The sequence below is a fragment of the Dyadobacter sp. Leaf189 genome, from assembly GCF_001424405.1.
Taxonomy (GTDB): Bacteria; Bacteroidota; Bacteroidia; order Cytophagales; family Spirosomataceae; genus Dyadobacter.
This window is the reverse complement of sequence record NZ_LMPS01000004.1, coordinates 1,036,805-1,093,883: the sequence shown is the minus strand read 5'-3', so window position 1 is coordinate 1,093,883 and position 57,079 is coordinate 1,036,805. Positions and strand designations below refer to the sequence as shown.

Sequence of the window (57,079 nt, the reverse complement as noted above, 5' to 3'; positions counted from 1 at the left end):
AGAGCCAGCTTTTAAATCCCGCCAGTACTTCGGGTTTGCTCAGTTCAATGGAAGCTTCATTCGCCACGCGCAGGCCAAGTCCAAAAGGTTGGTCGGGTGATAGCTGCTGCTTGATAAATGGCAGATTGTCCCGCAGCGACTGAAAATGGTCCGCCCATTTTTCTCCCGGGTGGATATTGGAGCAGTAAGTTAAATGTCCGTACGGCGTGATCATTATGCGTGGATTATTTTTGAGCTTTCCAGATAATCAACCGATTGTGCGATGATATCTGCGTCCAGCTCGTGTACCTCAACACCTTTGCCAATTCTTTCAAGTAACATAATGGTCAGTCTGCCGCCCAAATGTTCCCTGAACTCATGCAATCCATTCCGCAGGTTGATCTTGTCATTTTCAGCCAGTTTGGAATGATATAATTCAAAACCCAGCTTGTTCAAAACGTCCAGAATGCGGGTCAGGTCTGCTTCGGCGAGCATACCGATTTTTGTAGCATATACACAATCCAATGCAATACCAATTGCCACCGCTTCTCCGTGGCGAACCTGGAAATTAGTAAGATACTCTAATTTATGTGCAGCCCAGTGACCGAAATCGAGTGGCCGGGAAGAACCGAATTCAAACGGGTCGCCACCTGCAATGTGATCGGTGTGCATTTCGGCGCAGCGATGGATCAGGTAAGCCATTACTTGCTCGTCGCGGGCCGCCAGTGCTTCTGCGTTTGCTTCAATCCATTCAAAAAAAGCGGCATCCTTGATCAATGCAACTTTAATTGCCTCTGCGATTCCGGCGCGCCAGTCTCTGTCATCTAGTGTCCGCAAAAAAGTAAGATCATTGAAAACAGCCACAGGTGGCGCAAACGTGCCCAGGAAGTTTTTCTTTCCACGGAAGTTAATACTGTTTTTAACACCAACCCCTGAGTCGTTTTGTGCCAAAACAGTAGTTGGAATGCGGATCAGCTTGATACCCCGGTGTGAAACTGCCGCAGCATAACCTACCAGATCGAGTACCGCGCCGCCGCCTATCCCAATTACAAAAGAATGGCGGTCGATACCGTGTACGTCAACGGCTTCTACCAGACTTTCAAATAATGCAGGATCATTCTTGCAAGCTTCGCCCCCAGGTATGATCATGATGTTAGCAGCAAGCTGGATCTGAGGTACTGCTGTTGTAAAGTACATTTTGATCTCCTCGGAAAGTGTCGGATGAAATGCGGCGAAACCTTCGTCCACGATCACCAGTGCTTTTCTCTGAAAGCCTTCTTCCAAAAATCCATTGAAAAAATCTTTCAGTAAAGGATTATTTGCACTGAACAACTGCTGTGTGAAGTACACCGCATAATTATATTCTATTTGGAAACGCTGTTGTATGGTTTGCATTGAAAAAGACATTGAATGCAATATGGGTTTATTTTAATACTAAGTTACGGCGAAAACCCGGGCGAGCAGCATAGACAGCGGCAGTAATGCGAGTACAGCCAGGCCAAGCGGCAGCAAACCAAAAGCTACGCAGTAGGAGGCATTCATCACAATAAGCGAAATGACCCCCGCCTTCACCGCCTTGCCGATCAGCGGACCAACGGGATTTTGTATCGCATTCCATAACGGCCGGCCAATCAGCCAGGCATGCAACAAAACGAATGGAATTGTGAACAATATATTTCCTTCCCGACCGGCAATCGTCAGCTGAGCGGCAAGTACAATCGCGTAAAGCAGTGCAGCGATATACAAAGTCCGCTTTTTCCCGCCGTGTACTTCGTCCTGACTGATCATCGTAATCGCAAAAATGTAAGCGATTGGTAGCAATGCGATCCAGCCATATTTTTGAAATGACTCGGGTATCACGCTCATTCCGAGTATCAGATTGGCGCCGCGGCACATACCCATCGTAAGTGGGCCCATGAATGCGTGGTGTTTGGCAAAACGATTATACAAAATCGTCAGCAATGCGATAATAACTGCGATAAGACCGCTTAATCCGCTGAAAAGTGCTGCGGATAGCATTCCAAATACCAGCAGGGAGATGCCCATGAAAGTAGCCGAAACAAGCGGTACTTTGCCACTTGGGATTGGTCTTTCCGGGCGCTCGATACTGTCGAGCTTGGCATCGAAAACATCATTCATCACCACGCCGCCTCCGTAAAGTCCCAACGTGGAAGCAACCAGCCATGCAGGTGAGAAATCAGAAAAGGTAAACTGGGCGATCGCAAGGCCAGCGAGAATGTCGGCAATGGCGGTGACCAGGTTAGCCGGGCGCGTTAGTTGTAAATAGGGTTTAATGCTGCTCACGTTACCGGATCACTAGGGATTCTTTGACAGGGGCGGGCTGCTGGCCGCCGCGCAGAATGCTGTTTCCGTGAAACTTTGCAGTCTGGTCGACCTCGTAGCCGTTTTCAAAATCACTTACATCAATCTGTCCGCTTTTACCAAAAGCATCGATCGCATTCTGGTAAGTTACCTGCCGGATCGCCTCGTCTGAAATCCCTTTCATTTTCATCAATGCAGCTGTTTTCGGAATAGCGAGCGGATCGGAAATCCCCCAGTCGGCTGCGGAGTTGATCATAATGCGTTCGGGACCATATTGTTCCACTACTTTTACCATCCGTTCATTTCCCATTTTGGTAAAAGGATAAATCGTGAATGCAGCCCAGAAGCCCTGGTCAAGCACGCTTTTCACGGTTTCTTCATTGTTATGGTCTACAATCACCCACGAAGGATCAATGCCGTGCTCGATCGCGATCGCCATGGAGCGTTCGGTACCTTTCTTTTTGTCGCGGTGCGGCGTGTGGATCTGCACCGGCAGCTTGGCTTCTTTGGCCAGTTCGAGTTGCAGTCTGTAATACTTTTCCTCAGCCGGTGTCTGATCATCAAAACCAATTTCACCGACACCTACGACACCTTCTTTGTATATATAAAGCGGTAAAATTTCCATTACCTGCTCGGCAAGCGGCTCATTGTTTGCTTCGCGGGAGTTTAATCCCATCGTACAATAATGCTTGATACCGAACTGAGAGGAGCGGAATCTTTCCCAGCCTACCAGACTGCTGTAATAATCTTTGAAGCTCGAAAGCCCGGTACGCGGCTGGCCAACCCAGAAAGCAGGTTCGATCAATGCAACGATCCCCGCCTGGTGCATGGCCTGGTAATCGTCGGTAGTGCGGGAAACCATGTGGATATGCGGATCAAAAAAGCGCATTCCTTTGATCAGGTCACGGTAATCGTTCCAGGCAATATCGCGGTGCGCGGCTGCTGTCTCATCGCTTTCTTCAAAGTGCGAAGGGTTAGTCGCGGCTTCATTGGGGTTTAAGCACATAATTATGAATGTTCAAGTTGGGTCCAGGTCAGTTCACCTGATCTGACAGATTTTTCGAGATCTGTATATTTGGCCAAAAGGTATTTCGCATTCGGCAGGGAAGATTCGGAGCAGGCTAATGCTGCCGCCTTCCGGTCATCGCCGTTCTGGGATTCAAAAAGGTGCTGCATATCAGCGAGCAAAGCCTGGTTCATAAACTTGCCCACGAGCCGCCAAACTTGCGGACCTACACTCCGGCCGGCTGCCCATCGCTCATGCGCAAAATCGGACAGTGTCATCGCTAGCTTTTCATTGGCCCTGTTTGCCAGTCCCTCGATCAAATGAATAGGCTTGTCGTTGAAGATGGTTTTCAGCACCAGCTGGTTCCAGGCGAGTTCGTTGAAATACTTTTCAGGATAGGGGTTATGCAGCGCAATCGCATCAAACACAAAACCCATGTTGGAGCGAACCGCATCGGTAGCCCTGAAGAGCCACTGATCGGGGTAGGAGAGCAGCGGCAATGCAGCATACAATGCAACCAGCTCGTTCATTTCGGCTGTGTCAAAAAGCGTTTCGATGTTTTTGACGTACTCACTTTTGTCCGAAGGATCCAGCTGGGTCAGCAGCCACACGCGGCTCAAACGCACGAGCGACCAGTTATTCACTGAAAAGCCAGGTATCTCCGTATCGAGCGACCATTGTTCGTCTTCGGATACCTCCACGATTTTCTTGGCAAGAAAGCGCGGGGCTGCTACGAAAGCGGTCATTAATTCAAGAGGTGCAGCAGATCCTTTTTGCTGTAACCATTCGGATTCCGTAGCAGAAGTGTTCCGGCTGATTATCTCCCAAAGCTTTTGCTTAACTATGTCAGACATTTTTTTAAAAGGAAAACGGACTTAAATGCCAGCAGGCAAATCAGTAAGGTTTCGGGTTGTTTTAGTATAAATGTTTATTTCACTTTATAAAGTTTCCCTAACAACTATTATAACGGTTTGATGTGGCTGGAAAACTCATTTTACGCGTTTGAGGCTTCAATTTTAATTAAAAACTAATGTGAGACGAATGATATCCGTCATTTTCAAAAGTCAAATTCCTTGATCTCCGGATCATTCAGGAGCTGCCTGGTGAGCTCATTGTGATGCTTCTCGGAACCCTGTAAAGTCCAACTACCGGTTATTTTATCTCCAACCCGGCTTTGCTCTCCGCGTAAGATGGTCATATCAAGTTCTTTGAACATATCCTCGTACACTTTGAGCGATTGCTGCTGATAAATGCAGACAAGTCTGTAATTACGGATCTGGCTTCTTTTGCGGATAAACTTTTGAACGGGGGCAAGGATGACCAGCGACATACCTGAAATAACAAAGCAAGCGAAAGTTGCCTCATAATAACCCGCTCCAATCCCCATCCCAACAGCCGCTGTGACCCACACGATAGCCGCGGTAGTAATACCTACTACGCGGTTGTTTTCCCTGAAAATGATCCCCGCACCGATAAAGCCGATTCCGGTAACGATATTGGCGGCTATGCGGCCGGCGTCGGAACTTACCTTAATGGATAGCAGTGTAAAAAGGGTAGAGCCCACCGCGATCAGGATCATGGTTCGCAGGCCGGCGGACTTGCTCCGGTACTCGCGCTCTGCGCCGATGATCGCGCCGAGGAAAAAGGATAGCAGCAGTTTATAAATGTCTTCAGGAAAGAATTCCATGCAATGCGTTTTTATATCGCCCCAAACAAAAAGCCGGAAAGATCAGAATCTCTCCGGCCGGCAAATTAAATGACTTTTTATCACGCGCTGCCAGTTTTTCTTTCAACCCAATGTATCAGTTTTTCTGCCTCCTCCAATCCTAACCTTGCGAGCGCGGCGCTCTTGGCTCCGTCATAAGCCATATCCAGATGTAAAACCTGGTAGGCGGTCATAAATGAATTAAGCATCTTTTTGTCAGCCTGCGAAAGATGCTGTTTATACCAGTCAACATCTTTTCTTCCGCGTGTTTTCTTTCCAAAAATTTCATCGAGCACCAGCAAAATACCTGTGTAGGCTGTGTGCCCGGCCATTTTTACATACTTCTGGTCTTGGAAATAACCATCTTCTTTACGCGCCTTTTCACTCAAAATCTGCTTTGCATTCGCCAGATAGCGTCTGGCTTCTTCAATGGAATCGGAGGTGTTTTCTTTCATGAGTGTATGTTTGGTTTTTGTTCAAAGATAGCAAAATAGCAAAGTTAGCTATTCATTAATTCCTCAATCTCCTCAGCTTCCAAAGGAATATCTGCCATGAGATCAATGTTGCCGGTTTCGGTGATCAGAATGTCGTTTTCGAGGCGGATACCCAGGCCTTCTTCACGAATGTAAATGCCTGGCTCACAAGTTAACACCATTCCAGGTTCGAAGCGGCGGTACTTATTGCCGACGTCGTGGATATCGAGTCCGAGGAAATGTGATGTTCCATGCGGAAAGTACTTTTTGTAAGCCGGCCAGTCCGGGTCCTGTTTTTCAATGGCTTCCTTCGAGAGCAGCCCAAGACCGATCAGCTCGCTTTCCATTACCTTTCCCACTTCGCGGTGGTATTCGTCCCAGATATTCCCACTGACAAGCATTCCCTTTGCAGCTTTGAACACGAGCAGTACAGCATCGTACACATCACGCTGCCTTTTGGTAAACCGCCCGTTAACGGGAATACTCCTGCTCAGATCTGCCCCGTAATTGGCGTATTCGGCAGCTACATCGAGTAATATAATGTCACCGTCCTTGCAAGGCTGGTCATTTTGAATGTAATGTAAAACACACGCATTTGCGCCAGATGCAATAATGGGCTGGTAAGAAAATCCTTTGGAGCGGTTTCGGATAAACTCGTGTACAAGCTCAGCCTCAATCTCAAACTCGTGCACGCCGGGTTTCACAAATTTAAGTACACGCTCAAAACCCGACCTGGTAATTGCGCAAGCTTTTTGAAGTAATTCCACTTCAATCGGATGTTTCGTCGCGCGCAACTGGTGCATGAGCGGGGCGATTCGCAGGAGGGTATGCAGCGGGTATCTCTCCCTGAAATCACGCACAAAACGCCCGTCCCGGCTTTGCACCTGCGAATCATTCCGGGTATGTTCGTTGGTATTCAGGTAAACATTTTCAGCTTCAAAAACGATGTTTCCAAATACAGTTTCAAACTGGTGCGTCCAGAAGATCGACTGGATACCGGTTACCTCCTTTGCTTGTGCTTTCGTCAGCTTTTCACCTTCCCAAACCGCAATCAGCTCATTGGTTTCACGCAAAAACAGCACTTCCCGGAACTTCGGGTCGGGGTGATCCGGAAAAATAAGGAGCATCGTTTCTTCCTGGTCCGCGCCGGTCAGATAAAATAGGTCTGCGTTCTGTTTGAAGCCCATTGTGCCGTCTGCATTGGTCGGCATAATGTCATTTGAATTCAAAATAGCGAGTGATTTTGGCTTCATTAACTGGGTAAGGCGGCGGCGGTTTTCTATAAACAGGGCTTTATCAATACGGTCGTAGCGCATGGTCGGTTATTTTTTGTAACTCTAATTTAATTTGTAAAATTACGTTTAACTTGTTCTATCATTGCGGATAACTGCGGCATAACATTTCGGGTAAAAGAAGTGTAGCTGTAATCCGTTTTTCAGATACCAAATAAAGAATACCTAACTGATTTTCGTTCATGAAAAGATTGCTTCTGATTGCATTTGTCCTGATCCCTGTTGCCTTATCAGCATCTCCCAAGTACTGGATTTATTTGAAAAACAAAGACTTAGGAACCTCACCGGCGGTATCTCGGCAAACATTGGAAACTCGCCAAATGCTCGGTCTGGCACTATCGGACGAAACAGACTTGCCTGTCCGGGCAGATTACGAACAAGCTTTGAAGGCGCAGTCAGTGCATATCATCAACCGCTCAAAATGGTTGAATGCAGTTTCAGCAGTGCTGAGCAGCGAGCAGGCTATGAAGGTGCGGGAACTGGATTTTGTGAAGGAAGTGGTGCCTATTGACCCCGGCTTTTATGTTGCCAAAACCCAGCCCATTGAAAAAGCACAGATGGCTCCGGTGATGTCGCAGGTTCAGGCCAGTGCATTTCTGAAAGAAGGTATTACTGCCAAAGATGTTACCATTGGCGTAATTGATGCAGGCTTTTACGGAGCAGATTCATCCCTGTCACTTACCCAGATTTTTTCCAACAAAAGAATTTTAGCGATACGCGATTACGTAAAACCGGGCCGCCCGGGCGAATTGCTTTTCAGCTCTGCTGAGAGTTTTTCTGATATGCACGGTACCGAAGTAATGGCGGCGATTGCCGGTGTCGATTTCCAGGATGAAATCCAGTACGGAATGGCAACCAATGCGAAATTTTATCTAGCGCGTACCGACTACTCCATGCGTGAATACCGCGGCGAGGAAGACAACTGGATCGCTGCAATGGAATGGATGGACAGCCTCGGTGTTCGTCTGATCAATACTTCACTGGGTTATGCCAAAGGTTTTTCAGATCCGAAAGAAAACTATATCCCTTCTCAAATGGATGGGAAAACGAGCGCGATTTCGCGTGCTGCGCAGATCGCTTCCGATAAAAAAGGAATAATGCTGATCGTTTCGGCGGGCAATGAAGGGGATGATAAGAGCTGGGGGATCGTATCCGCGCCCGCGGATGCAAAAGGAGTACTTTCGGTAGGTGCAACCAACGGAAAGCTCTGGAACAGGATCGGGTACAGCAGTGTAGGTCCCGAGTTTCTATCTTATGTAAAACCCAATGTTTCCTGCTTTTCACTGTACGGTACCTCGCTTTCTGCGCCTGTAATAACCGGGTTTGCTGCCTGCCTTTTACAGGCAAATCCCAGGTTAACAAACAAAGAGCTGATTGCTTTAATAGAAAAATCGTCGCATTTATATCCTTACGGAAACAATTTCGTGGGATACGGCGTGCCTCAGGCTTCCCGTGCGCTGGCACTTGCAAAAGCGCCTTACCTGCCTGACAATGCTAAACTGGTCAAAGCCAAAGGCCGCAGCTGCGATGTGGAAGTTACCAGTGCTGACTCGCTGGTGGCTATTTACAGGAAGAAAACAAACAAGGATGTGCTGTCACAGCAGGTTGCCAAGGTGCAAAATGGAAAAGTGTCCCTCAAACGTCAGAATGGGGAACACTTTACAACGATCGACCTTAAAGACAATGTGATTGAAGTAGAATGGGACTAAGGTGACTTGCGGAGGCGCGCTTCTTCGAGGTCCAGCTCTCTTTCTTTTGTTTTGATCAATTCATCTGCGCAGGCTCTTTCCTTGCGCAGCTTTATTATTTCCCCACGCTTTACTTCAATAATTTCCAGGAGCATTTTGCGGTATTTGCGGACAGTAGTTCTGTTGGAATCATCATTCGTGTGCAGGAATTTGCTGTCCGCCATTTCTATAATTTTTTCGTAACGGTCTTTCAAAAGGCGGAAAGGCTCGAACTCTGCAATTTCTCCGTCGTAATTGGATTTCATATAGTCCAGGCTGACAGTAGCGAGCCGCGAATTCATCATCGCATTCTGCTCTTCCATATTCTCGCCGTCGTCTTCGATTTTCAGCCAGCGGATAATCAATGGAAGACTAAGCCCCTGCAACACAAGGGTAAAAAGTATCACCACAAACGTAATAAACAGGAAAAGGTCACGGTGCGGGAAAGCTGCGCCGCTGATCGTCAACGGAATAGCAAGTGCAGAGGCCAGGGATACCACGCCGCGCATTCCGCTCCATGCTACAATAAACACCGGTTGCCATTTCGGCCTTGGCTCTCCTTCACGGATAGACCTGAAAAGGACGCGCGGTAGGTAAGTTGCAGGAAATACCCAGATAATGCGGATTATGATGGTTAGCAGGCTGATAATCACAGCATAGGAAATTACTTCTGTGACAGTATAGCTGCCGAGGCCGAGCATTACTTCGGGCAATTGCAAGCCGATCAGAATAAAAACAATACCGTTGAGCAGAAATATGACCGTTTCCCACACGTAGTTGGTCTGCATGCGGGACTGGTAGGTGAAAAGTTCGTGGGAACGGAAACTGAGGAAAAGTCCGCCGCTTACTACGGACAAAACGCCTGAATAATGATAATGCTCTGCGGCAATGTACATCAGGTAAGGAGATATGAATGTAAGTGCGGTGTCAATGCTGGGGGTGGTTGGAAAAAACCGGTGAACCACGTACAAAACGTGCGCAATAGCCAGACCGATCAGTATCCCCATTACTGCTACCATCAGAAAATCGACGCCTGCTTTCCAGAATACAAACTGCCCCGAAGCGACTGTAGCAAGAGCAACCCGGAAAACGATCAGGGAGGATGCATCGTTTACAAGGCTCTCACCTTCCAGGATTGTCACAACTCTTTTCGGTACTTTCAAACCCTGCAAAACAGAAGTAGCAGCCACAGCGTCGGGAGGGGAGATAATGCCACCGAGTACAAATCCCATTGCCAGCGTAAAGCCGGGAATCAATGCGTGTGAAACATAGGCTACCGCAGTGGCTGTGAAGAAAACAAGTCCGAATGCGAGCAGTGAAATCGGCCTTTTGGCAGACCAGAAATCTTTCCACGAAGTGTTCCATGCAGCACTGTAAAGCAGAGGGGGAAGGAATATAAGAAACACCCAGTCCGGCGCCAGTTCGAGCATGGGCATACCCGGGATGAAGCTGATCAGTAAACCGGCAATAACCAGGAATATAGGGTAAGAAACACCAATTTTTTCGCTTACCATCGTAAGCATTGCAACCACAAAAAGCAGGGAAATTATAAGGAGTAGATTGTCTTGGATCATATTAAGAAATAGAGGTTCGGGGATATAAAAGTATGCAATTCATTCGTTTATCATTATGAAACTTTTGCGTGTGGTCGAACACGCAATTTGAATTTTTGGTTTTACATTAGCAGAAAAATTGCAGTTTTGATTATCTTTATTGCCTCACTTTATGTTGAATCTGTGGCAGTATACTTAAAAAATTAAATTTTCGGTAAATCTATCACCTAATCCCTATTAACAATGAGTACTTCTCGAAGAGATGTCCTGAAAATGGCGGGAATGGCGTTTGCTGGCGGCGCGCTTCCGGCTGTTACCATTCTCAACCCCAACCGTGCTTTTGGCGGTGTCAACAGCGAAACTTTAAAGATTGGTTTGATCGGTTGCGGTGGTCGCGGATCGGGCGCAGCTAATCAGGCTTTGAAAGCTGATCCGAATGTTGTTCTTCACGCAGTTGGAGATATCTTCAAAGATAAAATGGATGCCTCACTTGCTAACCTGACCAAGATTCACGGTCCGAAAGTGAAAGTAGAGGAAGGTAATAAGTTTATCGGGTTTGACGCATATAAGAAAGTGCTCGAATCGGGCGTGGACGTAGTGCTTCTTGCAACTCCTCCTCACTTCCGTCCTGAGCATTTGACTGCTGCTATCAATGCAGGTAAGCACGTATTTTGCGAAAAACCAGTGGCAGTAGATGCGCCGGGTGTGCGGAAAGTACTTGACGCAGCAAAATTGGCAAAACAGAAAAACCTTTCTTTGATGTCTGGTTTCTGCTGGCGCTACCACGAGCCTAAACGCGCAAGCTTTTCCAGGATCCTGGACGGCGCGGTAGGTGATATCACAGCGATTTACAACACTTATGACACGGGTACACTCTGGTCGTTCCCCCGCGTAGCAGGCTGGTCCGATGCGGAATATGTGCTTCGTAACTGGACTTACTACACCTGGCTTGCAGGTGACCACATCGTGGAGCAGGCTGTTCATAGTATCGATATGATGTCGTGGGCAATGGGCGGTAAGCTGCCGGTTTCGGCAGTAGGTACAGGCGGTCGCCAGGTACGTACTGATTCGCTGTTCGGAAATATCTTCGACCATTTCTCGGTTGTTTATGACTACGACAATGGCGTAAAAGGTTTCCACCATTCGAGACAGCAGGCTAACTGCGAAAACAGCTACCTCGTACAAACATTGGGTACCAAAGGAAGTGCAATGGTAAACTGCGCACGGAACGTACACGAAATTACAGGCGCTAAACCCTGGAAATACGAAGGTGTTCAGAACGATATGTACCAGACTGAGCACAACGAGCTTTTTGCTTCAATCCGTAGCGGCAAGCTGATCAACGACGGAGAATTTATGGCGCACAGCACCCTGATCGCGATCATGGGTAGAATGGCGGCATATACCGGAAAACGCATTACCTGGGAAGATGCAATGAACTCTTCCGAAAAGCTGGGCCCCGACGCTTACAGCTTTGACATGAAACCACCGGTTGTTGAGGTGGCTAAACCAGGTATCACTGCATTCTCCTGATATTTCATGCAGCGTAGAGAATTTCTCAAAAGTGCGGCCGTAGCTACCTCAGCTATGGCCGTTACTTCATCTGTGGTGTCCGGTGCGGCATTGCAGAATGCACCTTTGGCCAAACCCATGATCAAGAAGAGTTTGAAATGGGGAATGGTGAAAGAGGATTTGTCAATAATGGACAAATTTAAACTGCTTAAAGATCTGGGTTACGACGGTGTGGAACTTGATTCACCCGACGATAAGCTGACCATGAAGGAAATTCTGGCAGCCCGTGACAAAACGGGACTGGAACTTCCCGGAACGGTCAACTCCATGCACTGGAAACTTCCGCTATCAGATCCTGATCCTAAAAAGCGTGAGGAATGCGTCAAGTCCATTGAAAAGGCATTGATCGATACCAAAGCAATGGGCGGAACTACTGTATTGGTGGTGCCCGGCGTAGTAAATGCAACAACGACTTATGCCGAAGCTTACGAACGTTCGCAAAAGGAAATCAGGAAACTGCTTCCGGTTGCTGAGAAGACGGGCGTGAAGATCGCATTTGAAAACGTCTGGAACCAGTTTTTGCTGAGTCCATTGGAAGCGGCCCGTTTTGTAGACGAGTTCAAGCACCCGATGGTTGGCTGGTATTTTGATGTGGGCAATGTGCTTCGTTACAGCTGGCCTGTTTCGTGGATCGAAGCGCTTGATAAACGTATATTGAAGCTCGACCTGAAAGAATTCAGTTTCAAAAAACAGAATGAACTGGGTTTGTGGAAAGGCTTTGATGTGGAATTCATGGAAGGCGATTGCAACTGGGCCGAAGTGAATAAAGCATTGACAAAAATCGGCTACTCAGGCTGGGCTTCTGCCGAAGTTTCAGGCGGAGACAGAAAGCGCCTGCTCACGATCCGTGAGAAAATGGACGAAGTTTTCAACGCTTGATTTACGAGTGTTACAAATAGTAGGAAAAGCCCGGTGTATGCCGGGCTTTTCCTACTTCTTCACCTTGTACCGCGTTCGCGCGTAGTGCCTGATCGTTGAAATTTTCAGCTGGCCCTGGTCGATCTTCACCAGTTTGTATTCTTTGAACTCTCCCGTTTTGTCCAAAAAACCTATAATGCAGGATTGGTCTTCCTTGCCTTTCCGGATCTCGACTTTTGGCATAATCCCGAAATTGGGCACCTTCAATGTGTCTTCCGCATCGAGTGCCTTGTACGTCATCTTGATCAGGAAGTTGAACGTCGCTTTTGTTTCGTAAACTTCTACCGCGAACTTAAAGTCATTCAGGGGATCTTTCACTTTCTCGCTGTAAGTAGCAACCGGCAACTTTTGCACTTCGGTGCGTTCCAGGGCAATTGTATCATTCACAACTTTTTCGCCGCCATCGCCTGTGCTGCCTGAATCAGTTTGTCCATTGCATGCGTACAGTAGTACCAGGACAATCAGGTAACAATACTTCATGGAAAATTGAGGTTTGGTTTGAGATGAGTTCCTGCTTTGCAATATACTTTTGTTATTTGCATTAAATGCAATATTTTACTTACTGCATTGTAAACAAACCATTACCAAACCTGCCTCTTTCCCGCGCTTAAACCATGGCATTGAACTATATTTTTGTCGGCTTCTTCGTCATAGCCTTTGCAGTCGCTTTCCTGAAATTCATACTCACCGGCGATGTGCAGACTTTCAAAGAGGTGACGGAAGGAATGCTGAAAATGGCCGAGGTAGCAGTAATGGACATTGCACTGCCGCTTACCGGGGTGATGACATTCTTTTTGGGGATTTTGAATGTGGGTGAAAAAGCCGGAATTATTAACCGGCTCGCACGGATTATCGGTCCGTTCTTCAATAAGCTTTTTCCCGAAGTGCCGGAAAATCATCCGGCGCACGGACAGATGATCATGAATTTCTCGGCCAACTTTCTTGGTCTTGATAATGCAGCTACTCCTTTCGGTCTCAGGGCAATGCAAAGCCTGCAGGAGCTCAACCCGGTGAAAGATACCGCTTCCAATGCGCAGATCATGTTCCTGGTGCTGCATACTTCCGGTTTGCAGATCATCCCGCTTTCCATTATTGCACAGCGGGCAATTCTCGGCGCTGAAAGCCCTTCGGACGTTTTTATTCCCTGCGTGGTAGGTACTTACATTACCACGGTTGTTGCGATGATCATTACAGCCGCCTGGCAGAAGATTAACCTGTTCAATCGCACTATCCTGCTCTGGCTCGGGTCTATCACTGCATTTCTTGCATTTACGCTCTGGTACCTTTCGGGTTTGCCCAAAGAACAGATTGAAAAAATCTCCATTTTCGTGGGTAACTCCGTACTGCTAGCGGTAATCGCAGGGTTTCTGGGAGTGGCTTTGTATAAAAAAATCAATGTCTTTGAATCTTTTATTGATGGTGCCAAGGCTGGTTTTACTACTACTGTCACCATTATTCCTTATCTGGTCGGGTTGCTGGTAGCGATCAGTGCATTCCGGGCCTGCGGTGCAATGGACTATTTGATCGACGGTTTGAAATACCTTTTTGCGCTCACGGGGATGAACACGGATTTCACTGACGCCTTGCCGGTTGCATTGATGAAGCCGCTGAGCGGCAGCGGCGCGCGTGCATTGATGATCGACGCAATGAAGGAATTCGGGCCAGACTCGTTTGTCGGCAGGTTGGTTTGTATATTTCAAGGCTCGGCCGACACCACGCTGTACATTGTCGCATTGTACTTTGGCTCAGTAGGAATCAAAAACACCAGGTATGCGATTGTAGCCGGCCTGATAGCAGACTTTGTCGGAGTTGTCGCAGGGATCTGGCTTGGATACTTATTTTTTCATTGATAATAAGACCTTTTCGTTATTGCCCTTTTACACTTATATGCAACCGTCCGTACAAAATGGATGGTTGTTTTTTATGCTAAACGCTAATATTGATCAACTAACTCTGGACGGCCCATGTTAAAATCGTTACGTAATTCTGCACTATCGTTCTTCCTCGTTTGTGCAATTGTTCCAGTTGAAGCTACCTTCGCGCAAAAAGATGTAAATCAGCCCGCTAACACCTATTCTCTTGAAGATTGCATTCGCATTGCGCTTGAAACCAATCCGCAGATCAAACAATCGGAGCTGACAGTCCAGTCCAACGACAACATTTACCAGCAATCCAAATGGCAGCGCTGGCCGAGTATCAGTTTCAGCGCCGGACAGGGTTTTAGTTTTGGTAGAAATATTGACCCTTTTACCAACCAGTTTGTCCAGCAGAATATCAGCTCCAATAACTACCAGCTGGGCGGTCAGATTACCCTTTTCAACGGGTTTCAGATCAAAAACAATATCAAGTTCAACAATGCAAACTACCAGGCCAGCGCCAAAGACCTGGATGCCACGCGGAATGATATCATGCTGAACGTGGCGCTGTCTTACCTGCAGGTAATTACCAATCAGGAACTGATTGAAGTGGCGCAGTTACAGGTTAATGCGTCCCAGTTACAGGTAGACCGTACTGCAAAGCTGGTAGAGGCAGGTACCCTCGCCGAGAGCAATCTGCTCGACTTGAAAGCTCAGCTCGCCAACGATGAGCTTACCCTGGTAAATGCCCAGAACAACCTCGAAACCGCCAAGCTCAATTTGAAACAATACATGAATATGCCCGGCAGCGAGCAGATCAATGTGGTTAAAATTGAAGTGAAAGACCCGACTTTGCAGGCTTACAATGCCACGATCCAGGAAATTTATGAAACTGCATTGAACAACCTCCCGCAGATGAAAGCGGCAAACCTGCGCATTGAAGCAGCTAAAACAAACGTGGATCTCGCACGCGGAGCAGGAATGCCCTCGCTTACATTGAGCGGTGGAGTTTACACAACGTTTTCAAGTGCCGCTCCGAAAGAGAGGTTTGTTTCCGATGGTTCGGGAGAGTCGATTACCGAGGTAGTATCCAATACTGACTACATTCTTTACAACGACGAGCAGTTACCGATTGTACAAAAGGTACGGACACCGAACGGTGCATTGCGGACCTTTACTTACCTCGACCAGCTGAACTTCAACAGAAACTCGGCGATAAATCTGAACCTGAACATTCCGATTTTTACAAATTTCAGGGTCAAATACAACGTTGCGAATGCCAAGATCCAGCAAAAAACCTACGAATACCAGGCGCAGCAGGTTCAGCTGACAATCCGCAAGAATGTGGAGCAGGCTTATATTGATATGACCAATGCAGCGAAGAGATATTCTGCAACGGCAAATCAGGTGAGGGCATTGCAGGAAACATTCCGCGTGTCGCAGGTGCGTTTTGATGTAGGCGCCATTAACTCCGTTGAATTCAATATTGCCAAAGCCAATCTCGACCGCGCAAATGGTAATCTGGTCCAAACCAAATACGACTATGTGTTCAGGACCAAAATCCTGGATTTCTATATGAACCGCCCGCTTTCAGATTTCTGATCGCATTAACCCATTCCACAATCAACCAATCATTGTAATCTAAAATAGCATGGCACGTAAATCTTCAAAACGAATCTGGTGGATTACAGCTGGTCTTGTCGTACTGCTCGCAGTTGGTCTCTTCGGGGCTAAAAAGGCGGGATACATCGGCAAGCCGAAAACCACGGAGGTTGAATATGCAACTGTGGGGAAATCGGATATTGTGGAGCGCGTGACTGCGTCAGGTAAAGTGCAGCCCGAAGTGGAAGTGAAATTAAGTCCCGATGTTTCCGGTGAAATCATCAGCCTGAATGTTGCAGAGGGTGATTCAGTGGTAAAAGGACAGCTGCTTTTGAAGATCCGGCCGGATAACTACGAATCCCTGATGGCGCGCGCGCAGGCAGCTGTGAATTCCAGCAAAGCCAACTATGAGCAAACCAAAGCAATGGTAGCCCAGGCAGAAGCAAGATTGATCCAGGCCAAAGCCAATTTTGAAAGGAACAAAAAGCTGTATAGCGACAAGGTGATATCTGCGGCAGATTTCGAGCAGTTCTCGTCGACTTTCGGCGTAGCGCAGCAGGATGTAGAGTCTTCAAAAGCCAATGTTTCGGCTGCCCTTTTTAATATCAAGAGTGCCGAGGCTGGTTTGCGTGATGCAGCCGAGAACCTTCGGAAAACCAGCATTTTTGCGCCCGTAAGCGGCATTATATCTCTGCTGAATGTGGAGGCAGGCGAGCGCGTCGTGGGAACTTCGCAAATGGCCGGCACCGAAATGATGCGCATTGCCAACCTTGCCAACATGGAAGTGCGGGTAAATGTTAATGAAAACGACATTGTGCGCGTTTCGCTTGGCGACACCGCCGAGATTGACGTAGATGCATACAGCGCATCGGGACGGAAGTTCAAGGGAGTGGTGAAAGAAATTGCCAACACAGCAGCCGGACTTGCATCCGCTTCGAGCACTTCCGTAGCAAGTACTTCTGCGGATGCAGTAACGGAATTTGAGGTAAAAGTGAAGATCCTGAATGAATCATTCAGTGACTTAATGGGATCGCGGTCTAAGAAATCTTACCCTTTCAAACCCGGAATGACAGCTTCGGTGGACATCATTACCGACCGCAAGAATGGTGTGGTTTCGGTGCCGATTGCTGCCGTGACAACACGTAGCAACACGCCGCCGGCCGGCGCGGCCGCAGGACAGCCGCAGGAAAATGAGGGATCGGAAGAAAACAGTAACAAACCCAAGAAAGAGGTTGCTATCAAGGAAGTTGTGTTTCTGGACGTGAATGGAAAAGCTGAGATGAGGGAAGTAAAAACCGGTATCAGCGACTTTGAAAATATTGAAATTTTGTCCGGACTGAAAGCGGGTGACAAGATCATATCGGGACCATACATTGCTGTGTCGAAAAATCTGAACAATGGAGATCTGGTCGAGAAAAAGAAAGAAGAGGTGAAAAAAGACGATAAAAAATCAAATGAAAACGGGAACTGATACGTTCTAAAAAAGTAATAAGTTCGATTTAGTTTAGGTTAAAAAGGAAAATCCTTGCGGCTTTGCTGCAAGGATTTTTTATTTTGACCCGGAAACTTCCCACTTTTAGGGGCTGGCTGCCGACATTTGCTTTATTTCATGGCACCGGTTTTGAAGCTTTTATTTCATGAGTCTTTTAAATGGAGTTAAAATAGCAGTCATAGGCGGCGGTAGCTGGGCCACTGCGCTGATCAAGATCCTGTGCGAACAAAATAACGTGCAGATCAGATGGTGGCTGCGTAATCAGAATGATATCGACCACATACGCAAGTACCATCACAATCCGAGCTACCTCAGCGACGTGGTACTGCAACCCCGCAAAATCAAGGTTTTCGAGAAAACAACAGACGCAGTTAAGGGCGCAGACTATGTGATCCTGGCTGTACCCGCCGCTTTCATTGAAGATGCATTGCACGATCTAACCTTAAAGCACCTGCAAGGCAAGCGCATTGTTTCCGCGATCAAGGGGATGATCCCCGGACAAAATATCCTGATCACAGACTGGGCTTCCGAGCGATTCGGTATCGCATTGAGCGAAACCTGCGTGATTGCCGGTCCGTGCCACGCCGAGGAAGTAGCGCTTGAAAAGCAATCATATCTCTCCATTGCTTCTACCGAATGTCCCGCAGCAGAGGATTTTGCCAAATTAATGACCTGCCGGTACGTTGCTGCTAATCCGTTAGACGATCTGTACGGAGTAGAGTACGCTGCGATCATGAAAAACATCGTCGCACTTGCCTGCGGGATCACGCACGGGCTCGGCTATGGCGATAACTTTCAGGCTGTACTGGTTTCCAATGCAATGCAGGAAATCGGGAACCTGGTCACTGCACTGGACAAGCGCGAGCGCAACCTGAGCTCTTCGGCTTACCTGGGCGACCTTCTTGTTACCGCTTATTCGCAGTTCAGCCGCAACAGGCTTTTTGGAAATATGATCGGGCGCGGATATAGCGTAAAAGCGGCCCAATTGGAAATGAAGATGATTGCAGAAGGCTATTACGCGACGAAAAGCATTTTTGAGATCAACAAGCTTTATCAGGTCAACCTGCCGATTACCCACGCTGTTTACAGGATTTTGTATGAGGAGCACGCGCCGGGACTGGTGATGGATGATTTGAAGAAATTGCTCAAGTAAGTAGCCTGATCCGGCTTCGTGCCGGTATCTTTTTTACCATTCTTACACCATCAATTCATTATGCGGATTAAACAAAATATCGCTACTGGCATTACAGCTGCTCTTTTATTCGGAACAGTATTGCTCACTTCCTGCAATTCCAAAAAAACCGACAATGCACAAAAAGCCGAATCCGATACGCTTGCATCAGAAAAGGAATTCGTTTTCGGCGATAATCGCCCATTTCCACAATGTCACGCTTCCACGCTGGTGCGGCTCAATGATGGCGAGTTTCTGATTGCCTGGTTTGGGGGAACGGAAGAGAAAAATCCTGACGTGGGTATCTGGTTGTCGAAAGGGCGGCCCGGTAAATGGAGCACTCCGGTAGAAGTAGCCAAGATCCGCGAGGACGCGCATTGGAACCCTGTCTTACAAAAAACCGCAAACGGTAAAGTTTATCTGTATTTCAAAGTAGGGAAAGAGATTGCGCATTGGGAAACCTGGGTGAAAACTTCCGACGACAATGGAAATACGTGGTCAGAAGCGTATGAACTGGTGAAAGGCGACAAGGGTGGGAGAGGCCCGGTTAAAAATAAGCTAATTGAACTGTCAAACGGTGACTGGCTGGCTGGCTCTTCCAATGAAGTGAACCGCTGGGAAGTATTTGTCGACAGAAGTACCGATAAAGGTAAAACCTGGAAGGCAAGCCCGTACTTCAAAATTGATACTACAGAAATTAAAGGCAAAGGAGCAATCCAGCCGACTTTATGGGAGTCGGAGCCAGGTAATATTCACATGCTGGTACGTACTACAGGTGGTGTGATCGGAAGAAGCGATTCAAAGGATTTTGGTAAAACCTGGTCTGAGATCAAGAAAACCAGCCTGCCAAACCCGAATAGCGGAATTGATCTCGCCAGGCTGACAGACGGTACATTGGTGCTCGCCTATAATCCCGATAATGAGAACTGGGGTTCCCGCTCGCCATTGTCGCTGATCCTTTCTTACGACAATGGTAAAAACTGGACTGATAAAACGGATATCGCAACAGGTAAAAAGGAAGACGAATATTCGTATCCGGCGATTATCAGCTTCGGCGACTCTGTGGCAGTTACCTATACCTATAACCGCCGGAAGATTGCTTTCTGGTCGGGTAGCAAGAAGGATATTATAGAACTGTCCAGGAAGGGAAAAAACTAGTAACCCATCAAATCCAGGTCGTAAGATTCGAACATCTCGACTTTCTTACCCATCTTCTTCTGGATAATCTTAAAGTGGTGTACATCTTCGGGGCAGATCAGCGAAATGGCCTGTCCCGAAGCTTCCGCCCTTCCCGTGCGGCCGATCCGGTGCACATAATCTTTGGGTGAGCGCGGCAGCTCAAAATTGATCACGTAAGGAAGGAATTGAATGTCAATACCCCTCGCCACGAGATCGGTGGCAACCAATACCGTCAGCTTTCCTGATTTGAATTTGTTCAAAGCCTCCGTTCTTGCACCCTGGCTCTTTTTGCTGTGCATCGCCATAGCCTGAATGCCGTTTTTGTTGAGCTTGTCTACCAGATTATCCGCAGTTCGCGTGGCTGAAACGAAAACCAGCACCTGCTGCATTGCCTGGGTTTTGATCAGGTATCTCAGCAACGGGCCGCGCCGGTCGGGATCGACGAAATAGGCAGATTGCTTGATCTGGTCAATATTTTGCTCTTCTTCTGCAATTTCAATGCGGACAGGATCTTTGAGCTGTGTTTTATTAATCTGGTCGATTTCATCACCGAGCGTGGCTGAGAACAGAATGCTCTGGCGCTTTTTTGGAAGCAGAAAGAAGATATCCTTCATTTCTTCCGCGAATCCCAGGTTCAGCATTTTGTCGGCTTCGTCGAGGACGAGGATCTGCGTTTGTGAAATATTAAGTGCTTTGTAAGAAAGCAGATCAAGCAGGCGGCCAGGTGTGGCGACAAGGATTTCAACTCCCTGGAGTCCGATCATTTGCGGGTTAATAGAAACCCCACCATACACCGCCATTGTCTTCACTTTCCGGGGCAGCCGCTCTCCAAAAGTCTGAAAAACAACACCGACCTGCACAGCCAGCTCCCTTGTTGGCACCAGTATCAATGCAGAAATGTGCCGGTTTGCAGCGGCCGGTTTACTTTGAAATAACTCAAGAATCGGTAAAACAAAACTGGCAGTCTTTCCGGAACCGGTTTTGGCAATGCCCAGAACATCGTTACCCTTCAAAATAGCAGGAATAGCAGCTTCCTGAATGGGGTAAGGTTGAGTATAATTCTGTTCAGCAATTGTTTTTAGTAATGGTTCAGACAAGCCAAGTGATTCGAAAGACATAAGTATTCAGCCAGTTAATCGGATTTTTTAAAAAGAGGGCAAAGATACCATTACCTGCAAACATATTGGTCAAAACGTCTGCCTCGAAATGATATCCAGTATCACAAACATATATTCCTGATAACATGTCTTACAATCGCCGGGAGTTTTTACAGCAGTTAGGATTGGGTGCGCTGCAATTAGGTGTTTTGAGTTCAATCCCGGCATCTTCCTGGGCCGGTGCGCTTTCCTACGGTCAGTTACCCCGCAGCTCGCCTGAGTCTCAGGGTATATCGGCCAAAGGTATCCTCGACTTTGTGAATGCAGTGGAATCTGAAAAATTGAATTTACACAGCTTAATGGTCCTGCGGCAGGGGAAAGTAGTTGCGGAAGGCTGGTGGGCGCCGTATAATCCTGAACTGAGACATACGCTGTACTCGCTTAGCAAAAGCTTTACTTCCACAGCCATTGGTTTGGCTGTTGCAGAAGGAAAACTGAAAGTGGATGATAAGGTAGTCTCCTTTTTTCCGGACGAAAAGCCGGCTACGATCAGTGAAAACCTGGCGGCAATGCGGGTGAAAGACCTGCTTACCATGTCGACCGGGCACGATAAGGATACCACAGCCTCTGTCAGGGAATCAAAAGAAAAAAGCTGGGTGAAATCGTTTCTTGCATTGCCGGTGGAGCACGCGCCCGGCACGCACTTCGTATACAACAGCGGCGCTACCTACATGCTTTCTGCCATTATTCAGAAGCTGACGGGTCAAACCTTACTTCAATATCTGAAACCGCGGCTGTTTGATCCGCTGGTGATTGAAGGAATGGACTGGGAAGTGGACCCGAACGGGATTAATACAGGCGGCTGGGGATTGCGGGTTAAGACGGAAGATATCGCCAAGTTCGGTCAGCTGTACCTGCAGAAAGGAGAATGGAATGGAAAACAGCTCATTCCGGCTGCCTGGGTAGAGGAAGCGACGCGCTCGCACATTCAGTCCAAAGGCGGCTCCCGTCCGCAGGAGGAAAACGACTGGCTGCAAGGTTACGGATATCAGTTCTGGCGCTGCCGCAATGGAGCCTATCGCGGTGATGGAGCTTACGGACAATATTGCATTGTGCTGCCCAAAGAAGATATGGTGGTAGCGATCACGAGTGAAACGGGCAACATGCAGGCGATCCTTGATCATGTATGGAACAATATCCTGCAATCGGTGAAAGGCACCAGAGTGCCTTCGGACAGGCAGGAAGTAGCTGAGCTGCAAAAGAAGCTGGCCTCACTGGCGCTCCCGCAAACAGCCGGTAAACCTACGTCGGAGCTGGCGGCGAAGCTTAAAGAGAAAAGCTTTAATGTGGCAGAAAATAGTTTGAAAATCAGTAAGGTATCTTTTGATTTTGATAAAGGCTGGTGCCTTTTCCGGGTGAAAGATGACCGTGGTGAGCACCTTGTGGTAAATGGGATTGGGAATTGGAAAGTAGGGTTGACAGACCTTTCCACAATGCCGCTCAAACTGGTACTAACCCCGGTACCCGGCGAAACGAAGACCAAAGTGGCCTGCAATGGAGCCTGGGTCGACGACAGTACCTTTGAAATGACGTGGCGGTTTATAGAAACTGCACATTATGATACGGTCCGTTGCAAGTTTGAGGGTGAGAATGTGCAAATCGAGTTCAAAAGAAGTTTAGCAATACTTGGCAATACCAAAGATCAGCGGCCTGTGCTGACCGGGAAAATGATTGCTTAATCCTGTTTTTAACCAAAAACCATTTATGAAAAAGAACATTATCGTTAGTCTTTTGCTTGTCCTGGCAGCATTTACTTCGCAAGCTCAGAAGTTCAGACCGCTGGATAAAAGTCCGCGTGATATCGCCTACTTCCCCGACCATTTCGCCCACGACCGGAAAGACGGGGAAAAGGCACTTGTTAAAGTAAGTTACAGCCGCCCGGCTTTAAAGGGCAGAGAGGTATTTGGCAAGCTCGAAGCTTACGGAAAAGTGTGGAGGACCGGCGCAGACGAAGCGACAGAGATCAAGTTTTATCAGGACGCAACTTTTGGCGGCAAGAAAGTAAAGGCAGGTACTTACTCGCTGTTTACCATTCCCGGCGAGAAAGAATGGACTGTGATACTCAGCTCCGATCTGGATTACTGGGGCGCTTACAAATACAAAGAGGCTAATGATGTACTTCGGGTAACAGCAGCTCCGAAACCTGCGGCAGCTCCGATCGAAAACTTCTCCATTGTTTTTGAGAAAGTATCCGATACTTCGGCGAAGATGTTCATGGGCTGGGACAAGACGGTGGTTGAAGTTCCGGTAACGTTTTAATCCGGGTCGCATATTGGCATAGTTCTTTCTCTTGTTTGTAGTTACACCAAGCCAAGAGGAAGATGGATGACATAAATGATAGTATTCAGGCGTTTTTCGAGGATTATGAAAAGCGGTTCGAAGAAGGTTTGGCAGGGAATGCAGTTGCAGAAGATACGGCAAAAGCTTTCGCTGAATTTTTTGTAGAAGCAAGTCCGGCAGGAGTTTCAGGCGGGAAAAATGACGCTCAGTTTTTGGAGGCTGTTCCAAAAGGCTACGAGTTTTACCGGTCAATAGGTATAAATAAAATGGAGATCAGGCAGGTAGATATAACCGAACTGGACGATCTGCATTACCTGGTCGATGTTCGTTGGCAATCGCTTTATATGAAGGATGGCGACGAGGGTACCATTGAATTCAGTGTTATCTACTTCCTGCAGCATTTAAATGAGACACTTAAAATATTCGCTTATATCACAGGCGATGAGCAAAGAATTCTGAAACAAAGCGGACTGATATAGATTTCCGGCTGGCATTATTATTGCAAAGGCAGGTTGAAGGTTGACAAACCGCAGCCTGCCTTTTTCGCTAAAAACCAAACCAGTATGAACATCAGAAAACTCGCCGCGATATATGTGCTGGCCGCATTTACCGTGGCCGGATGCAACAGTAAAGTCAGTGACAAAGAAAAAGAGGAAGCCGCTAAGTCCGGCCCCGATTCTGCCAGTACCGAAACGGGCAGCCTCACTTTACCAGCTCCATTTACAACAGAGTCAGTAGAGAACCGCCCCGACGAAGCAGGCTGGCCGGAAGGCAAAATGCCTGTTGCTCCTGAGGGTTTTGTGGTTACCAAATTTGCAGACAAGCTAGATAGTCCGCGCTGGACTTACCAGGCGCCAAACGGAGATGTGTTCGTGGCAGAGTCAAATACGAAGAAAAGTGCCGACAGGATTACTTTGTTTCGTGACGTCAACAAAGACGGGAAGCCCGAAATCAGGGAGATATTCATGGAAAAGCTCAACAAGCCGCTGGGAATGCTGGTGTTAAACAACTACTTCTATGTAGCCAATACCGACGGTGTTTTCAGATATGCTTACAAGCCGGGTGATACCAAGATCACGAGCAAAGGTGAGAAGATCGTTGAGCTGCCAGCAGGCGGTTACAATAACCACTGGACCAGAAACCTGCTTGCGAATGCAGACGGATCGAAAATCTACATTTCAGTAGGTTCTGCCAGTAATGTAGCTGATCACGGGATTGATGAAGAAAAACGCCGGGCCAATATCCTTGAAGTAAATCCGGACGGAAGCGGTGAAAGGGTTTTTGCAAGCGGACTGAGAAATCCCGTCGGAATGGATTGGGCACCGGGCAGCAATGTATTGTGGACTGCCGTAAATGAAAGAGATAAGCTGGGCGATGACCTCGTACCTGACTATGTGACGAGTGTAAAAGAAGGTGGATTTTATGGCTGGCCTTATGCTTATTTCGGCCAGAACGAAGATCCGAGAAGAAAAGGAGAGCGGCCTGATTTAGTTAAAAAGACCATTGTGCCCGACGTGCCTGTGGGTTCGCACACTGCATCCCTCGGGTTGGCTTTTTACGATAAAACAAAATTTCCGGCCAAGTATCAGAATGGTGCATTCATCGGGCAGCACGGATCTTGGAACCGGTCTAAAATCTCGGGATATAAGGTTGTCTTTATCCCATTCAAAGGCGGAAAACCTGCCGGAGAGCCAGAGGATTTCCTGACTGGATTCGTAGAAAGTGAAAAGAAAGTGTACGGTCGCCCGGTTGGGGTAACTGTGCTGGAAGACGGTTCAATGCTGGTCAATGATGATTCGGGAAATACAATCTGGCGCGTAGCCAGCAAGTAAGAGAGCATAAATAGGATAGTACAGCGGCCGGGTTTTACACCCGGTCGCTTTTTTTATTTTCAGATAAATTCAGAAAGATTAGGAAAATTATACCGATCGGTATAATTTTGTAACATCAACTGAATAAATGAATGAGCAAGGCAGAACGGACACGGCAATTTATCATCGAGAAAACGGCACCAATCTTCAATGTGAAAGGTTTTGCCGGGACTTCCCTGAATGATATCATCCATGCAACCGGGCTGACCAAAGGTAGTATCTACGGTAATTTCGAGAACAAAGACGATGTGGCGCTGGCCGCATTTGACCATAACATCAAACGCATGTTCTCGGCCATTTCAACTGAAATGGATAAGAAAGCTACTTACAAGGAGAAGCTGATGGTGTATGCAGATATTTACGAGAACTTCTTTCATCACCCGTTTCCGTCCGGCGGCTGCCCTATCCTGAACACATCCACCGAAGCCGACGACACCCATCCCGAGCTAAAACAAAGAGCCGCAACAGCGATTACCAACTGGAAAAATGCAGTATCCAACCTGATCAAAAAAGGCATAGCGACAAACGAGTTCAATGCGAAGGTGGATCCCGACGAGGCAGCGATCAGTATTGTTGCATTGATCGAGGGCGGTATTATGATCGGGAAGGTGACTGGGAAACTGAACTACCGGAATGCGATTATGAAGTCTGTCAGAAAAATGATCAACGATTTAGGATAAAAAATTTTACCTATTAATATACCGATCGGTATATTAATTTTTAACAATCAGAAATGTAAAACAATGAAGACCACAGGAAACACAATTTTGATCACAGGAGGAAGTGCCGGTATCGGCTTTGAGATAGCAAAGGCTTTTTCGGAAAGCGGAAATCACGTTATTATCACCGGCAGGGACGGGCAGCGACTTGCCAACGCAGCTTCTCAGCTGAAAAATGCGACACCGATCGTCTCTGATGTATCGGATAAGAATGCAGTGGACGCATTGGTGAAGCAAATCCAGGCCGACTTTCCCGAGCTGAATGTAGTGGTGAACAATGCAGGACGTGCTTATTACTATAAACTGGACGGTGAACAGGATGCTGCAACTCTTGCCGAAGAGGAAATGCTGACCAACTATTTGTCCGTGATCCGACTGAACCAGGCGCTGTTGCCTGTGCTGAAAAATGCGCCTGAGGCGGCGATTGTAAACGTGTCCAGTATCGCCGTGATTGCGTCCAATTATTTGCTTTCCACTTACGCAGCCAGCAAAGCTGCATTGCATTCGTATTCGCAGTCGCTGCGCATTACACTGGAAGAAAGCCCGGTTAAAGTATTCGAGCTGATGCCGCCTCTTGTCAACACGGAATTTTCTCAGGAAATCGGCGGCGCAAATGGTATACCGCCTAAGGAAGTTGCTGATGCGCTTATTCATGCTTTTGAAACGGACACTTTTGAAGTGCGCGTTGGTCGCACGGAATCGCTGTTTCAACTATACTTGAGCTCTCCGACCGAGGCGCTACGGGCGATGAATCCGGATGCAAAATTTTAATCACGCCGGTTTCGGCGGTCTTTGAGAAAGCAGATATATACGCAGAATGATGGGACAAAAAATAGCTTTTGCAATGCTCATGGGAATCATTACAACGGGTGTGATTTCGTTTACTTTGATTTCCGTAAATATTGGATTTGTTGCCAATTTTTTGGTGATTTGGCTGAAATCTTGGAGCCTGGCCTACTTGCTTGTTGTCCCTGTGATACTCGTTGTTGGTCCCTGGGTGCAGAAGCTTGTGGCAGTTATGTTCAAAGATGCAGTGACTGAGGAGTTTGAATGATCATCTCCTGAGTCTTCGAAAACGTTTCAAATTTTTATGAAAAGAGTAGTTGTTACAGGACTGGGAGTGATTTCTCCCCTGGGGAATTCGGTGGGCGAATTCTGGGAAAATATTGTGAATGGTAAAAGCGGTGCTGCTACTATCACGAAAATGGATGTTTCCAAGTTTAAAACGCGGTTCGGCTGTGAAGTCCGGGACTTTAACCCGGAAGAATTCATTGAAAAAAAGGAACTGAAAAAATACGATCTGCATACGCAATACGCGATCGCAGCCTCGGATATGGCGATCAAAGATGCGGCACTGGATTTTGAGACAATGGACATCACAGACCGCTACGATGTAGGTGTGATCTGGGCGACAGGAAATGGCGGAATGGGTACGTTTGAAGACCAGCTGCTTGAATTTCATGCATCCAACGGAGTGCCGCGTTTCAGTCCGTTTTTTATTCCGAAAATGATCGTGGATATCGCAGCAGGTGTGATTTCGATCCGCCACAAGCTGCATGGTCCCAACTATTGTACCGTATCTGCCTGCGCATCTTCCAACACTGCATTGATCGCCGCCTTTGATACCATCAGAATGGACAAGGCGAAAGTGATGGTAGCGGGAGGTTCGGAAGCTGCCATTATTTATTCTGCACTTGGCGGTTTTGGCGCTGCACAGGCACTTTCAAAGCGAAATGACGATCCCGCAACTGCTTCGCGGCCGTTTGACAAAGACCGCGACGGGTTTGTAATGGGTGAAGGTGCTGCCGCATTGATCCTGGAAGATCTTGAATTTGCAGTTGCAAGAGGGGCAAAGATTTATGCTGAAATCGTAGGTGGCGGAATGGCAGCAGACGCTTACCATCTTACCGGAACCCCGCCCGACGGAATGGGTGCTGCGCTGGGAATGCGGAAAGCATTAAAAGAAGCAGGTATCACGCCCGACAAGATCGATTACGTGAATGCCCACGCTACTTCCACTGGGTTGGGCGATATGAGCGAGCTGAACGGGATCAAGGAAGTTTTTGGTGATCATCCGGTGGCTATCAGTGCTACTAAATCCATGACCGGACACTTACTTGGAGCGGCCGGTGCGGTGGAAAGTATCGTTTGTGCGCTCTCTGTCCAAAATGATATTATTCCGGGTACAATCAACACCCAAAACCTGGACGAACATGTACCTGAGGGAATGAATATCATTCTCGGCGAGTCAGTGAAGCAGACCGTTAACTATGCGCTGAACAATACATTTGGCTTCGGCGGCCACACTGCCACGTCTATTTTCAAGAAATACACTGCTTAGAAGTTAATCCGTTAGCTCCGTAAGTACTTCAACTACCCCGTTTTCATCGTTGCTTTTGGCGATGAAACGGGCTATTTTTTTGATATCCGGATGCGCATTTGCCATTGCATACGAGTATCCGGCCTTTCCAAGCATTTCCAGATCATTCAGATAGTCGCCGAATGCCATTGTTTGTTCCGGAGTGATATTGAATTTTTCCTGCAAAACCTCCATCGCGCGGCCTTTATTGGCTCTTTTGTCCGAAATATCCAGCCAGATCGGTCCCGATACTTTCACTTTCAAAATATCTTCGTACTTCTTGTAATGCGGGTAGCTGTTCACTTCTGATCCGGCCAGGTCGCACACAGTAAATTTAAGAAACTGGTCGTCCTTCACTTCGAGCAGGTCTTCAACGATCTCGTATCGTTCAAAGTAGAGTTTCAGGTGATCTATAAATTCCGGCTCGTCATTTTCCACATAAGCTTTTTTCTTGCCGCAAATGATCGGGTAAGTATTCGGAATGCCGCGTGAAGTGGTCACCAGCTCTCTTACAATCTCCGGATCAGTAGCCTGCACGTGAATTTCTTCATCTTTAAAAACCACGTAGCTTCCATTCTCGGCAGCAAAAATCACCTCATCACAAACTTTCTCCAGTGTTTTGGTAAGATTGAAATACTGCCGCCCGCTTGCCGCCACGAAAATGATCCCGTGGTCTTTTATTTTCCTGAAAATAGGGTAAAACGATTCGTTGAGTTCGTGTTTGGAGTTCAGAAGCGTACCGTCCATATCGGTCGCGATCAGCTTGATGTCGGAAAAATTCATACCGGTTTTTAATGTAATTACCTGATTAATCAAGGCAAATGCACCGGCTTAGGTTCCAGTCCGACTTTGTTTTTTAGAAAAGGCGGTATCGGGCGCCGAGTCTGATCACGTTCATGTAAGCTTCTGGGTTACCGCCGTCATAATGTCCCATCCAGTTTTTCAACCCGTAAGAATATCCCGCCCGGAAGCTCAGTTTGTCTGAACCTAATTCCACCTGTAACCTCGGGCGGAAGTCGAGTCCCGGGATAATGTCTGTGTTATTGTAAGACCTTTTTATAAAATCCGTGACCGTGAGTTTATGGTAACTATCGAGTCCGATCCCGAAATCAGCGCCGCCTGAAACTGCAATGTGGAAGTCTTCATTTACATTAAACTGATAGCCTACGTGTGGAAAAATATTGGCGAAATGATTGTAGCTGATACTTTTACCATCAACCTGCATGATCATATCGTCAAGCTGCAATTCAGTGAGAGAAGCCTTTGTCCTCAAAAGTTCATAGCCAAGATCCAGCCCGAGCAGTACATTGCTTTTGAACTGCCTTTGAAGTATGAACCCGGCTCCGTACGAAACTGCATTTTTCGCGCCGAAGGAATTTGCCTGGCTTCCTTCACACCTGCAAAACGGTCCGCCTGTACTGAGCGAGGTTGTTTTAACGGTCGATTCCCCGCGAAATGCACCCAGGCCGCCATTGAGGTAAACGGATAGCGAAGTTTTTTGCGCCAATGCAGGTTGCAAGCAAAGAGAGAAGAGGAGCAGGTAGATCAGTTTCATAGGGTTAGTTTTAAGTGGTTACAAAAGCATGAGTTTGCCGGGAAGAAAATGGTTGGAATGACCGGAAACTTAATATTGCAGTGAATGGTGTTACAAATTTCTCCGGCAGCGAAACCCGCATCCCGTTTTTGCTGTTGAAAAACTACCGGTGCACCCGGGCTGACTTCTTTGTTGCATGAAATTCTCAAAATACTACCTAGCTGCCTTCATTTCCTTTGTGATCTGGGGGTTTTTCAGTTTAGCGCTCAAACCGCTTGCCGCCTACGCTTCGCTTGATATCCTTTTCTACCGCGTTTTTCTTTGTGCGGTGATCATGGCGGTGATCAGTTTTTTTGTGAGGGTCAAAGTTTTGAAGGAAAACACCAGACTGCTGCGCGCATTACCTGCCAAACAGAGATTCCGGGCGGTGTGGCTCACCTTGCTGGGAGGTATATTGCTGACTGCCAACTGGTTTTTCTTTATTTACGTGATGAACCACATCAGCATCAAAGCGGCTTCTTTCGCTTACCTGGTTTGTCCGATTATGACAACTGTGATTGCTTATTTTGTGTTGAGTGAAAAGTTAAGTAAATGGCAGTGGGTGGCGGTAGGGATCAGCATTTTCAGCTGTTTGCTACTGTCTTTCAATAGCATAGCCGATATCGCTTACAGCCTCATCGTGGCAGGTTCTTACGCGCTCTACCTGGTCAGTCAGCGGAAGAATGTTGGTCTGGATAAATTTCTGGTGTTGACTGTTCAGATCCTGTTTTCAGCGTTAATCCTGCTTCCATTTTATCCGGTATATAGTGAAGGTATCCCTACGGAAATATCCTTTTATGCATTGATTTTAGTCATCGCGGTCCTGTTTACCATTGTGCCGCTTTACCTGAACCTGTATGCGTTGCAGGGGGTAACTTCATCTACAATGGGCATTTTGCTTTACATTAACCCACTGATGAACTTCGCGATCGCATTACTTTATTATCATGAAAACATCAATTCCATTCAGATCATCGGCTACTCGCTCATCCTGGTTTCCATTGTTGTTTTCAATGAAAGGTTCATCTTCGGCCGGCGGCGGACTGCGCTGGTTTAAGGTTTTTGGTAAATGCTGGAATGGATGAATTTCCGGTACCAGAATGCCGTGAAAATTGCGTGGTAACCTGCCTTTTTGAAAAGAGAGGTGGTGTCGGGAAGCTGACTTGCTTCTACTTCGGAGAAAAATTTGAAGAACAGATACATTGATTTGAGCAGCCACGTTTTCCACGACCGGCTGCTTTTTTTATCAATATGAAAATCTGTAAAAAGCCACTTACCGTCCGGTTGAAGCAGCTTATCCAGCTTTTGAAAAATTCGGTCGGCTTTCTCCTGCGTGAAGTTGTCAAAAAGAAATGCTGTGATAACTACATCAAAATGCGACTTCGCGGCATAATCTTCTATCGCTGAATGCACAAATGTGACCGTGTTTTTCCCGGTAAACCGTTTTTCAGCCTTTCGGATCATTTTTTCGGAAATCTCCACATAAGTAATGCGCAGTCCGGCGGGATATTGGTCTGCGATCGCCTCCAGTATGCCACCGGTGCCGCCTCCCGCGATCAGGATGTTTGCATGTTCGGGAATGTAGGGGATAAGTGCCTGCTGCGCCTGTATCTGTGCATTCCGGAACACTATCCTGCTCAGGGGATCGTAAAACCAGGCGACGCGATCGTAGTTGTTTTTCACTGCTGAGGCATTTTTAGTTTGTGAAAAAGCTTCCTGCAATGCCGCAAATGGCTTTTACCAACAATAATCCGTCGATAACAATCAGGTAAAACAAAACGCTTTTTGGTTTCTGCAGCGTAAATGCAACAGCCAGCAGACTGACAAACGGGAGGAGATTAAAGAGGATAGTAGGCGTACCCAGGTGGCGGAACAACGCGAATGTAAGGTAGGAAACCAGTCCGACCAGCAGTAGCGGTACCAGCACATACAATATCGTTTTCCGCAGCCCAAAACGCACAGCGAAGGTTTTCAGCTGAATGTTGGCATCGTCGGCGTAATCCTTCATATCGAACATAATTGCATTCACCGTGCAGAACATCCAGTTTTTTACAAATAACCAGAACATGAATATCGGTTCCTGAACTGACACACCCTGTTCAATTTTCAGCATGGTGATCGGGAAAATATTGACAAATCCTGCCCAAACAAAGCCAATCACGAAAGCTTTAAGCCAGCCTGTATTTCTCAGATTGAAGGAGATCACCGACTTGGGAAGCAGCCCGTAATACAACAATGCAGCCAGCGGTACCGCCATCAACACGAGCCAGTTGAGCAGCGGCAGGTGCCAGAGCTTTGAAAAATCCTTTACCAGAAACCAAACCGCCAAACCTGTGCAGATCGTAAAAAGAACGATTTGACTGCCCCGAATAAAATGATAATGCGTGCGGTACCATTCTGTCCGGGGGTTATTTGAAAACGAAGAGCTTGGAGCGGTGGAGTAGGCGATGGTGTAGTAAAAGACCGTGGCGCAAAAAATCAGGATATAGTAGGGAATGGAATTAAATGGCAGATCCAGCTGAAATATCGTTTCCAGCGACAATGCGACAGCAAGCGCGCCGACAAAGTAGTTGGCAAAAAAGATAAAAGCTGTCAAACGCCTGATCATCACAAATAGCAGTTTTCTGCCTGATTATAGAATTGTAATAACGACTTAGAATTTTCCAAGACCACGTCCAAACCTCACGGGTATTTTATACATTAGTTTTACCAATCATTGTTAAATCAACATTATGAAGAAAATTTCCCTGATACTGATCTTAACCCTTCACGTATTTGTCAGCTTTGGTCAAAAAGACCCTGTTGTTGAAAATATCGTTAAAGAAGCAACAGATAATTCACAACTGGAAAAGCTGGCGCACGAATTACTGGATGTAATCGGTCCACGCCTGGTGGGCTCGCCGCAAATGCAGCAGGCGCACGAATGGGCAGTCGAAAAATACAAAGGCTGGAACATCACCGCAAAAAATGAGAAGTGGGGAGAATGGCGCGGTTGGGAGCGGGGCGTGTCGCACATTGACATGGTGGCTCCGCGCGTAAAGTCGCTCGAAGGAATGCAGCTGGCATGGAGCCCGGGCACGGGCGGGAAAACGGTTGTAGCCGACGTGGTCATTCTGCCGGATGTAGCCGATTCAGTGGCATTCCAGAAATGGCTGCCTTCGGCGAAAGGTAAGTTTGTGATGATCAGCATGAACCAGCCCACCGGCCGCCCAGACTATAACTGGGAGGAATTTGCGACGAAAGAGTCTTTCGAAAAAATGAAAAAAGACCGTGATGCAAAAACCGAAGCCTGGGCAAACCGCATTAAAAAGAGCGGGTATAACGCACGTACACTTCCTGTTGCACTTGAAAAAGCAGGCGCGGCGGGTATTGTAATGAGTTATTGGTCAAAAGGTTTTGGTGCAAACAAAATCTTCGGTGCCTATACCAAGAAAATCCCGACTGTGGACATTTCTCTTGAAGATTACGGCTTGCTGTACAGGCTGGCTGAATCGGGACATACACCTAAAATCAGCGTAAGAGCCGATGCGAAAGAAACCGGCGTAGCACAGACATTCAACACGATTGGTGAAATCAAGGGTACTGAAAAACCCAATGAATATGTAATGCTTTCAGCGCATTTTGACTCCTGGGACGGAGGTACCGGCGCTACCGATAATGGTACCGGGACTATTGTAATGATGGAAGCCATGCGTATCCTGAAAAAAGTGTATCCGAATCCAAAACGTACGATCCTGGTTGGTCACTGGGGAAGCGAGGAGCAGGGCCTTAATGGTTCGCGCGCATTCGTGGAAGATCATCCCGAGATCGTTCAGAATATCCAGGCGCTTTTTAACCAGGATAATGGAACGGGACGCGTAGTAAGCTTACAGGGACAAGGTTTTCTGAATTCTTACGACTACCTCGGCCGCTGGCTTTCGAAAGTACCTGAATCGATCAAAGCACCTATTGATACCCGTTTTCCGGGCGCACCAGGCGGTGGCGGTTCCGACTTTGCTTCATTCGTTGCAGCAGGTGCACCTGCATTTTCACTGAGCTCATTGAACTGGTCGTACGGAACTTATACCTGGCACACCAACCGCGATACTTACGATAAGATCGTTTTTGACGATGTAAGAAGCAATGCGATACTGGCTGCGATCATGGCTTACCAAGCCAGCGAAGATCCGGCAAAAGCATCGCGCGACAGAGTAATATTGCCACTCAACTCCAAGGGAGAGCCGGGTACCTGGCCTGAGCAAAGAAAGGCCACGCGGAAGGGAGGTATGGAGTAGGGGCTTCGGCGGCCCAGTGGGCTCAGCCTGACAACGCTTCGACCGCCCGGCGGCCCGGTCCGCTCAGCGTGACAAGGGCTTGGGTGTTTTGTTGAAATCTTTGAATAGAACGAATATGCGGATAGAACAGGTTTTTGGAGGGGATGAGGCTGTGCTTGTTGTGCGGAGTTTTGAGCAGGGGGCTGGGCCTGAAAACCAGTCTATGTTCAGGGGGGAGAAGGGGGAGTTATGGTGGTTTTCTTCGAATGAGCTTTGGCTTGGACTGGGGAAAGAGCCGAAGCTGCCTTCAATCATCAGGATCTTCCGGTCGCTTTTCTTCAAGCGGAAGGATCGTTGGCCGGAGCATATTATTCTGGATGCAAAAGGAAGAAGCCCGGAATGGATTGAAAATGCAATTATCGGGATGATCCTGGGAGGGTATAACCTGCAACTCTATAAGTCAGAGCCGAAACCTTCCAGCAAATTCTTTTCAGACGGCTTGTTGCAGATCCTGACGGAAGATGGCGTTTCGATCGGAGCGGTAATCTCTTCGGGACAGAAAACGGCATTGGTGCAGCTCCGCATCATGGACCTGATGAATGCACCCGGAAACTATAAAACGCCCACGATACTCGGAGAATGGGCTATAAAGTCAGGCAAGGAAAACGGATATAATGTTTCAGTTTTTGATAAACAGAAACTCGAAGCATTGGGAATGCATGCATTGCTGGCAGTAAGCAAGGGCAGTGCAGAGCCTCCCGTGATGATCGTGTCGGAATATGTGCCGGCGAGCTATACCAAAACAGTTGCATTGGTAGGAAAGGGTGTCACTTTCGATACAGGTGGCATTTCTATCAAACCTTCTGCCAATATGCATTTGATGAAAAGCGATATGGGCGGTGCGGCTGCGGTACTTGGAATAGTGGAACTTGCGGCCCAGCTTCAACTTCCTGTCCGCATTATCGGCATTATACCTTCCACCGAAAATGCGGTTGACGGCGCTGCAATGAAACCTGGTGATGTAATCAGTTCCTATTCCCGTAAAACCATTGAGGTAATTGATACGGATGCGGAAGGCCGCCTGATCCTGGCCGACGGACTTAGTTATGCTGTCCGCAATTTCCAGCCCGATATCCTGATTGATCTCGCAACATTGACAGGAAGTGTGATCCAGACGCTCGGTTACGAAGCGGCTGGTCTTTTTACCCCGAATGATAACCTCGCAGCTGACCTGGCCAATGCAGGAGAAGCAACAGGTGAGCGCTTGTGGCGTTTGCCGGTCTGGGATGAATACAAGGAAGAAATCAGTTCGGATATTGCTGATGTAAAAAATTACCACGGAAAGCCGCTGGCCGGTGCGATCGTGGCCGCCAAGTTTCTGGAAGCATTTACAGATTCCCACAACGCGTGGGCACATCTTGACATTGCGGGAATGGCGTTTGGTGATACGGAGTATGCGCCTGGCAGGGCAGGTACCGCTTATGGGATCCGTCTTTTGAGGCATTACCTGGCTGCATTGAGCTAGCAGCAGACTTTGCTGGTCTGTTTTTTGCTGTAATGTCACTCAAATTTAACCGTGGCTTTACTTGCCAGACTGCTTCTTTTTGCTAGATTTACCAATGCTACTTTCCATCATCACCAGTTGTTTATGGTCCGACCTCTGACATTTCTATGCATTTCTACTTATTTCAAAGGCAACGACTTTCTCAGGGCTTGTAAAGAGGCGGGGAATAAAGTGTTTTTGATCACCGCCAAAAAGCTTGAAGACAAACCCTGGGCGCGTGAGGCTGTGGATGAGTTTTTCTACGTGCAGGAAAGCGAGGATGGAACATACAATATGTCGGAAATTATCAACGGACTGGCTTATGTAATGCGAAGCAGGCCCATTGACAGGGTAGTAGCACTGGACGATTTTGATGTTGAAAAAGCAGCACATATCCGCGAATATTTCAGGATCCCCGGAATGGGGCAAACTACGGGTCGGTATTTCCGTGACAAGCTCGCGATGCGCACCAAAGCAGCTGAATCCGGGATTCTGGTACCCGCATTTTCAGCCCTTTTTAATGATGATCAAATCAATCAGTTCATTGAAAAGTATGCGGGTCCTTGGATGATCAAGCCACGTTCGGAAGCATCTGCGACGGGGATCAAAAAGCTGGAAACTGCGGAAGAACTCTGGGATACCATTCACCAACTGGGCGACAAGCGGCACGCATACCTTGTGGAACAGTTTAAGCCCGGCGACGTTTACCACGTTGATTCGATTTCGTACAACGGCAGGGTTATCTTTTCGTGGAACAGCAAATACCTTGCTCCCCCATTTGATGTGGCGCACGGAGGAGGGATATTCAGGTCGGTCACCGTTCCTTTTGACTCCGCCGAGGATCACGCGCTTGAAACGCTCGCCATTGACTTGTTGAAAGCATTTGGCCTGAAACACAGCGCGTCACATACCGAAGTGATCCGCTGTTATGACGATGGTAAATACTATTTTCTGGAAACATCTTCGCGCGTAGGCGGCGCCAATCTTTCTGAAATGGTCGATGCTTCATCGGGGATCAATCTCTGGAAGGAGTGGGCCAAAATGGAAACTGCCGAGGCAAAAGGTGAAAATTATAAGCTTCCGCCAGTTCGTAAAGAATACTCAGGCATTATCATATCACTCGCGCGGCAGGAGTGGCCGGATATATCGGTTTTTAATGATCCTGAGATTGTCTGGCGGATGAATGAGCCTTACCACGTCGGACTGGTTGTCCGCTCCAAATCCCACGATCGCGTCATTGAGCTGCTGGATAAATATGCAGTAATCATCCAAAATGATTATCACGCCTCCGCACCTGCACCCAGGCGACCCACTCATTAGTTTGACTTCTACTTTATCGTGTGCGAGGAAGCTTTCTATGGTGGTTATCTGCGTTTCTCAATACTGCTCAAAGTAGTAAATCTATTGTTTACTGCATACGAAGCCTGCTTGATTCAGCAAACGCCTGGAATGAGTCTACATATTCGGCGCTCATGAAGTGCTTTGTTGGATATTGGGAATTAATCTATTTTAAATTCAATGCAGGTGTGACTAACTGATAGATTGAGCGTCTAAATAATAGATCAATCTATTTTGTAGCATGACCAAACCTGACGAGCGGGACCTTTTTCTATCTGTTAAACGTCTGATCGATGACAGCAAAGATCGCCTGGCAGCGACCATAAACGCTTCATTGACGACACTGTACTGGCAGGTAGGAAAGAAAATTAGTTCTGAGATTTTAGGTACAAAGCGTGCAGATTATGGAAAACAGACTATTATTCTGTTGGCTCAAAGATTAGTACTGGAATATGGGAATTCGTTTTCAGAAAAGAATCTTAGAAGAATGGTGCAGTTTGCCGAAGCTTTCCCTGACAGCTCAATTGTCGTATCACTGATACGACAATTGAGCTGGACGCACATTCTAGTGATTTTGCCAATGACAGATACGATTAAGCGGGATTTTTATATACAGATGTGCGTACACGAGCGCTGGTCTGTCCGAACGCTTCGTGAACGGGTAAATTCAATGTTGTTTGAACGAACCAAAATAAGCCATAAGCCAGCGGAAGCTATTATCAGTGATTTAGCATTGCTTGGTGCTGAAAGCAGGGTAAACCCGGATCTGGTATTTCGCGATCCATACATTCTGGATTTTCTGGGTTTGTCAGGAAACTATTCAGAGAGGGACCTGGAAAATGCGATTATAGCCGAGCTTCAAAAATTCATGTGTGAAATGGGGACAGACTTTGCCTTTCTAGCAAGGCAGAAGCGCATTTCGAGCGACAATCTGGATTATTACATCGACCTTCTTTTTTATCATAGACGAATGAAGTGCCTGATTGTAGTTGACTTAAAGATTGGAGAATTTGAGGCAGGCTATAAAGGTCAAATGGAGCTATATCTAAGGTATCTTGAAAAGTATGAAGTTATAGAGGGTGAAAACCCGCCAATAGGGTTGATTCTATGTACTGGCAAAAAGGAGGAACACATTGAGCTGCTGCAACTCGAAAAAAGTAATATTCGCGTTGCAGATTATTTGCTTAGCACGCCTTCTCAGAAACTTCTGCAACAAAAATTACAGAAAGCGATCGAAGTAGCTCGGCGTAAGTTGGCTTTGGAAGCGTAATAAGACAAATCTGCTGTTACCAAGAATTGAAGCCTGCGTCAGCCAGCCGCATTAAACAAGCTCAGCTTTGGCAACGAACATTTTTAGCGTTGCTGCTGCTCCGTTTTGTTTCAGAGATTGTAAATGGGCTGCGATAGTTGAGACGAGGGGTTCGGTTTTGCTCAGGTCTTTGCCCCAGATTGATGATTCTTTCAGGATGCTTTTTACCATATCGTAAAGCGAGCTCATTTGCCATTTTTGGTGAAAGAAGGCGGCTTTTTCATCGTTGATCAGGTAGTATTCACCATTTATCTGGCCATAGAACTGATCACCGTCCTTTCTCGCGGGCTTCATGTACCAGATGTAAGCAGCGTAGCCAAATGCGACGTGCTCGGGAAATGTACCCCGGGTTTTTTCAAAATTGGAGAATACCGGCACCACGCGCGCAAGTATTTTTGCAGAGTAATTCTGAGTGATGTTCAGCCATTGATGCTGAATGTGCAGATTTTTAAAACGCTCAATTACCTGCATACTGAATGTTGCTGCAAGCCAGTCGGGAAGCGGGTAAGGAATGGCGGGTGCAATTTCTGTCAGCATCAGGTCGGTAATGAATGCAGCAAAGTCCGGGTTTGACATTGCTCCTGCCACTGTTTTGAAGCCGCACAAATGCGCCAGCCCGCCGCCAAGTGTGTGTGCGCCATTGAGTAAACGCAGTTTCAGCTCACGGTAAAGCTCAATATCAGGTTCAATCACCAATCCTTCATCAATTCCGTAAAAGCCAATTTTTTGCCTGATTGTCTCATCGCCTTCTATCGCCCACAAATGATAATGTTCGGCTGTGATCAGCAGTTCGTCCTGGTAGCCCAATTCTTCTTCAAGGAGTTTATGTGTGGTTTCTTCCGGCTTGCCAGGCACAATGCGGTCTACCAGTGAGTTGCAAAAGTGGTTATGCTGCTCAATCCAGTCGATAAACGCGCCTTCGAGCCCATTCCGGTGGGCGAGTTCCAGAACGATCGCTTCCAGCTTGCGGCCATTATCCGTAATCAGTTCAGTCGGGATAATCACTACGCCACGCTCCGGGCTGCCTGAAAACGCAACATAACGTGCATACAGGAAAGCCAGCAGTTTGCCCGGAAATGAAACAGGCGGCCACTGGTAAATATCATCCTGCACCAGCTGAATGCCCGTTTCGGTGGTATTGGAAATGACAATGCCGATAGCCGGATTGCGGGCCAGGTCTAATACCAGCGACCATTGCGTTTTCGCATTGATCACGCGGCTGATCGCTGAGGATATGATATTCTCGGCGGCAGGTTTTCCATTGATGGTACCTCTCGTGCACAAGGTATAGAGGTTATTTTGCTGCTCAAATGCTTTCAGGTCGCCTTTGTTGGTTGATTTTACAACTACAATCCGGCCGTTGAAAACACCTCGTCTGTTAGCTTTATCAATGAAGAAATCCGCAAGTCCACGCAGGAACGCGCCGGTGCCGAACTGAAGAACTTTCTCGGGCAGCTGAAATACGGTGTCCGGAGGTACGATCACGCCCGGATGGTTTCTGAGCTGGCGGAGTTTTTCCCTGAAAAGGTAGTTCATGGCAGTGGGGTTTTTGGTTTGGCGGCGGCGGAAGTCGGCTGCTGGTTTTGCAATTCGGGTTTGTCTTTTTCGGGGTAAGACCTAAATTTAGCGTCTGTTCTACTACGACTACACCTGAACGAGTTTAGACTGAATTATTAGAAATATCAAATACCAAATTGTCTTTTTTTGTGCAATCGTTATCGGGAACGTTGCCAGCAAGTAAGACAGGACCCTAACCTTATCCTCTGTTTACCCTATCATTAGTGATTTAGCATTCAATCTGTTAGATGCTGATTGCCGGGTTTTGAATAAAATTTGTACTAAACAAACTTTCTTTTGGAAGCAATTACAATCAAGGATATTGCGAAGGCACTTAACCTGTCAACATCGACTGTTTCCCGTGCACTAAGAAACAGCTATGAGATCAATACCGAGACAAAGCGGCTGGTAATGGAGTATGCCGAGCGGATGAATTACCGGCCTAATCCGATTGCATTGAGCCTGAAAGACAGTAAAAGCAAGTCAATAGGCGTGATTATCCCTGAAATTGCCAACCATTTCTTCTCGCAGCTTATCAATGGAATAGAGTCAATCGCTTATAACCTGGGTTACCACGTTGTTATTTTTCAAAGTCACGATTCTTATGAACGTGAAGTGGCTAATACCAACTACCTGGTTTCTAGGAAAGTAGATGGACTTCTTGTTTCGCTTGCCAGTCTGACTACCAATCTGATCCACTTTCAGGAACTGATGGAGAAAGGGCTGCCCATTGTTTTCCTGGACAGGGTACCCAAAGAAATTGAAACGCATAAGGTTGTGGCTGACAATTTTGCCGGGAGCTACGAGGCCACGCAGCATCTGATACTCAGCGGAAGAAAGCGCATCGCGCATTTGACAAGTCCGATCTATCTCTCTATCACAACCGAGCGGCTGGCTGGTTACAAGCAGGCGCTGGAAGATTATGGTATCCCATTTGAAGAATCATATGTAAAATACTGTCAGTACGGAGGTAAAGTAGTGAGTGAAAATGAAGCTGCTGTTTTGGAAATGCTGAATTTGCCGGAGCCGCCTGACGCTATTTTCACTGCGAGCGACAAACTTACGACAGGATGTATGTCGGTACTTCAGCAACGGAAAATCAGAATTCCCGAGGAGATCGCGATTGTGGGTTTTACCAATATCAGCGTAGCCGAGCTATTGAATCCGCCCCTTACCGCCGTTGTGCAGCCCGCCACTGAAATGGGCCAGCAGGCAGTAGAGCTGCTGATCAGACTGATTGAACATCCCGAACGGACAACGGAATTTGAGATACGCTCTCTGAAAACTTCACTGATCACGCGACAGTCTTCTACCGGGATTTTGTAATTTCGGTTTGCATTAATTCTCATATAAATGATCAGTCTTCCGGTTGGCGACGCGCTCTTCAACTATCGTGTTGCGGGCGTAGCCATTTTGAATGGAAAAATCCTGTTGCATAAAACACCTTCCGACAACTTCTGGAGTCTTCCTGGCGGGAGGGCAGAGATCTTTGAGTTTGCCAACGATACATTGGCCAGGGAAATGCTTGAAGAGACCGGAATGCAGGTGGAAGTGGGTGAAATGCTATGGGTATCCGAGAATTTCTTCCAGTATACCGGGACCCGTTATCACGAAATAGGTTTTTATTTTCAAATGCAGATACCCGGTTTGCAAAGTCAGTCCGACTTCCTTGGCAGCGAAGGTGCCCAGGATCTTTTGTTTAAATGGATTGATGTGAGTGAATTGCAAAACGAGCGCATTTATCCCGCGTTCCTGGCGGAAGAACTGGCGATGAGCCCGCTCAGGATGAAGCATTTTTCATCCGGTTTCATTGATCTTGATCAGTAGTCTTATCTAATTTCTATTCTCATGTTTTCGACTTCGAGGTTGAAATCGAAGCTGCCTCATGTAGGTACCACGATTTTTACAAAAATGTCCAGGCTGGCTGAGGAGCAGCAGGCGATCAATCTTGCACAGGGTTTCCCTGAATTCCACTGTTCGCCCGAATTGCAGAAGCTCGCAGACAAATACATCAGATCCGGCAAAAACCAGTATGCGCCGATGGCCGGCGTGATGTCATTGCGGGAGGCTATCTCCAAGAAAACGTGGGAAGCTTCGGGACACGAATATCATCCCGAAACTGAAATTACGATTACCAGCGGCGCGACGGAAGCTTTGTACGTGGCAGTTTCCACGATCGTGCATCCCGGTGACGAGATAATCGTTTTTGAACCCGCTTACGATAGTTATGTACCTGCAATTGAACTGAATGGAGGCGTGCCGGTATTTGTAACACTGGATCCGCAGTATGAATCCGTTAATTGGGCGGCAGTCGCTTCTGCGATCACGGAGCGGACAGTGGCGATCATGATCAACACGCCGCATAATCCCACCGGAAATGTGTGGACTGAAACAGATATGCGGCAGCTAGCTGCATTGGCGGAGCAGCACAATCTGTATGTGATCAGCGACGAGGTTTATGAACACATTGTTTTTGACGGTCGCAGGCACATTTCGGCAGCTTCTATACCTGCTTTGGCTGAGCGGACATTTTTATGCGGTTCTTTCGGGAAGACTTTTCATACGACCGGCTGGAAGCTGGGTTACTGTCTTGCACCAGCCGCATTGACTGCCGAGTTCCGGAAGATTCACCAGTTTCTGGTTTTTAGTGTAGTTACCCCATTTCAGTTTGCAGTAGCCGAATACCTGAACGAACCGGCGCATTATCTGACACTCTCTGCATTTTATCAGCAAAAGAGAGACTTGTTTCTGAATGCAATTGAGGGGATCGGATTTATTTCAAAACCTTCGCAAGGCACCTTTTTTCAAAATGTTTCCTACGAAAATCTGTCTGATGAAAATGATGTTACACTTGCCGAAAGGTTGACAAAAGAAGCCAAAGTTGCTTCTATTCCGGTTTCAGCCTTTTACGCAAATCCTGCCGGGTACCAAACGCTGCGTTTTTGTTTTGCCAAAAGCGATGAGACTATCCTGAGCGCGGCGGAGAAACTGCGGAAGGTGGTTTGGTGAACACGAAAAAAGTCGTATCTTAGTGTGACAAAATTCGGATATGAAACAGATACAGTATCAACAACCCGATAAAATATCTCCCATACGCATTGCTGCCGAGCCGGAGGTCATGTATATGGCGCGCCCAAAGATCAGCGAGTTTTCGGTTTCCCAATTTCAGGATCTTTGTACAAAGCTGTTGTTTACCCAACAGGAATGGGCGGATATACTGCACATCAGCGATCGTACTTTACAGCGGTATTTAAAAGATCAAAAGCCTTTTGAGGGGCTCTATGCAGAACATTTGTACCAGCTCGAAAACATGGCCGATCTGGGATTGCATGTTTTTGGTCAGGCACGGGTGCTCGAACAATGGCTCCGAACTCCACGGACAGTACTGGGCGAGCAGCAGGATTTTGCTACTCTCCAATCTTTCTGGGGCGTCAAACAGATCGCCAATGAGCTGGGCAGGATAGAGCACGGGGTGTATATATGATCGTATACAGGCTTGCAGCGAGAGAGTACATTGAAGATCTGAGTGGGACCGGGGCGAAGTTGTTTGGAGGAAGGTGGAACCCGGTCGGGAATGCGTGCATTTACACGAGTTCGCACTGCTCTCTGGCGCTACTGGAAAAGTTTGTTCATGCCAACCACAAGGAAAATATGCAGCGCATTGCACTGCTGCGGTTGGAGATCCCTGACGATGACAGCCTGATTTTTCACACCGATACCAAGCTGCTTAAAAGTTCGTGGGCGGAAGATATCGCCTACACGCAGTGGATAGGGGAGCAGGTGCTGAGTGATGCGGCTGTCATCGCGTTTTCAGTCCCGTCGGCAATTGTACCCGGAGAGCGTAATTATATCCTCAATCCGCGTTCCAAAGAATTCAACAAAATCAAAATAGCCTCCATATCAGATTTTGAAACTGATTTCCGGCTTTTAAGCAAGCTGCTTACCTGATTTTATTTCTTGAAAAGTAATGCTTTGATCGGCTGAATTTTGCTGATGATCAGCGTTGGAATCAGGAGGATTAATCCTGAAATAACCACGGTAGCGATATTGACCATGAGGAAAATGGGCCAGTCGAAAACAATGGGGACGGTATCCATATAATAGTTGACAGGATCGAGTTTGATCAGCTTGAACTGATATTGAAGCCAGCAAATCAGTAATCCCGTTGCATTGCCAATTAGCAGCCCACGACGTACCATATACAACCCTACCCGGAAAAATACGCTGCGGATTTGTCCATTCGGACTGCCCAGCGTCTTCAATAAGCCGATCAGCGGTGTTCGTTCCATGATCATCACCAGCAGGATGGAAATCATGTTAAAGCAGGCTACGAACAGGATCAAAGTAAGAAATACGGCGGTATTGCGATCGAGCAGGACAAGCCAGTCGAAGATCTGCGGGAAAGTACTCGTTACTTTTTGCAGATAAAGTCCGGGAGGAAGCTCGGTGCGCAGGCGGTTTGCTACCATATCCAGGTCCTGAAAATCTTTCAGGTATATTTCATAGGTACCTACTGAATCTTTTCCCCATCCGTTTAATCGCTGAACAAGTCCGATATCACCGATGATCAGATTGTTGTCAAACTCTTCCATTTGCGTATCGTAAATGCCGCAAATGGTCAGCTTTCTGGGGCGCGGCGGATTTTGCAGCGAGTACATAATCACATCATCGCCTGTTTTCAGGCGCATTTCTGTTGCAATTTTCCGGCTGATCAGTATTTCAGAAGAATAGCCGTATTTGACAGAAGAGGAATCCTGATGTCCGATCAGCCGGCCTTCCCTAAGGCTGCTTTTGAAAGTTTGCCAGTCATAATCTTTCCCCACACCTTTCAGAACAACTCCCTTGATTTCTTGCGGCGTTTTCAAAATCCCCGATTTGTGAGCGACTGCCTGCCAACGCGCTACCTGCGGGATTTGGGGCAAGGCCAGCGACACAGGGTTGGGTATCCCCATTGGGCCTTCTTCATAGGTATTGCCCTGCGAAAATGCATTGATGTTGATATGCGCACCGAAGAGGAAGATCTTTTGCTGGATCGTTTGCTTAAATCCAAGCAACACTGCAAATGCGATGATACCTACTGCAATCCCGATGGCAATACTGGCTACTCCAATCCTGGAAACGGTTGCAGAAAACGAACCAGCCTCGTTGTTACGGATTCTTTTGGCTATAAAGGAGGGGAATTGCAAGAGGAATCAGTTGGTTGATTTTGACGTTGACAAAAATAGGGAAAAACTTAACCGGTACGAAAAGGCAAATTTTATTAAGTTGCCGGCATGTAGTTTTTAGAAGAAACGAAAAACGACACTAACTGAACAAGTTTTCATGCCATTAATCAAAGTAGCTTCCGGAACTGTCAACCAAACGCCGATGGCGTGGGAATCCAATACCAGAAATATCATCGGTGCGATCGAAGAGGCGCGGCGACAGCAGGTAAGCCTGCTCGTTTTGCCTGAACTGTGCATTACAGGCTATAATTGCGACGACTACTTTTTTGCTCCCGACCTGGTAGTGCAGGCGGAACGCTGTCTGCTTGAAATCGTTCAGGAAACAGCAGGAATGATCGTGGCGGTAGGACTTCCCGTGCGGCACAATAACAGTATCTACAATGCAGCCTGCCTGATCTCGAACAAACAGATAGCAGGCTTTTATTGCAAGCAGAACCTGGCCAATAACGGCATACACTATGAAGCGCGCTGGTTCAGGCCGTGGGTTCCGGGTATGGTGGAAAGCATTGAAGTGAATCAGATGTTTTACCCGATCGGTGATGTGATTTTTGACGTAGCTGCCGGGCCGATACAAGGCGGTTCTCACGGGGTGAAAATCGCGTTTGAAATTTGTGAAGATGGTTGGGTATCCAATCGTCCGGCGCGCCGGCATTACGAGCGGGGTGTGGATATTATTCTTAATCCAAGTGCAAGCCATTTCGCATTTAATAAGTTTTTGACAAGAGAAAAGCTGGTTGTTGACGCTTCCAGAGCATTTTCCTGCAGTTATATCTATACCAATTTGCTTGGTAACGAGGCTGGCAGGGCGATTTATGATGGCGACGCTATGATCGCGACGAATGGAGAGTTACTGGCGTCGAGCCAGCGGTTCAGCTATGCCGATTACCAGATTACCACCGCGGTTATTGATACCGAAAATACAAGGCTTGGTCAGGTACAGAGCAAAATTGCAATCCCGCAGAAAGACCGTACCTGGCGTGTTCCGGCGCGGTTTGACTTCCCGGACATTGAACCTGTGCTACCACAGGTGCCGGATATCGAGCCTTTTGAAAAAGGCGGCGCATTAAAAGAAGAGGAATTTGCGAGGGCAGTTTGTCTGGCGCTGTTCGATTACCTTCGGAAAAGCAGGTCTAACGGATTTACCATTTCACTTTCGGGTGGCGCTGATTCCTGCGCCTGCACTGCACTCTGCGGACTGATGATCCGGCTTGCGGACGAAAGTATCGGAATGGACAAGCTGAAAGAAAAGCTGTCATATATCAAGGAAATACAGGATGCGCAAACGGAGGAAGATCTCGCGCGGGCTTTGATCCACAACATATATCAGGGAACGGAAAACAGCTCCACAGATACATTGGAGTCGGCACAATCGCTTGCTGAATCCATTGGTTCTACTTTCTGTAACGTCAATATAAACGGGCTGGTAGAAACCTATAAGGGGTTGATCGAGGAGCAGATCGGTCGCCAGCTTTCGTGGGAGCAGGATGATATTGCATTGCAGAACATCCAGGCAAGGGTACGCGCTCCGGGTGTGTGGCTGCTGACGAATTTATCCAATCACCTTTTACTCGCTACCTCCAACCGGTCCGAGGCGGCAGTGGGGTATGCTACCATGGACGGAGATACTGCGGGAAGTATCAGTCCGCTGGCAGGTATCGACAAGCATTATCTGCGGCAGTGGCTTCGCTGGCTGGAAACAACGGGTTGCGAGGTGAAAGGAAAGCACATAAAAATTGAGGGATTGAGAAAAGTGAACAGTCTGCAACCTACTGCTGAGCTGCGTCCGCTTGCCCAAACCCAGACGGACGAGGCGGATTTAATGCCTTATGAGTTTTTGAATGAACTTGAAAAGCTGGCGATCCGCGATAAGAAATCGCCGCTTGAATGTTACAGAAACCTGCATGTACGCTACAAAGGGTTATATACCGATGAGCAGCTGCTCGGCTGGACAGAGCGCTTTTTCAAGCTTTGGAGCCGCAATCAATGGAAGCGGGAAAGGTATGCACCGTCTTTCCACCTGGACGATCTGAACCTCGATCCAAGATCCTGGTGCCGCTTTCCGATCTTGTCAGGAGGGTTCGAGAAAGAACTGGAAGAACTGCGGGCTTTTGCAGGAGGCAATGCGATGCAGAATGGACGGAAGCGGATCGGCTTTTAATTGTGACAAAAACGGAATCCTGCCTGTACGCCGGCCCAGTGGTAGATATTTTGCTGCGGGCCAGGCGCAGGTCCGATCCAGGCTGGCCTTAATCCTTTTTGTTCTTTGGTTTGAAGTACGCCTGTTTGATCAGAAACGAGGAGGCTGAGTGCAGGACCTGCAAACAATGCGAACTTCTTGCCGAGATTCTTTTCTATCGAAACAGAAAACCGGAATACACCTGTGTCAATTTCCTCGGGTTCCTGACCTTTGAAGAGCAAGACACTGCCAGTGAGGTCTGCATTGACGGCCCAGCCTTTGCCTAGTCGCTGCGCTGTCCCGAAGCCGTAGCCCAGACTTGCCAGCGGCTTATCAGGTTCCAGTCCATTGAAGCTGAGTGTAAAAATGTTGTAAAATCTGCTTACACCCGTTTTGAAAGTTGCATTGAAATAGTTGAATTCATCGGTTGAAAATTCGTATCGCCGGTAGCCATTTTTCCGCACCCAGCTGAATAGTCCGAAAGGTACTTTTGCACTTGAATTAGCATAGTTGATCGTGCCGATCTGGTGGCCGGAGCGGACTGTATTTGCAAAATTGTAACCTAATGAAAGCTGGTACCCGTCAAGAACACCTACAACCACGTTTCCGACGCCTGATAGCTGGAAACCTGAGAAATTGCCGCCCGTGAAGTTGATCAGGTTAGAGCCCTGAAATCCATAAAAATCGCCCAGTGTCAGGTTCAGGAAGTTGGCGTATTGAAATCCATTCACATCATTTCCTACAATGTTGCTTACCCCGGCGAGCTGGAAACCTTTTACATTGCCTCGCACCACATTGATCAGGCTTCCGACTTCAAGTTTGTTGACTCCCAGGGAATAGCCAGCGATAAGATTAATGGAAAAATCATTGACAATATTCCCGCTCAGAGCGTGGTTGGTGCCCATAAATGGCAAAACCGACGCCTGAAAGGGCCGGTACAAAGTGTCTTCAATGTTGCGGGTGTGAATCGCCTGTCTGGCCGAAGCAAATGCACTGACGAATTCGCTCTGGACCTTTTGGTAAGTTTTAACCAGTCGCTCATAATCTTTACCACCAGTCTGACTGGTGTCTGTAAATGCCAGTAAAGATGAATCCGGCTGGGCGGGATACTGTGCGCGGGGTACCGCAATTTTGTGGTGCAGCGAATCGGATCCTGATTTTAAACGCGCCAGGGTTTTAGGAGAAATCGGCCTCAGCGTATCGGGATTGAGCTTGATTTGCAGGTAAGTATCCTGTTTTGGTGAAATGGAAATCGTTTTACCGACATAATCTTCTTTCCTTACTTCCAGGTGGATCAGCGAAGCCCGGGCTGGCAGCCGGATTTTATAATAACCATATTGATTACTAACTGTGGATGCAAGCGTAGCCGATTCATAGATACTCGCATTGGCCAGCCTGCGACCCGTACTGTTGTCGATAATGTACCCATTCAGGTCAAAATTCTCAGGCTCTTCGTCTTTCTCAGGTTCTTCTTTCTTTTGCAGGATAATGTATTTCCGCCGTTCCTTGAATGTGATCTTATTCCTGAAAAGTAAGGTCAGAATTTCCCTCACACTCTGATTGGTTGCATTGATCGATACCTTCAATTTGAAGTCGAGAATGTCGGGGTTATAGGAAAAACTAAAACCGCCCAGGTTACCGATTTGCTGTAAAGTCTGGTCGAGCGGCTGATTGTTAACGCGGAGTGTAATGCGCCTTTCCAATAAATCCTGCGCGGATAATGCGTTGGCATACACTGCGTGAATAGTGAACAGGAAAATGAGGTTGCGTAAAGTTTTAATTCCCAACGTCGCGCTGTTTTGGTAACTACTGACAACCGTTTCCATCCAGCCAGTACACTTTCCCTTCTTTTCTAAGGTCAAGATCCAGCGTTTCGGCGATCACTGAAAGCGTGGCATCAAGCGGTTCTTTCTCGAATCTGATCGTGAGGCGGCATTGCGCGATTTGCTGGTTGCTGAGGCGAACATCTACATGGTAACCGTCGCGGATCGTGTTGATTACCTCGTTGAGGTTGGCTGCATTAAAATCGAAAACCTGTGTGCGGTAACCAATGATGTTCATGTTCGCCTGCAAGCTCCTGATAGAATCGGCAGATACCTCTGCGCCTTCGCCTTTAACAAGCTCGATCTTTTTCGAAGCTTTGCTTACCTGTACTTTGCCGGTCGCCACATCCACGCGCACAGGCAATTTTTCATAGGCTTTTACATTGAAAGAGGTTCCCAAAACGCGTATTTCGGTACCATTTGCATTGATGATAAATGGATGAGCCTTATCCGGTTTCACCTCGAAAAATGCTTCTCCCTGCAACGAAACCGTTCTCAAATCCCCATTAAACTGCTCGGGATATGTAATGGAAGAATTGTAGTTTAAGAACACTTTGGTACCATCAGGCAGAAGCTGCTCTTTGGTATTGTTAACTGTAGCCACTGTAAGCGGCTCAGCATTTCTGTTTTTGATCAAAAACCAGCCAAACGCTAGCGCAAGTAACGCAACTGCTGCCGCGGCCAGGATTGTCGTCGGGAATTTTCGCTTTGCAGCCGGCCGCTGATCAAAGCTGATCTGTCGGGCGTCGCGGGGCACTTCCAATGGCGCGCTGGTTTCGGGTACCTCGTCCATTCTCTTCCTGACTTTCTTCCAGGCGAGGTCAGTATCCACTTTCTTGCGCGGCACGGCGGCTGCGTGCATCCAGATAAACCGGTAAGCAGCCAGTTCCTGCTGATGAACGGGAGAGCTCGCAAGCCACATTTCCACTGCATTGATCTCGTCTTCGGTTGCGGTTTCGCCGAGGTACCGTGCCAACAGCTCTTCCGATATGTTTTCATGAAAATCGCTCATGGTAACTTTCCGGTTAGCTGTTCAACAATCATATATAGTGCCCACCACATGGAAGGAAGGTAATCGGCCAGTTCCAGGCGGAGCATTTTCAGTGCTTTTCCTATTTGGTTTTCGACGGTTTTAATAGATATACCGAGTTGGTCGGCTATTTCCTGGTATTTAAGTTCTTCGAAGCGGCTCATCCTGAATGCTTTCTGACACTGTTCGGGGAGCTTGCGTACTGCGAGTTCAATCCGCTCCTCCAATTCATTCGCGTGGATTACCTCTGTTACCGATTCGTAGGATTCACTTGAAACATATAAGGTATGCTCGCGGTGCACTTCCCGCACGGATGCGTGCTTAAACCTGTTCAGACAATGATTATGAACGGCGCGGTACAGGTATGATTTCAGTGAAAGGGTAATTTCAAGATCCTCGCGTTTCTCCCAGATATTCACGAAAACGGTTTGCACGACTTCCTCGGCCTCCTCCTCGTCTTTGAGGAGAGAGCCTGCATAACTGCAAAGGCGCGGATAATACTGGCGAAAGGTCTTTTCAAAAGCCTGTTCATCGCCCCGCCTGATTGCAGCAACTATATCTGGATCGGAAGAGTACACCGATATCTGTTTTTGATTTTCGGTCAAAAATAGATAATCTCTTCCGATTAGCGGTTCCGGATATGTAAGAGCGGTTGCTGTCAAGTCTTAATTCTTTTTAACAGGACAACCTAACCGAGCGATACCCCCATTGAAAAAGAAATTTTTTTGCGGAGATAGGGGGATATGGGGGCGGTACTTGTCAATGCTCCATCAAGTCATCATTTATTAGCTATGAAAAAAGTCATTATCTCCGTTTTCCTGGCAGCTTTTTGCCTTCAATCCTGCGTTTACGTCGAATCCGACGACAATATTCCGCCTCGTGGAACAAGTACGCGCACTTACGATTTCAAGAATTTTGACGAGTTGGAAATGGGAGATGCATTCCGGATAAATGTAGTCTCAGGATCCTCATTCGCTGTTTCTGCTACCGGCGAGCTGAACGATCTCGATGATCTACACATTTTTGTACAGGATGGAAAGCTTGTGGCCCGTTACGAAGATTACAGTCGTAACAGGAAAAGAATGGACATTGACATTGTGATGCCGGATATCGAAGAGGCCAACTTTTCCGGCGCAGTGCACGCGGGTATTGAAAATTTTGAAAATCTGCCTTCCCTAAAAATCGAGCTTTCAGGTGCGTCGCAATGTGAATTTGATGGATCAGCGCGAGAAATGGAGTTCAATCTTTCCGGTGCGTCGAAGTTGAATTTATTCGGTGAAGCCAAATTCCTCGACGGGGAATTGTCCGGTGCGTCGCAGCTTTTCGCATTTGGCCTGCCGGTGGAAGAATCCGATCTGGACTTATCAGGCGCGAGTAAGGCAGAAATTTTTGCTGCCAAAAAACTGGTTGTAGAAGCAAGCGGAGCAAGCCAGGTCCGCTACAAGGGAAATCCTGAAATCCGGCAGGATCTGTCGGGCGGCAGCACATTGCGGCCCGAATAGGCTCACTTGATCATTCCGTATTTAGCGCGTGCCTGGCTCTTTGACATACCGTCAAAATGCCACCATTCAGTCGTATTTACGCGAAATCCTGCCTCTGTCATTACTTTTCTCAGGAGCTGACGGTTCTCAATTTGCCGGACCGTCAGCTTTCCTGCACTTAACATCTGCTGCTCCGAACGCGGGTAGGCAAGCGGACCAAAAAAGTCGAATTTGGTGCCCATATCAATCGGCTGGCCCCTTTCATCAGCTACTGTCAGGTCTATCGCGCAACCGAAGTTGTGGTTTGATCCGATCTTCGGATCGGCCACGTACATTGTTTTCTTGCCTGGCGGAATTTTCAGATCGTCCAGCGCATACCATAGTGCGTATTGTGCAGTATTGGGCCGGGCCGCATCGTAGACGAGCAACTTGTAGCCGGGCTTTAATTTGGCGAGCGATTTGCTTGCATTGCCGAGCCTGCGCGCCATTTCGGGTTGGAGATAAGCGCGGGTAAGCTCGCCGTAAATGTCCTTTTTCAGGAAATTGTCAGTAGTGGAATATTTAAGCTCGACCAGTATGTTGGGGTCAGTCTTCTGAATATTTACAAGTCCCTGGCTGATCATTCTCCGCTCAACTTCGGGCAGATCTGATTGTGCGAAAAGCTGGAATGAAATAGCGAGTGACAGGATTAATGTACTTTGTATTTTACCAAACATAAAAAAATGAATACCTCTGCGAGAAAATGCAAAGATATTCATTTGAGATAACCCCGCTCGTAAAAGCGGCATATACTGTGATGCCGGGGCCTAGTACCTGTTGATATTGATGCTGGTCAACCCGCCTTCGAAATTGATGGTAATTTTCTTGGATGAGCTGCTGTAACCTGCCGAGCGGTACAATCCGTTGCTCACTTTCTCTAAACCTTCAATGCTCTTTGCATTCAGCGCACCGTCAATTTTGAGCTCGCAGCCTACTGATTCGGGGATATCGATGGTAACAGAGGCTACGCCAGCTTCTATGTCAATATGTGAACTGGCCAGCTTGTCGCCCATTTTAATGTCCATATCTGCGACTCCGGTACTTACTTTCAGTTTTTCAACTTTGTAGTTACTGAAATCAAAGTTGCCTTTCCCTGCTCCGATCCCCAGATCGATGTTCCAGACAGGCTTTTCGTTGAGCTGGATTTTGGCCTGGTTTGAGATTTCGCCATTCTTGATCTTCACATTTCCGTCTTCCATTTTCAGGTTCACCGTTGCCGAATTTTCAAGCTTGTTTACGGAAGTATTTGACAGAAAGCCTACAATGTTACTCTTGGTATTGGCCTCAAAAAGCTTGGCAGTATTTCCTTCCAGCCTGAATGAACCCGCTCCGCCTTCGAGGTTGAAGTTGGCCTTCTGGATAAAATCCTCCATTTCATATTTGTAAGATCCATTGATTGGCCGGCCATTACTACGCTCAGGACGCTCGCTTTGATAATCTTCATCCTTGTCATTGTTGTCTTCCTCGTCGCCATTATGGTGCTCATCGTGATAGCTCAGATCTTCATCGTCGTGGTCGTAATCGTCCCAGCCGAAGTTCCAGTTGTTGCTGTGCCTGTCAAATGCATTGTTGGTTTTGTTCATGATACCACCAAAAACGGCCAGTGTGATCAGCAACGCCACAAGGCCACCTGCGCCAGACTGGCGATCCTTTCCGATCGCGAGCAAAAGAGCGCCTGCCAGGATCAGCAGCACGGGCCAGAAGGGAAGTATTTCATCCCAGTTCACGTGCAGGACGTTCAGGTTACGGAGCAGCCAGATCATTCCGAAAATGATCAGAACACCGCCCCATACTATGCCTCTTGAATTTTTCATGTTCTAGATATTTGATCTGTTTGAGATATCTGAATGAAGGTAATTGCGCAACAAAAGCAAACCGCCGGTTGTAATCAGGATAATCGGCCAGAAAAAGCGTCCAAAGTCGAATGCGGTTAATTCTTCTACGAGAAACAGCGAGCCTGCAACAATCAGGATAACGCCCCAAAAGATGTTTTTAAAGTTCATGGCTATGTTTATTTAAATGTAATTCTGTGAGTTTGAAAAGCTGCATCAATTTACTTTAATGATCGGATCGTCGCCATCGGCTTTCGGTGATTCAGGATCTTCCGGGAAATGCGGACCGGAACTTGTTCTTGGCGTGTTAAATGGCGTATAAGGCTGTGGCTCAGGCTCCGGGCTTACCGGTGTGATCGGGTCAGCCGGCGGTGGCGTTGTCGGGTATACTGTATTCGATTTGCTCTCATTCTGCTTGTCACGCTGACGAAGGATCAGGAACGCACCAATCGCGATGAATGCAACCGGCCAGAAATATCTTTTAAGCTCATACCAGATCGGGAAATCGTCCAGCAGCATTACCGCACCAAATACAACCAGCACTCCGCCGAGGATCATTACCGTTTGATCCGACGTTTTCTTGTTGAATAGTGGTTCGGGAGCTCCATTGGGATCCGTAGTGGTACCGTAGTAAACAGCCGGTCCGGTAGGCAGTACCGCCCAGAGAATGATGTAAATCAAGCCTGTCCAGCCAAAGCTCGGTGGAATGGGCAGCAGCAGCATTACTACGAATAATACCCTGATAATTACAACATCTATCTGAAAATATTGGGCAAGTCCGGAAGCTACTCCTCCAAAAACAGCTTGCTCAGGGATGCGGTGCAATTTCTTTTCCATTGTTAGTTTAGCGTTTATTTGTATTCAAAGGTAGTGGGTAATACAAGATACTGTAAACCGGGAAAGTATTATCGGTAAAACGACGTGTTAAGCGGATATTTTCAGTGAAAACGAAAAAATAGGTGGGATAAGTAATGCTATTGTTCTTCCAGTGCTTCCAGAATGTCCATCATACTGCCGAAATCCTTGTAGCCAGGCCGGATTTCTTCGCTGCCGCGCAATGCAATTCCTACATTACCAGGCAGGTTGTTCAATGCAGTCAATGCAAATTCATCGTCAAAACCAAAGCCCACCAGGATAGGGTGCTCGCTGGCAAGTGCGGGTAAAATTTGCAGCCAGTTGTTGGTTAATGGCGCATTTTCGTCACTTTCCAGCAGGAAATGCGAGGCAGCACCTTCGTACCTGTCCAGCAGTGACTGGATTTCGTCAGCTTCATATAAATCCACGCTGATTCGCAGGATAAGCGGCAGGCCGAGTTCGCTTTTCATGTAGCCCAGCAAACCGGAATGTTCCACCTGCACGGCGTGGACGGGATAGTTATTCAGTTTGGCAAAAATGGATTCTGCATTGTTGTCCGCAGTTTCGGCGACCAGTGTAACGCCGGCGAGCCAGGAACATATATCTTCAAACTTCTTAGGTGAAATGTAATTGGGAGAATCTTCATCAATAGAAAAACCAAGCATTTCGACTCCCATTCCGGCGCAATAACGAGCATCGGATAAATTGGTAACATTGCTGATTTTTACTGTTCTGGTTAGCATTGGTATGTACTGATGTTCAAATATTAGTTAATGTTTCAACTTCCCGGAATAAAGTTGCTCAACAGGAAAAATAAGATCCCAGTCTTTTCCCCAAACAACATTTCCCCGCTCGATTTTAAATTTCCTGAAATGCTTTAAATCCTTGTATTTGTCAAATTGAGGATGCGAGTTGTAGGTTAGAAAGTCTTCAAAATCAATGACTTTTTCTGTATTGTCAGAAAACTTTACCAGTAATCGGTAATCTGACAAATAATCCGCGCCAGTAACTGTAAGAGTCAGAGTCATATTCGCTTGGTGATTTTGGTGCTCTTTATCTTCTTTCTTAAAACAAAATAATCAGTCCATTTGCTGACAATTTCCTCCGTATATATCTCAACAATTTTCTCTGCGTCACGCAGCTGGGCCGCGGGCAAAGGCAGCTTTCCTGTGGATTTTCGAATCTCAATCTTCTTTAAAGCCCCATTTTCAAAGTAGAACTCGAACACGCTTTCGAATTCGTTGTAAGAAATATGTACATGAATGGGAAGGTGTTCATTCGAATAGAAATAAAACACAAGTCCGAAATATTCCAGAATTTTTGGCATTGGATATAGTGGTGTATAAAGCTCAAAACTAGCAAAAAAGATCCGCAACTGAACAAAAAAGAGCACCAGGAGATACCGGTGCTCTTTTTGTAAATGCAGCTAATGCGGCTCTTACTTCGCCGAAAACTTGTATTTCGTTGTAGTCTCGTAAGTGTCGCCTGGTTTCAGGACAGTTGAAGGAAACTGTGGCTGATTGGGAGAATCAGGATAATGCTCTGTTTCGAGGCAAAAGCCGAATCTCTTGGTGTAAGTAGCGTTTTTGCCTTTCAATGTTCCGTCCAAAAAGTTACCCGAATAGAATTGAACAGCAGGTTCTGTGGTGTAGACTTCCATAAACCGGCCGCTTTCAGGCTCTTTGACAGTAGCGAAAAGCATTAAGCCAGGCTCTGTTCTTTTAAGTACCCAGCAGTGGTCATAGCCGCCGCCATTCTTGATCTGTTCGTCTTCTGTTTTGTTAATCCCCGCGTTAATTTTCACTGGCTTACGGAAGTCGAAAGGTGTGCCTTCCACTGCTCTCAGCTTTCCGGTAGGAATTAGCGTGGCGTCCACGGGTACAATGCTGTCGGATGCAAGGGAAACTTCGTGATCGAGGATATCCCGTTTCAGTCCCGTCAGGTTAAAGTACGAGTGGTTTGTCAGATTAAGTACGGTTGTCTTGTCGGTAGTAGCTCTGTACTTAATGGTCAATGCATTGTCATTGTCCAGAGTGTAAGTAACTTTCACATTGAGGTTGCCGGGATAACCTTCTTCCATATCCTTGCTCACGTATTCCAGCTGAAGTCCCACAATCGAATCTTCCTTGATCTCGGTTGCATTCCACAATACTTTGTCAAATCCTTTTTCACCGCCGTGAAGCGAGTTCGGACCATTGTTGATCGCGAGTGAATACTCTTTTCCTTCCAGGGTAAACTTGCCTTTCGCGATCCTGTTACCATAACGTCCAACCAGCGCGCCGAAAAACGGGTGCCCGGCCAGGTACGGTTGCAATGAGTCAAAACCAAGTACTACGTCGGTCCATTCCCCTTTTTTATCAGGTGCGGTCAGTTTGGTAATAATACCGCCGTAATTGGTAATGTTGACGGTCATACCGTTTCCGTTTGTGAGCGTGTACAGGTCTGCTTTCTGACCGTCGGGCAGTTCGCCAAAAGTTTCTTTGGAAATTGTGCTTATCATTTTTTCTTCCTTCTTTGTTTGAGAGCAGCTGAAAATGCCGAAGCCGATCAGTGCGGTGAGTAAAATGGGGAGTTTTTTCATAATGAAAGGTTAGAAGTTTGCGTCAGTAAGTTTCTGTCAGCTGATAATTTCCTCGGTACCGTCGGTGATTTTTACGCGATAGCAGGGTAAATCAATGTTGTATTCTTGTTTGTAAGCCTGTTTCATTTGTTCTTCAAAGGCTGCTACCGCATTTTTCCTTACCAGATTAATGGTACAGCCGCCGAATCCTCCGCCCATCATCCGGGCACCGAGCACATTCTCATTGTCCCT

The 57,079-nt window shown here is 47.3% G+C and carries 57 protein-coding genes (2 of these 57 cut by a window edge); 28 read left to right on the top strand and 29 right to left on the bottom strand.

Annotation, left to right across the window (positions count from 1 at the left end):
* The 8 genes from eboE to ASG33_RS13850 all read right to left on the bottom strand — a co-directional run.
* Window positions 1–214, bottom strand: the start of a protein-coding gene (eboE, locus tag ASG33_RS13885; RefSeq protein ID WP_056285968.1) for a metabolite traffic protein EboE. It extends 989 nt beyond the left edge of the window; only the first 214 of its 1,203 coding nucleotides appear in the window; the start codon lies at window positions 212–214; its stop codon lies off the left edge, out of view.
* A complete protein-coding gene (locus tag ASG33_RS13880) occupies window positions 214–1,374 on the bottom strand; it encodes a 3-dehydroquinate synthase (protein WP_056285964.1) in 1,161 nt (386 codons plus the stop codon). Before ASG33_RS13880 ends, eboE begins: the two co-directional genes overlap by 1 nt.
* A gap of 39 nt (window positions 1,375–1,413) precedes the next feature.
* Window positions 1,414–2,283 carry a UbiA-like protein EboC gene (eboC, locus tag ASG33_RS13875; protein ID WP_056285961.1) on the bottom strand — a complete coding sequence of 290 codons (870 nt, stop codon included), beginning with the start codon at window positions 2,281–2,283 and terminating at the stop codon, window positions 1,414–1,416.
* A gap of 1 nt (window position 2,284) precedes the next feature.
* On the bottom strand, window positions 2,285–3,307 hold the full coding sequence (locus ASG33_RS13870) for a TatD family hydrolase (protein ID WP_056285958.1): 1,023 nt from the start codon (window positions 3,305–3,307) through the stop codon (window positions 2,285–2,287).
* A gap of 2 nt (window positions 3,308–3,309) precedes the next feature.
* Complete coding sequence (locus ASG33_RS13865; RefSeq protein ID WP_056285954.1) at window positions 3,310–4,161, bottom strand: EboA domain-containing protein; 852 nt, start codon at window positions 4,159–4,161, stop codon at window positions 3,310–3,312.
* Window positions 4,162–4,364: 203 nt separating this feature from the next.
* Entirely contained in the window at window positions 4,365–4,994 is a 630-nt protein-coding gene (locus tag ASG33_RS13860) for an MgtC/SapB family protein (protein ID WP_056285951.1), read from the bottom strand.
* An 80-nt stretch (window positions 4,995–5,074) separates the two neighbouring features.
* The gene (locus ASG33_RS13855) at window positions 5,075–5,467 is read right to left on the bottom strand and encodes a DUF5618 family protein (protein ID WP_056285949.1); all 393 of its coding nucleotides are present in this window, start codon (window positions 5,465–5,467) and stop codon (window positions 5,075–5,077) included.
* A 44-nt stretch (window positions 5,468–5,511) separates the two neighbouring features.
* On the bottom strand, window positions 5,512–6,801 hold the full coding sequence (locus ASG33_RS13850; protein ID WP_056285946.1) for an aminopeptidase P family protein: 1,290 nt from the start codon (window positions 6,799–6,801) through the stop codon (window positions 5,512–5,514).
* A gap of 158 nt (window positions 6,802–6,959) precedes the next feature.
* Between ASG33_RS13850 and ASG33_RS13845 the strand changes: the two genes are divergently transcribed.
* Window positions 6,960–8,486, top strand: coding sequence for a S8 family serine peptidase (locus tag ASG33_RS13845; RefSeq protein WP_056285943.1), 1,527 nt, complete (start codon window positions 6,960–6,962; stop codon window positions 8,484–8,486).
* Here the strand turns inward: ASG33_RS13845 and ASG33_RS13840 are convergent.
* Window positions 8,483–10,078 carry a Na+/H+ antiporter gene (locus ASG33_RS13840; RefSeq protein WP_056285940.1) on the bottom strand — a complete coding sequence of 532 codons (1,596 nt, stop codon included), beginning with the start codon at window positions 10,076–10,078 and terminating at the stop codon, window positions 8,483–8,485. The genes ASG33_RS13845 and ASG33_RS13840 overlap by 4 nt on opposite strands.
* Before the next feature lie 252 nt (window positions 10,079–10,330).
* On the opposite strand from ASG33_RS13840, the gene ASG33_RS13835 reads away from it, so the two are divergent.
* On the top strand, window positions 10,331–11,590 hold the full coding sequence (locus tag ASG33_RS13835; RefSeq protein WP_056285937.1) for a Gfo/Idh/MocA family protein: 1,260 nt from the start codon (window positions 10,331–10,333) through the stop codon (window positions 11,588–11,590).
* A 6-nt stretch (window positions 11,591–11,596) separates the two neighbouring features.
* Window positions 11,597–12,508, top strand: coding sequence for a sugar phosphate isomerase/epimerase (locus ASG33_RS13830; RefSeq protein WP_056285934.1), 912 nt, complete (start codon window positions 11,597–11,599; stop codon window positions 12,506–12,508).
* Between the two features lie 51 nt (window positions 12,509–12,559).
* On the opposite strand, the gene ASG33_RS13825 is transcribed toward ASG33_RS13830, so the two are convergent.
* Window positions 12,560–13,027 carry a hypothetical protein gene (locus ASG33_RS13825; RefSeq protein ID WP_056285931.1) on the bottom strand — a complete coding sequence of 156 codons (468 nt, stop codon included), beginning with the start codon at window positions 13,025–13,027 and terminating at the stop codon, window positions 12,560–12,562.
* A gap of 134 nt (window positions 13,028–13,161) precedes the next feature.
* Between ASG33_RS13825 and ASG33_RS13820 the strand changes: the two genes are divergently transcribed.
* The 5 genes from ASG33_RS13820 (at window position 13,162) to ASG33_RS13800 (ending at window position 19,826) form a co-directional block, all read left to right on the top strand.
* Window positions 13,162–14,397: a nucleoside recognition domain-containing protein gene (locus ASG33_RS13820; protein WP_056285929.1), complete on the top strand. Its 1,236-nt coding sequence runs from the start codon at window positions 13,162–13,164 to the stop codon at window positions 14,395–14,397.
* 114 nt (window positions 14,398–14,511) lie between these two features.
* On the top strand, window positions 14,512–16,005 hold the full coding sequence (locus ASG33_RS13815) for a TolC family protein (protein WP_056285927.1): 1,494 nt from the start codon (window positions 14,512–14,514) through the stop codon (window positions 16,003–16,005).
* 49 nt (window positions 16,006–16,054) lie between these two features.
* Entirely contained in the window at window positions 16,055–17,476 is a 1,422-nt protein-coding gene (locus ASG33_RS13810; RefSeq protein WP_056285924.1) for an efflux RND transporter periplasmic adaptor subunit, read from the top strand.
* A gap of 166 nt (window positions 17,477–17,642) precedes the next feature.
* Window positions 17,643–18,650, top strand: coding sequence for an NAD(P)H-dependent glycerol-3-phosphate dehydrogenase (locus tag ASG33_RS13805; RefSeq protein WP_056285922.1), 1,008 nt, complete (start codon window positions 17,643–17,645; stop codon window positions 18,648–18,650).
* A gap of 60 nt (window positions 18,651–18,710) precedes the next feature.
* Window positions 18,711–19,826: an exo-alpha-sialidase gene (locus ASG33_RS13800; RefSeq protein WP_082489208.1), complete on the top strand. Its 1,116-nt coding sequence runs from the start codon at window positions 18,711–18,713 to the stop codon at window positions 19,824–19,826.
* Here the strand turns inward: ASG33_RS13800 and ASG33_RS13795 are convergent.
* Window positions 19,823–20,965, bottom strand: a complete 1,143-nt coding sequence (locus ASG33_RS13795) for a DEAD/DEAH box helicase (RefSeq protein WP_056285920.1) — start codon at window positions 20,963–20,965, stop codon at window positions 19,823–19,825. The two genes, ASG33_RS13800 and ASG33_RS13795, sit on opposite strands and share 4 nt — an antisense overlap.
* Window positions 20,966–21,090: 125 nt before the next feature.
* On the opposite strand from ASG33_RS13795, the gene ASG33_RS13790 reads away from it, so the two are divergent.
* The 8 genes from ASG33_RS13790 (at window position 21,091) to fabF (ending at window position 28,215) form a co-directional block, all read left to right on the top strand.
* Window positions 21,091–22,683: a serine hydrolase gene (locus ASG33_RS13790; RefSeq protein WP_056285918.1), complete on the top strand. Its 1,593-nt coding sequence runs from the start codon at window positions 21,091–21,093 to the stop codon at window positions 22,681–22,683.
* Between the two features lie 25 nt (window positions 22,684–22,708).
* Entirely contained in the window at window positions 22,709–23,263 is a 555-nt protein-coding gene (locus tag ASG33_RS13785) for a DUF2911 domain-containing protein (protein ID WP_056285915.1), read from the top strand.
* A gap of 62 nt (window positions 23,264–23,325) precedes the next feature.
* Window positions 23,326–23,763: a hypothetical protein gene (locus tag ASG33_RS13780; RefSeq protein WP_056285913.1), complete on the top strand. Its 438-nt coding sequence runs from the start codon at window positions 23,326–23,328 to the stop codon at window positions 23,761–23,763.
* Window positions 23,764–23,847: 84 nt separating this feature from the next.
* Window positions 23,848–25,116 carry a sorbosone dehydrogenase family protein gene (locus ASG33_RS13775; RefSeq protein WP_056286576.1) on the top strand — a complete coding sequence of 423 codons (1,269 nt, stop codon included), beginning with the start codon at window positions 23,848–23,850 and terminating at the stop codon, window positions 25,114–25,116.
* 131 nt (window positions 25,117–25,247) lie between these two features.
* Window positions 25,248–25,835: a TetR/AcrR family transcriptional regulator gene (locus tag ASG33_RS13770; RefSeq protein WP_056285910.1), complete on the top strand. Its 588-nt coding sequence runs from the start codon at window positions 25,248–25,250 to the stop codon at window positions 25,833–25,835.
* Window positions 25,836–25,898: 63 nt separating this feature from the next.
* On the top strand, window positions 25,899–26,645 hold the full coding sequence (locus ASG33_RS13765; protein ID WP_056285907.1) for an SDR family oxidoreductase: 747 nt from the start codon (window positions 25,899–25,901) through the stop codon (window positions 26,643–26,645).
* A 46-nt stretch (window positions 26,646–26,691) separates the two neighbouring features.
* Entirely contained in the window at window positions 26,692–26,928 is a 237-nt protein-coding gene (locus tag ASG33_RS13760) for a DUF2798 domain-containing protein (RefSeq protein ID WP_229238642.1), read from the top strand.
* A 36-nt stretch (window positions 26,929–26,964) separates the two neighbouring features.
* A complete protein-coding gene (gene fabF / locus ASG33_RS13755) occupies window positions 26,965–28,215 on the top strand; it encodes a beta-ketoacyl-ACP synthase II (protein ID WP_056285905.1) in 1,251 nt (416 codons plus the stop codon).
* A gap of 3 nt (window positions 28,216–28,218) precedes the next feature.
* On the opposite strand, the gene ASG33_RS13750 is transcribed toward fabF, so the two are convergent.
* Together ASG33_RS13750 and ASG33_RS13745 are read right to left on the bottom strand one after the other, a co-directional pair.
* Complete coding sequence (locus ASG33_RS13750) at window positions 28,219–29,016, bottom strand: HAD family hydrolase (RefSeq protein WP_056286571.1); 798 nt, start codon at window positions 29,014–29,016, stop codon at window positions 28,219–28,221.
* Window positions 29,017–29,089: 73 nt separating this feature from the next.
* Window positions 29,090–29,788 (bottom strand): outer membrane beta-barrel protein, encoded by a 699-nt coding sequence (locus tag ASG33_RS13745; protein WP_056285901.1) that lies wholly within the window; start codon window positions 29,786–29,788, stop codon window positions 29,090–29,092.
* 175 nt (window positions 29,789–29,963) lie between these two features.
* Here ASG33_RS13745 and ASG33_RS13740 point away from each other — a divergent pair, with 175 nt between their 5' ends.
* Window positions 29,964–30,863, top strand: coding sequence for an EamA family transporter (locus ASG33_RS13740; RefSeq protein ID WP_056285899.1), 900 nt, complete (start codon window positions 29,964–29,966; stop codon window positions 30,861–30,863).
* Here ASG33_RS13740 and ASG33_RS13735 read toward each other — a convergent pair.
* Window positions 30,860–31,489, bottom strand: coding sequence for a class I SAM-dependent methyltransferase (locus ASG33_RS13735; RefSeq protein ID WP_162242744.1), 630 nt, complete (start codon window positions 31,487–31,489; stop codon window positions 30,860–30,862). The two genes, ASG33_RS13740 and ASG33_RS13735, sit on opposite strands and share 4 nt — an antisense overlap.
* Before the next feature lie 13 nt (window positions 31,490–31,502).
* Window positions 31,503–32,414 carry a UbiA family prenyltransferase gene (locus ASG33_RS13730; RefSeq protein WP_056285893.1) on the bottom strand — a complete coding sequence of 304 codons (912 nt, stop codon included), beginning with the start codon at window positions 32,412–32,414 and terminating at the stop codon, window positions 31,503–31,505.
* Window positions 32,415–32,538: 124 nt separating this feature from the next.
* Between ASG33_RS13730 and ASG33_RS13725 the strand changes: the two genes are divergently transcribed.
* The 4 genes from ASG33_RS13725 to ASG33_RS13710 all read left to right on the top strand — a co-directional run bounded on the left by ASG33_RS13725 (window position 32,539) and on the right by ASG33_RS13710 (window position 38,210).
* On the top strand, window positions 32,539–34,080 hold the full coding sequence (locus ASG33_RS13725; RefSeq protein WP_056285891.1) for a M20/M25/M40 family metallo-hydrolase: 1,542 nt from the start codon (window positions 32,539–32,541) through the stop codon (window positions 34,078–34,080).
* Window positions 34,081–34,195: 115 nt separating this feature from the next.
* Window positions 34,196–35,584, top strand: a complete 1,389-nt coding sequence (locus tag ASG33_RS13720) for a M17 family metallopeptidase (protein WP_056285889.1) — start codon at window positions 34,196–34,198, stop codon at window positions 35,582–35,584.
* Between the two features lie 123 nt (window positions 35,585–35,707).
* Window positions 35,708–36,922: an acetyl-CoA carboxylase biotin carboxylase subunit family protein gene (locus tag ASG33_RS13715; RefSeq protein ID WP_056285886.1), complete on the top strand. Its 1,215-nt coding sequence runs from the start codon at window positions 35,708–35,710 to the stop codon at window positions 36,920–36,922.
* A gap of 259 nt (window positions 36,923–37,181) precedes the next feature.
* Complete coding sequence (locus tag ASG33_RS13710; protein WP_056285884.1) at window positions 37,182–38,210, top strand: YhcG family protein; 1,029 nt, start codon at window positions 37,182–37,184, stop codon at window positions 38,208–38,210.
* A 51-nt stretch (window positions 38,211–38,261) separates the two neighbouring features.
* Here ASG33_RS13710 and ASG33_RS13705 read toward each other — a convergent pair whose 3' ends face one another.
* Entirely contained in the window at window positions 38,262–39,785 is a 1,524-nt protein-coding gene (locus ASG33_RS13705; RefSeq protein ID WP_056285881.1) for a tagaturonate reductase, read from the bottom strand.
* Window positions 39,786–40,103: 318 nt separating this feature from the next.
* Here ASG33_RS13705 and ASG33_RS13700 point away from each other — a divergent pair, with 318 nt between their 5' ends.
* Genes ASG33_RS13700 through ASG33_RS13680 form a run of 5 tightly spaced genes read left to right on the top strand, consistent with a single transcriptional unit; the run spans window position 40,104 to window position 43,754 of the window.
* Complete coding sequence (locus ASG33_RS13700) at window positions 40,104–41,132, top strand: LacI family DNA-binding transcriptional regulator (RefSeq protein ID WP_056285878.1); 1,029 nt, start codon at window positions 40,104–40,106, stop codon at window positions 41,130–41,132.
* Between the two features lie 27 nt (window positions 41,133–41,159).
* On the top strand, window positions 41,160–41,633 hold the full coding sequence (locus ASG33_RS13695; protein WP_056285877.1) for an NUDIX hydrolase: 474 nt from the start codon (window positions 41,160–41,162) through the stop codon (window positions 41,631–41,633).
* 21 nt (window positions 41,634–41,654) lie between these two features.
* Window positions 41,655–42,815: a methionine aminotransferase gene (locus ASG33_RS13690; protein WP_056285875.1), complete on the top strand. Its 1,161-nt coding sequence runs from the start codon at window positions 41,655–41,657 to the stop codon at window positions 42,813–42,815.
* A 40-nt stretch (window positions 42,816–42,855) separates the two neighbouring features.
* Window positions 42,856–43,290, top strand: coding sequence for an antitoxin Xre-like helix-turn-helix domain-containing protein (locus ASG33_RS13685; RefSeq protein WP_056285873.1), 435 nt, complete (start codon window positions 42,856–42,858; stop codon window positions 43,288–43,290).
* Entirely contained in the window at window positions 43,287–43,754 is a 468-nt protein-coding gene (locus ASG33_RS13680) for an RES family NAD+ phosphorylase (protein WP_056285868.1), read from the top strand. The genes ASG33_RS13685 and ASG33_RS13680 overlap by 4 nt, the downstream gene beginning before the upstream one ends.
* A 2-nt stretch (window positions 43,755–43,756) precedes the next feature.
* Here ASG33_RS13680 and ASG33_RS13675 read toward each other — a convergent pair whose 3' ends face one another.
* Entirely contained in the window at window positions 43,757–44,992 is a 1,236-nt protein-coding gene (locus ASG33_RS13675; protein ID WP_056285864.1) for an ABC transporter permease, read from the bottom strand.
* A 136-nt stretch (window positions 44,993–45,128) separates the two neighbouring features.
* On the opposite strand from ASG33_RS13675, the gene nadE reads away from it, so the two are divergent.
* Window positions 45,129–47,189: an NAD(+) synthase gene (nadE, locus tag ASG33_RS13670; protein ID WP_056285862.1), complete on the top strand. Its 2,061-nt coding sequence runs from the start codon at window positions 45,129–45,131 to the stop codon at window positions 47,187–47,189.
* Here nadE and ASG33_RS13665 read toward each other — a convergent pair.
* From ASG33_RS13665 to ASG33_RS13655, 3 genes are read right to left on the bottom strand one after another with little or no spacing between them, the layout of a single operon-like run.
* A complete protein-coding gene (locus ASG33_RS13665; protein ID WP_229238641.1) occupies window positions 47,186–48,994 on the bottom strand; it encodes an STN and carboxypeptidase regulatory-like domain-containing protein in 1,809 nt (602 codons plus the stop codon). The two genes, nadE and ASG33_RS13665, sit on opposite strands and share 4 nt — an antisense overlap.
* A 19-nt stretch (window positions 48,995–49,013) precedes the next feature.
* The gene (locus ASG33_RS13660) at window positions 49,014–50,042 is read right to left on the bottom strand and encodes a FecR domain-containing protein (protein WP_056285859.1); all 1,029 of its coding nucleotides are present in this window, start codon (window positions 50,040–50,042) and stop codon (window positions 49,014–49,016) included.
* The gene (locus ASG33_RS13655; RefSeq protein ID WP_056286562.1) at window positions 50,039–50,665 is read right to left on the bottom strand and encodes an RNA polymerase sigma-70 factor; all 627 of its coding nucleotides are present in this window, start codon (window positions 50,663–50,665) and stop codon (window positions 50,039–50,041) included. Before ASG33_RS13655 ends, ASG33_RS13660 begins: the two co-directional genes overlap by 4 nt.
* A 186-nt stretch (window positions 50,666–50,851) precedes the next feature.
* On the opposite strand from ASG33_RS13655, the gene ASG33_RS13650 reads away from it, so the two are divergent.
* Window positions 50,852–51,562 carry a head GIN domain-containing protein gene (locus ASG33_RS13650; RefSeq protein WP_056285858.1) on the top strand — a complete coding sequence of 237 codons (711 nt, stop codon included), beginning with the start codon at window positions 50,852–50,854 and terminating at the stop codon, window positions 51,560–51,562.
* Between the two features lie 2 nt (window positions 51,563–51,564).
* Here ASG33_RS13650 and ASG33_RS13645 read toward each other — a convergent pair whose 3' ends face one another.
* From ASG33_RS13645 to galK, 9 genes are all read right to left on the bottom strand, one after another.
* Window positions 51,565–52,257, bottom strand: coding sequence for a M15 family metallopeptidase (locus ASG33_RS13645; RefSeq protein ID WP_056286559.1), 693 nt, complete (start codon window positions 52,255–52,257; stop codon window positions 51,565–51,567).
* A 90-nt stretch (window positions 52,258–52,347) separates the two neighbouring features.
* Window positions 52,348–53,394 carry a LiaF transmembrane domain-containing protein gene (locus ASG33_RS13640; protein WP_056285855.1) on the bottom strand — a complete coding sequence of 349 codons (1,047 nt, stop codon included), beginning with the start codon at window positions 53,392–53,394 and terminating at the stop codon, window positions 52,348–52,350.
* A 3-nt stretch (window positions 53,395–53,397) separates the two neighbouring features.
* Entirely contained in the window at window positions 53,398–53,583 is a 186-nt protein-coding gene (locus ASG33_RS13635) for a LiaI-LiaF-like domain-containing protein (protein WP_056285850.1), read from the bottom strand.
* Window positions 53,584–53,628: 45 nt separating this feature from the next.
* The gene (locus ASG33_RS13630) at window positions 53,629–54,249 is read right to left on the bottom strand and encodes a PspC domain-containing protein (RefSeq protein ID WP_056285846.1); all 621 of its coding nucleotides are present in this window, start codon (window positions 54,247–54,249) and stop codon (window positions 53,629–53,631) included.
* A gap of 137 nt (window positions 54,250–54,386) precedes the next feature.
* Complete coding sequence (locus ASG33_RS13625) at window positions 54,387–55,010, bottom strand: hypothetical protein (RefSeq protein WP_056285844.1); 624 nt, start codon at window positions 55,008–55,010, stop codon at window positions 54,387–54,389.
* 27 nt (window positions 55,011–55,037) lie between these two features.
* Window positions 55,038–55,295 carry a DUF2442 domain-containing protein gene (locus tag ASG33_RS13620; protein ID WP_056285841.1) on the bottom strand — a complete coding sequence of 86 codons (258 nt, stop codon included), beginning with the start codon at window positions 55,293–55,295 and terminating at the stop codon, window positions 55,038–55,040.
* The gene (locus tag ASG33_RS13615) at window positions 55,292–55,594 is read right to left on the bottom strand and encodes a DUF4160 domain-containing protein (RefSeq protein ID WP_056285840.1); all 303 of its coding nucleotides are present in this window, start codon (window positions 55,592–55,594) and stop codon (window positions 55,292–55,294) included. Before ASG33_RS13615 ends, ASG33_RS13620 begins: the two co-directional genes overlap by 4 nt.
* A gap of 111 nt (window positions 55,595–55,705) precedes the next feature.
* The gene (locus ASG33_RS13610) at window positions 55,706–56,848 is read right to left on the bottom strand and encodes an aldose epimerase family protein (RefSeq protein WP_056285838.1); all 1,143 of its coding nucleotides are present in this window, start codon (window positions 56,846–56,848) and stop codon (window positions 55,706–55,708) included.
* Between the two features lie 36 nt (window positions 56,849–56,884).
* Window positions 56,885–57,079, bottom strand: partial view of a galactokinase gene (galK, locus tag ASG33_RS13605; RefSeq protein ID WP_056285835.1) — the end only. It continues 984 nt past the right edge of the window; the window shows 195 of its 1,179 coding nt (coding positions 985–1,179); its start codon lies off the right edge, out of view; it ends in the stop codon at window positions 56,885–56,887.

Excerpts from the sequence above, each read along its gene's own strand:
- ASG33_RS13855 (WP_056285949.1), bottom strand. The coding sequence starts at position 5,467 with ATGAAAGAAAACACCTCCGATTCCATTGAAGAAGCCAGACGCTATCTG.
- ASG33_RS13815 (WP_056285927.1), top strand. The coding sequence starts at position 14,512 with ATGTTAAAATCGTTACGTAATTCTGCACTATCGTTCTTCCTCGTTTGT.
- ASG33_RS13740 (WP_056285899.1), top strand. The coding sequence starts at position 29,964 with ATGAAATTCTCAAAATACTACCTAGCTGCCTTCATTTCCTTTGTGATC.
- ASG33_RS13780 (WP_056285913.1), top strand. The coding sequence starts at position 23,326 with ATGGATGACATAAATGATAGTATTCAGGCGTTTTTCGAGGATTATGAA.
- ASG33_RS13825 (WP_056285931.1), bottom strand. The coding sequence starts at position 13,027 with ATGAAGTATTGTTACCTGATTGTCCTGGTACTACTGTACGCATGCAAT.
- ASG33_RS13880 (WP_056285964.1), bottom strand. The coding sequence starts at position 1,374 with ATGCAAACCATACAACAGCGTTTCCAAATAGAATATAATTATGCGGTG.
- ASG33_RS13840 (WP_056285940.1), bottom strand. The coding sequence starts at position 10,078 with ATGATCCAAGACAATCTACTCCTTATAATTTCCCTGCTTTTTGTGGTT.
- ASG33_RS13845 (WP_056285943.1), top strand. The coding sequence starts at position 6,960 with ATGAAAAGATTGCTTCTGATTGCATTTGTCCTGATCCCTGTTGCCTTA.
- ASG33_RS13750 (WP_056286571.1), bottom strand. The coding sequence starts at position 29,016 with ATGAATTTTTCCGACATCAAGCTGATCGCGACCGATATGGACGGTACG.
- ASG33_RS13725 (WP_056285891.1), top strand. The coding sequence starts at position 32,539 with ATGAAGAAAATTTCCCTGATACTGATCTTAACCCTTCACGTATTTGTC.
- nadE (WP_056285862.1), top strand. The coding sequence starts at position 45,129 with ATGCCATTAATCAAAGTAGCTTCCGGAACTGTCAACCAAACGCCGATG.
- ASG33_RS13765 (WP_056285907.1), top strand. The coding sequence starts at position 25,899 with ATGAAGACCACAGGAAACACAATTTTGATCACAGGAGGAAGTGCCGGT.
- ASG33_RS13820 (WP_056285929.1), top strand. The coding sequence starts at position 13,162 with ATGGCATTGAACTATATTTTTGTCGGCTTCTTCGTCATAGCCTTTGCA.
- ASG33_RS13810 (WP_056285924.1), top strand. The coding sequence starts at position 16,055 with ATGGCACGTAAATCTTCAAAACGAATCTGGTGGATTACAGCTGGTCTT.
- ASG33_RS13610 (WP_056285838.1), bottom strand. The coding sequence starts at position 56,848 with ATGAAAAAACTCCCCATTTTACTCACCGCACTGATCGGCTTCGGCATT.
- ASG33_RS13615 (WP_056285840.1), bottom strand. The coding sequence starts at position 55,594 with ATGCCAAAAATTCTGGAATATTTCGGACTTGTGTTTTATTTCTATTCG.
- ASG33_RS13770 (WP_056285910.1), top strand. The coding sequence starts at position 25,248 with ATGAGCAAGGCAGAACGGACACGGCAATTTATCATCGAGAAAACGGCA.
- ASG33_RS13795 (WP_056285920.1), bottom strand. The coding sequence starts at position 20,965 with ATGTCTTTCGAATCACTTGGCTTGTCTGAACCATTACTAAAAACAATT.
- ASG33_RS13800 (WP_082489208.1), top strand. The coding sequence starts at position 18,711 with ATGCGGATTAAACAAAATATCGCTACTGGCATTACAGCTGCTCTTTTA.
- ASG33_RS13685 (WP_056285873.1), top strand. The coding sequence starts at position 42,856 with ATGAAACAGATACAGTATCAACAACCCGATAAAATATCTCCCATACGC.
- ASG33_RS13715 (WP_056285886.1), top strand. The coding sequence starts at position 35,708 with ATGGTCCGACCTCTGACATTTCTATGCATTTCTACTTATTTCAAAGGC.
- ASG33_RS13745 (WP_056285901.1), bottom strand. The coding sequence starts at position 29,788 with ATGAAACTGATCTACCTGCTCCTCTTCTCTCTTTGCTTGCAACCTGCA.
- ASG33_RS13860 (WP_056285951.1), bottom strand. The coding sequence starts at position 4,994 with ATGGAATTCTTTCCTGAAGACATTTATAAACTGCTGCTATCCTTTTTC.
- ASG33_RS13710 (WP_056285884.1), top strand. The coding sequence starts at position 37,182 with ATGACCAAACCTGACGAGCGGGACCTTTTTCTATCTGTTAAACGTCTG.
- ASG33_RS13835 (WP_056285937.1), top strand. The coding sequence starts at position 10,331 with ATGGCGGGAATGGCGTTTGCTGGCGGCGCGCTTCCGGCTGTTACCATT.
- ASG33_RS13760 (WP_229238642.1), top strand. The coding sequence starts at position 26,692 with ATGATGGGACAAAAAATAGCTTTTGCAATGCTCATGGGAATCATTACA.
- ASG33_RS13790 (WP_056285918.1), top strand. The coding sequence starts at position 21,091 with ATGTCTTACAATCGCCGGGAGTTTTTACAGCAGTTAGGATTGGGTGCG.
- ASG33_RS13830 (WP_056285934.1), top strand. The coding sequence starts at position 11,597 with ATGCAGCGTAGAGAATTTCTCAAAAGTGCGGCCGTAGCTACCTCAGCT.
- ASG33_RS13695 (WP_056285877.1), top strand. The coding sequence starts at position 41,160 with ATGATCAGTCTTCCGGTTGGCGACGCGCTCTTCAACTATCGTGTTGCG.
- ASG33_RS13775 (WP_056286576.1), top strand. The coding sequence starts at position 23,848 with ATGAACATCAGAAAACTCGCCGCGATATATGTGCTGGCCGCATTTACC.
- ASG33_RS13645 (WP_056286559.1), bottom strand. The coding sequence starts at position 52,257 with ATGTTTGGTAAAATACAAAGTACATTAATCCTGTCACTCGCTATTTCA.
- ASG33_RS13650 (WP_056285858.1), top strand. The coding sequence starts at position 50,852 with ATGAAAAAAGTCATTATCTCCGTTTTCCTGGCAGCTTTTTGCCTTCAA.
- ASG33_RS13690 (WP_056285875.1), top strand. The coding sequence starts at position 41,655 with ATGTTTTCGACTTCGAGGTTGAAATCGAAGCTGCCTCATGTAGGTACC.
- ASG33_RS13730 (WP_056285893.1), bottom strand. The coding sequence starts at position 32,414 with ATGATCAGGCGTTTGACAGCTTTTATCTTTTTTGCCAACTACTTTGTC.
- ASG33_RS13850 (WP_056285946.1), bottom strand. The coding sequence starts at position 6,801 with ATGCGCTACGACCGTATTGATAAAGCCCTGTTTATAGAAAACCGCCGC.
- ASG33_RS13865 (WP_056285954.1), bottom strand. The coding sequence starts at position 4,161 with ATGTCTGACATAGTTAAGCAAAAGCTTTGGGAGATAATCAGCCGGAAC.
- ASG33_RS13705 (WP_056285881.1), bottom strand. The coding sequence starts at position 39,785 with ATGAACTACCTTTTCAGGGAAAAACTCCGCCAGCTCAGAAACCATCCG.
- ASG33_RS13805 (WP_056285922.1), top strand. The coding sequence starts at position 17,643 with ATGAGTCTTTTAAATGGAGTTAAAATAGCAGTCATAGGCGGCGGTAGC.
- ASG33_RS13640 (WP_056285855.1), bottom strand. The coding sequence starts at position 53,394 with ATGAAAAATTCAAGAGGCATAGTATGGGGCGGTGTTCTGATCATTTTC.
- ASG33_RS13630 (WP_056285846.1), bottom strand. The coding sequence starts at position 54,249 with ATGGAAAAGAAATTGCACCGCATCCCTGAGCAAGCTGTTTTTGGAGGA.
- ASG33_RS13870 (WP_056285958.1), bottom strand. The coding sequence starts at position 3,307 with ATGTGCTTAAACCCCAATGAAGCCGCGACTAACCCTTCGCACTTTGAA.
- ASG33_RS13635 (WP_056285850.1), bottom strand. The coding sequence starts at position 53,583 with ATGAACTTTAAAAACATCTTTTGGGGCGTTATCCTGATTGTTGCAGGC.
- ASG33_RS13785 (WP_056285915.1), top strand. The coding sequence starts at position 22,709 with ATGAAAAAGAACATTATCGTTAGTCTTTTGCTTGTCCTGGCAGCATTT.
- ASG33_RS13660 (WP_056285859.1), bottom strand. The coding sequence starts at position 50,042 with ATGAGCGATTTTCATGAAAACATATCGGAAGAGCTGTTGGCACGGTAC.
- ASG33_RS13680 (WP_056285868.1), top strand. The coding sequence starts at position 43,287 with ATGATCGTATACAGGCTTGCAGCGAGAGAGTACATTGAAGATCTGAGT.
- ASG33_RS13720 (WP_056285889.1), top strand. The coding sequence starts at position 34,196 with ATGCGGATAGAACAGGTTTTTGGAGGGGATGAGGCTGTGCTTGTTGTG.
- ASG33_RS13625 (WP_056285844.1), bottom strand. The coding sequence starts at position 55,010 with ATGCTAACCAGAACAGTAAAAATCAGCAATGTTACCAATTTATCCGAT.
- fabF (WP_056285905.1), top strand. The coding sequence starts at position 26,965 with ATGAAAAGAGTAGTTGTTACAGGACTGGGAGTGATTTCTCCCCTGGGG.
- ASG33_RS13620 (WP_056285841.1), bottom strand. The coding sequence starts at position 55,295 with ATGACTCTGACTCTTACAGTTACTGGCGCGGATTATTTGTCAGATTAC.